Annotated in this window: 58 protein-coding genes, 1 tRNA gene and 3 pseudogenes; 31 read left to right on the top strand and 31 right to left on the bottom strand. The window is 40.2% G+C overall.

The genetic code is table 11. The features are described 5' to 3' along the window. Window positions 1-116: 116 nt before the first annotated feature. Both DCO44_RS03430 and uvrB read right to left on the bottom strand, forming a co-directional pair. Entirely contained in the window at window positions 117-713 is a 597-nt protein-coding gene (locus tag DCO44_RS03430; protein WP_116759212.1) for a lipocalin family protein, read from the bottom strand. Between the two features lie 124 nt (window positions 714-837). After that, entirely contained in the window at window positions 838-2,883 is a 2,046-nt protein-coding gene (gene uvrB, locus DCO44_RS03425; RefSeq protein WP_116759285.1) for an excinuclease ABC subunit UvrB, read from the bottom strand. 221 nt (window positions 2,884-3,104) lie between these two features. Between uvrB and DCO44_RS03420 the strand changes: the two genes are divergently transcribed. Both DCO44_RS03420 and DCO44_RS03415 read left to right on the top strand, forming a co-directional pair. Next, the gene (locus DCO44_RS03420) at window positions 3,105-3,896 is read left to right on the top strand and encodes a hypothetical protein (RefSeq protein WP_116759211.1); all 792 of its coding nucleotides are present in this window, start codon (window positions 3,105-3,107) and stop codon (window positions 3,894-3,896) included. Window positions 3,897-4,249: 353 nt separating this feature from the next. Then, window positions 4,250-4,522: pseudogene (locus tag DCO44_RS03415) on the top strand (GGDEF domain-containing protein); the annotation flags it as partial. A 155-nt stretch (window positions 4,523-4,677) separates the two neighbouring features. Here DCO44_RS03415 and DCO44_RS03410 read toward each other — a convergent pair. Beyond that, window positions 4,678-4,860, bottom strand: a complete 183-nt coding sequence (locus DCO44_RS03410; protein ID WP_116759284.1) for a hypothetical protein — start codon at window positions 4,858-4,860, stop codon at window positions 4,678-4,680. A 207-nt stretch (window positions 4,861-5,067) separates the two neighbouring features. On the opposite strand from DCO44_RS03410, the gene DCO44_RS03405 reads away from it, so the two are divergent. After that, window positions 5,068-6,303, top strand: a complete 1,236-nt coding sequence (locus DCO44_RS03405) for a pyridoxal phosphate-dependent aminotransferase (protein ID WP_116759209.1) — start codon at window positions 5,068-5,070, stop codon at window positions 6,301-6,303. An 86-nt stretch (window positions 6,304-6,389) separates the two neighbouring features. Here DCO44_RS03405 and DCO44_RS16795 read toward each other — a convergent pair. After that, window positions 6,390-6,796, bottom strand: a pseudogene (locus DCO44_RS16795) (GFA family protein). Between the two features lie 214 nt (window positions 6,797-7,010). Between DCO44_RS16795 and DCO44_RS03395 the strand changes: the two are divergent. Both DCO44_RS03395 and DCO44_RS03390 read left to right on the top strand, forming a co-directional pair. Continuing rightward, window positions 7,011-7,256: a hypothetical protein gene (locus DCO44_RS03395; RefSeq protein ID WP_116759208.1), complete on the top strand. Its 246-nt coding sequence runs from the start codon at window positions 7,011-7,013 to the stop codon at window positions 7,254-7,256. 96 nt (window positions 7,257-7,352) lie between these two features. Continuing rightward, entirely contained in the window at window positions 7,353-7,787 is a 435-nt protein-coding gene (locus DCO44_RS03390) for a PaaI family thioesterase (RefSeq protein ID WP_116759207.1), read from the top strand. A 65-nt stretch (window positions 7,788-7,852) separates the two neighbouring features. On the opposite strand, the gene DCO44_RS03385 is transcribed toward DCO44_RS03390, so the two are convergent. Next, window positions 7,853-8,278: a hypothetical protein gene (locus DCO44_RS03385; protein ID WP_116759206.1), complete on the bottom strand. Its 426-nt coding sequence runs from the start codon at window positions 8,276-8,278 to the stop codon at window positions 7,853-7,855. Between the two features lie 247 nt (window positions 8,279-8,525). Between DCO44_RS03385 and DCO44_RS03380 the strand changes: the two genes are divergently transcribed. Next, a tRNA-Asn gene (locus DCO44_RS03380) sits at window positions 8,526-8,601 on the top strand. Window positions 8,602-8,695: 94 nt separating this feature from the next. Continuing rightward, window positions 8,696-9,751 carry a hypothetical protein gene (locus DCO44_RS03375; RefSeq protein ID WP_133243148.1) on the top strand — a complete coding sequence of 352 codons (1,056 nt, stop codon included), beginning with the start codon at window positions 8,696-8,698 and terminating at the stop codon, window positions 9,749-9,751. A gap of 55 nt (window positions 9,752-9,806) precedes the next feature. On the opposite strand, the gene DCO44_RS03370 is transcribed toward DCO44_RS03375, so the two are convergent. The 11 genes from DCO44_RS03370 to DCO44_RS03320 form a co-directional block, all read right to left on the bottom strand. Then, window positions 9,807-10,463 (bottom strand): tRNA-(ms[2]io[6]A)-hydroxylase, encoded by a 657-nt coding sequence (locus DCO44_RS03370; RefSeq protein WP_116759204.1) that lies wholly within the window; start codon window positions 10,461-10,463, stop codon window positions 9,807-9,809. 22 nt (window positions 10,464-10,485) lie between these two features. Further along, window positions 10,486-11,211, bottom strand: coding sequence for a pyridoxine 5'-phosphate synthase (pdxJ, locus tag DCO44_RS03365; protein WP_104441741.1), 726 nt, complete (start codon window positions 11,209-11,211; stop codon window positions 10,486-10,488). 13 nt (window positions 11,212-11,224) lie between these two features. Next, window positions 11,225-11,935: a DNA repair protein RecO gene (gene recO / locus DCO44_RS03360; protein WP_116759203.1), complete on the bottom strand. Its 711-nt coding sequence runs from the start codon at window positions 11,933-11,935 to the stop codon at window positions 11,225-11,227. A gap of 10 nt (window positions 11,936-11,945) precedes the next feature. After that, window positions 11,946-12,143 carry an NF038104 family lipoprotein gene (locus DCO44_RS03355; protein ID WP_116759202.1) on the bottom strand — a complete coding sequence of 66 codons (198 nt, stop codon included), beginning with the start codon at window positions 12,141-12,143 and terminating at the stop codon, window positions 11,946-11,948. A gap of 24 nt (window positions 12,144-12,167) precedes the next feature. After that, window positions 12,168-13,196, bottom strand: coding sequence for a GTPase Era (gene era / locus DCO44_RS03350; RefSeq protein WP_116759201.1), 1,029 nt, complete (start codon window positions 13,194-13,196; stop codon window positions 12,168-12,170). Window positions 13,197-13,202: 6 nt separating this feature from the next. Then, on the bottom strand, window positions 13,203-13,895 hold the full coding sequence (rnc, locus tag DCO44_RS03345) for a ribonuclease III (RefSeq protein WP_116759200.1): 693 nt from the start codon (window positions 13,893-13,895) through the stop codon (window positions 13,203-13,205). Further along, the gene (locus tag DCO44_RS03340) at window positions 13,867-14,241 is read right to left on the bottom strand and encodes a DUF4845 domain-containing protein (RefSeq protein WP_116759199.1); all 375 of its coding nucleotides are present in this window, start codon (window positions 14,239-14,241) and stop codon (window positions 13,867-13,869) included. Before DCO44_RS03340 ends, rnc begins: the two co-directional genes overlap by 29 nt. 23 nt (window positions 14,242-14,264) lie before the next feature. Further along, complete coding sequence (gene lepB, locus DCO44_RS03335; protein ID WP_116759198.1) at window positions 14,265-15,092, bottom strand: signal peptidase I; 828 nt, start codon at window positions 15,090-15,092, stop codon at window positions 14,265-14,267. 21 nt (window positions 15,093-15,113) lie between these two features. Beyond that, complete coding sequence (gene lepA, locus DCO44_RS03330) at window positions 15,114-16,931, bottom strand: translation elongation factor 4 (RefSeq protein ID WP_116759197.1); 1,818 nt, start codon at window positions 16,929-16,931, stop codon at window positions 15,114-15,116. Window positions 16,932-17,103: 172 nt separating this feature from the next. Beyond that, on the bottom strand, window positions 17,104-17,556 hold the full coding sequence (locus DCO44_RS03325) for an acyl-CoA thioesterase (protein ID WP_116759196.1): 453 nt from the start codon (window positions 17,554-17,556) through the stop codon (window positions 17,104-17,106). A gap of 161 nt (window positions 17,557-17,717) precedes the next feature. Continuing rightward, the gene (locus tag DCO44_RS03320; protein WP_116759195.1) at window positions 17,718-19,097 is read right to left on the bottom strand and encodes a Do family serine endopeptidase; all 1,380 of its coding nucleotides are present in this window, start codon (window positions 19,095-19,097) and stop codon (window positions 17,718-17,720) included. 229 nt (window positions 19,098-19,326) lie between these two features. Here DCO44_RS03320 and nadB point away from each other — a divergent pair, with 229 nt between their 5' ends. Continuing rightward, complete coding sequence (gene nadB / locus DCO44_RS03315) at window positions 19,327-20,967, top strand: L-aspartate oxidase (RefSeq protein ID WP_165815677.1); 1,641 nt, start codon at window positions 19,327-19,329, stop codon at window positions 20,965-20,967. A gap of 77 nt (window positions 20,968-21,044) precedes the next feature. Here nadB and DCO44_RS03310 read toward each other — a convergent pair whose 3' ends face one another. From DCO44_RS03310 to pabC, 4 genes are all read right to left on the bottom strand, one after another. Continuing rightward, complete coding sequence (locus tag DCO44_RS03310; RefSeq protein WP_116759193.1) at window positions 21,045-21,479, bottom strand: PaaI family thioesterase; 435 nt, start codon at window positions 21,477-21,479, stop codon at window positions 21,045-21,047. A gap of 89 nt (window positions 21,480-21,568) precedes the next feature. Continuing rightward, window positions 21,569-22,168: a dTMP kinase gene (gene tmk / locus DCO44_RS03305; protein ID WP_116759192.1), complete on the bottom strand. Its 600-nt coding sequence runs from the start codon at window positions 22,166-22,168 to the stop codon at window positions 21,569-21,571. Between the two features lie 3 nt (window positions 22,169-22,171). Continuing rightward, window positions 22,172-23,236: an endolytic transglycosylase MltG gene (gene mltG, locus DCO44_RS03300; protein ID WP_116759191.1), complete on the bottom strand. Its 1,065-nt coding sequence runs from the start codon at window positions 23,234-23,236 to the stop codon at window positions 22,172-22,174. A gap of 7 nt (window positions 23,237-23,243) precedes the next feature. After that, on the bottom strand, window positions 23,244-24,056 hold the full coding sequence (pabC, locus tag DCO44_RS03295; RefSeq protein WP_116759190.1) for an aminodeoxychorismate lyase: 813 nt from the start codon (window positions 24,054-24,056) through the stop codon (window positions 23,244-23,246). Window positions 24,057-24,218: 162 nt separating this feature from the next. Between pabC and DCO44_RS03290 the strand changes: the two genes are divergently transcribed. From DCO44_RS03290 to DCO44_RS03260, 7 genes are all read left to right on the top strand, one after another. After that, window positions 24,219-25,226, top strand: a complete 1,008-nt coding sequence (locus tag DCO44_RS03290; RefSeq protein ID WP_116759189.1) for a sulfate ABC transporter substrate-binding protein — start codon at window positions 24,219-24,221, stop codon at window positions 25,224-25,226. A 30-nt stretch (window positions 25,227-25,256) separates the two neighbouring features. Continuing rightward, entirely contained in the window at window positions 25,257-25,862 is a 606-nt protein-coding gene (locus DCO44_RS03285) for an alpha/beta hydrolase (protein WP_116759188.1), read from the top strand. A 75-nt stretch (window positions 25,863-25,937) separates the two neighbouring features. Then, window positions 25,938-26,771: a sulfate ABC transporter permease subunit CysT gene (gene cysT / locus DCO44_RS03280; protein WP_116759187.1), complete on the top strand. Its 834-nt coding sequence runs from the start codon at window positions 25,938-25,940 to the stop codon at window positions 26,769-26,771. Then, window positions 26,768-27,658, top strand: coding sequence for a sulfate ABC transporter permease subunit CysW (cysW, locus tag DCO44_RS03275; protein WP_116759186.1), 891 nt, complete (start codon window positions 26,768-26,770; stop codon window positions 27,656-27,658). The genes cysT and cysW overlap by 4 nt, the downstream gene beginning before the upstream one ends. A 14-nt stretch (window positions 27,659-27,672) precedes the next feature. After that, complete coding sequence (locus DCO44_RS03270; RefSeq protein WP_116759185.1) at window positions 27,673-28,734, top strand: sulfate/molybdate ABC transporter ATP-binding protein; 1,062 nt, start codon at window positions 27,673-27,675, stop codon at window positions 28,732-28,734. A gap of 50 nt (window positions 28,735-28,784) precedes the next feature. Continuing rightward, window positions 28,785-29,708, top strand: coding sequence for a CysB family HTH-type transcriptional regulator (locus tag DCO44_RS03265; RefSeq protein ID WP_116759184.1), 924 nt, complete (start codon window positions 28,785-28,787; stop codon window positions 29,706-29,708). Between the two features lie 191 nt (window positions 29,709-29,899). Next, a complete protein-coding gene (locus DCO44_RS03260) occupies window positions 29,900-31,108 on the top strand; it encodes an OmpP1/FadL family transporter (RefSeq protein ID WP_116759183.1) in 1,209 nt (402 codons plus the stop codon). A gap of 63 nt (window positions 31,109-31,171) precedes the next feature. Here the strand turns inward: DCO44_RS03260 and carO are convergent, their stop codons facing one another. After that, on the bottom strand, window positions 31,172-31,897 hold the full coding sequence (gene carO, locus DCO44_RS03255; RefSeq protein ID WP_116759182.1) for an ornithine uptake porin CarO: 726 nt from the start codon (window positions 31,895-31,897) through the stop codon (window positions 31,172-31,174). 291 nt (window positions 31,898-32,188) lie between these two features. On the opposite strand from carO, the gene dapD reads away from it, so the two are divergent. From dapD to DCO44_RS03225, 6 genes are all read left to right on the top strand, one after another. Continuing rightward, the gene (gene dapD / locus DCO44_RS03250; RefSeq protein ID WP_116759181.1) at window positions 32,189-33,010 is read left to right on the top strand and encodes a 2,3,4,5-tetrahydropyridine-2,6-dicarboxylate N-succinyltransferase; all 822 of its coding nucleotides are present in this window, start codon (window positions 32,189-32,191) and stop codon (window positions 33,008-33,010) included. Window positions 33,011-33,092: 82 nt separating this feature from the next. Beyond that, window positions 33,093-33,803, top strand: a complete 711-nt coding sequence (queE, locus tag DCO44_RS03245) for a 7-carboxy-7-deazaguanine synthase QueE (protein WP_116759180.1) — start codon at window positions 33,093-33,095, stop codon at window positions 33,801-33,803. Window positions 33,804-33,844: 41 nt separating this feature from the next. Next, window positions 33,845-34,513, top strand: coding sequence for a 7-cyano-7-deazaguanine synthase QueC (queC, locus tag DCO44_RS03240; RefSeq protein ID WP_116759179.1), 669 nt, complete (start codon window positions 33,845-33,847; stop codon window positions 34,511-34,513). Window positions 34,514-34,529: 16 nt separating this feature from the next. Next, on the top strand, window positions 34,530-34,940 hold the full coding sequence (locus tag DCO44_RS03235) for a hypothetical protein (RefSeq protein WP_116759178.1): 411 nt from the start codon (window positions 34,530-34,532) through the stop codon (window positions 34,938-34,940). Window positions 34,941-35,012: 72 nt separating this feature from the next. Continuing rightward, window positions 35,013-35,711: a diphthine--ammonia ligase gene (locus DCO44_RS03230; RefSeq protein ID WP_116759177.1), complete on the top strand. Its 699-nt coding sequence runs from the start codon at window positions 35,013-35,015 to the stop codon at window positions 35,709-35,711. A gap of 3 nt (window positions 35,712-35,714) precedes the next feature. Beyond that, window positions 35,715-36,173 carry a peroxiredoxin gene (locus DCO44_RS03225; RefSeq protein ID WP_116759176.1) on the top strand — a complete coding sequence of 153 codons (459 nt, stop codon included), beginning with the start codon at window positions 35,715-35,717 and terminating at the stop codon, window positions 36,171-36,173. Between the two features lie 51 nt (window positions 36,174-36,224). On the opposite strand, the gene DCO44_RS03220 is transcribed toward DCO44_RS03225, so the two are convergent. Further along, window positions 36,225-36,830 carry a LysE/ArgO family amino acid transporter gene (locus tag DCO44_RS03220; RefSeq protein WP_116759175.1) on the bottom strand — a complete coding sequence of 202 codons (606 nt, stop codon included), beginning with the start codon at window positions 36,828-36,830 and terminating at the stop codon, window positions 36,225-36,227. 139 nt (window positions 36,831-36,969) lie between these two features. Between DCO44_RS03220 and DCO44_RS03215 the strand changes: the two genes are divergently transcribed. Then, a complete protein-coding gene (locus tag DCO44_RS03215) occupies window positions 36,970-37,881 on the top strand; it encodes a LysR family transcriptional regulator ArgP (protein WP_116759174.1) in 912 nt (303 codons plus the stop codon). Between the two features lie 35 nt (window positions 37,882-37,916). Here DCO44_RS03215 and DCO44_RS03210 read toward each other — a convergent pair whose 3' ends face one another. Beyond that, entirely contained in the window at window positions 37,917-38,519 is a 603-nt protein-coding gene (locus DCO44_RS03210; protein ID WP_416224513.1) for a YceI family protein, read from the bottom strand. A 29-nt stretch (window positions 38,520-38,548) separates the two neighbouring features. Beyond that, entirely contained in the window at window positions 38,549-39,118 is a 570-nt protein-coding gene (locus DCO44_RS03205) for a nicotinate-nicotinamide nucleotide adenylyltransferase (protein ID WP_116759172.1), read from the bottom strand. A gap of 104 nt (window positions 39,119-39,222) precedes the next feature. Here DCO44_RS03205 and DCO44_RS03200 point away from each other — a divergent pair, with 104 nt between their 5' ends. Together DCO44_RS03200 and DCO44_RS03195 are read left to right on the top strand one after the other, a co-directional pair. Beyond that, window positions 39,223-40,023: an enoyl-CoA hydratase-related protein gene (locus DCO44_RS03200; protein ID WP_116759171.1), complete on the top strand. Its 801-nt coding sequence runs from the start codon at window positions 39,223-39,225 to the stop codon at window positions 40,021-40,023. A 113-nt stretch (window positions 40,024-40,136) separates the two neighbouring features. Continuing rightward, window positions 40,137-40,919 (top strand): nitroreductase family protein, encoded by a 783-nt coding sequence (locus DCO44_RS03195; RefSeq protein WP_116759170.1) that lies wholly within the window; start codon window positions 40,137-40,139, stop codon window positions 40,917-40,919. Window positions 40,920-41,207: 288 nt separating this feature from the next. Here the strand turns inward: DCO44_RS03195 and DCO44_RS03190 are convergent, their stop codons facing one another. Further along, complete coding sequence (locus tag DCO44_RS03190) at window positions 41,208-41,519, bottom strand: NGG1p interacting factor NIF3 (protein ID WP_116759169.1); 312 nt, start codon at window positions 41,517-41,519, stop codon at window positions 41,208-41,210. Window positions 41,520-41,931: 412 nt separating this feature from the next. Here DCO44_RS03190 and DCO44_RS03185 point away from each other — a divergent pair, with 412 nt between their 5' ends. After that, window positions 41,932-42,444, top strand: coding sequence for a tetratricopeptide repeat protein (locus DCO44_RS03185; protein WP_116759168.1), 513 nt, complete (start codon window positions 41,932-41,934; stop codon window positions 42,442-42,444). 65 nt (window positions 42,445-42,509) lie between these two features. Here the strand turns inward: DCO44_RS03185 and DCO44_RS03180 are convergent, their stop codons facing one another. The 3 genes from DCO44_RS03180 to DCO44_RS16790 all read right to left on the bottom strand — a co-directional run bounded on the left by DCO44_RS03180 (window position 42,510) and on the right by DCO44_RS16790 (window position 44,740). After that, on the bottom strand, window positions 42,510-43,466 hold the full coding sequence (locus DCO44_RS03180) for a DUF4424 family protein (RefSeq protein WP_116759167.1): 957 nt from the start codon (window positions 43,464-43,466) through the stop codon (window positions 42,510-42,512). Between the two features lie 170 nt (window positions 43,467-43,636). Further along, on the bottom strand, window positions 43,637-44,176 hold the full coding sequence (locus DCO44_RS03175; protein ID WP_116759166.1) for a cysteine peptidase family C39 domain-containing protein: 540 nt from the start codon (window positions 44,174-44,176) through the stop codon (window positions 43,637-43,639). A 399-nt stretch (window positions 44,177-44,575) separates the two neighbouring features. After that, on the bottom strand, window positions 44,576-44,740 hold the full coding sequence (locus DCO44_RS16790; RefSeq protein WP_416224514.1) for a DUF4917 family protein: 165 nt from the start codon (window positions 44,738-44,740) through the stop codon (window positions 44,576-44,578). Window positions 44,741-45,152: 412 nt separating this feature from the next. On the opposite strand from DCO44_RS16790, the gene ahcY reads away from it, so the two are divergent. The 6 genes from ahcY to DCO44_RS03140 all read left to right on the top strand — a co-directional run bounded on the left by ahcY (window position 45,153) and on the right by DCO44_RS03140 (window position 55,047). Continuing rightward, entirely contained in the window at window positions 45,153-46,535 is a 1,383-nt protein-coding gene (gene ahcY, locus DCO44_RS03165) for an adenosylhomocysteinase (RefSeq protein ID WP_116759165.1), read from the top strand. 139 nt (window positions 46,536-46,674) lie between these two features. Next, on the top strand, window positions 46,675-47,511 hold the full coding sequence (gene metF / locus DCO44_RS03160) for a methylenetetrahydrofolate reductase [NAD(P)H] (protein WP_116759164.1): 837 nt from the start codon (window positions 46,675-46,677) through the stop codon (window positions 47,509-47,511). 40 nt (window positions 47,512-47,551) lie between these two features. Further along, complete coding sequence (locus DCO44_RS03155) at window positions 47,552-48,268, top strand: 16S rRNA (uracil(1498)-N(3))-methyltransferase (RefSeq protein WP_116759163.1); 717 nt, start codon at window positions 47,552-47,554, stop codon at window positions 48,266-48,268. Between the two features lie 170 nt (window positions 48,269-48,438). After that, entirely contained in the window at window positions 48,439-51,300 is a 2,862-nt protein-coding gene (locus tag DCO44_RS03150; RefSeq protein ID WP_116759162.1) for an EAL domain-containing protein, read from the top strand. Window positions 51,301-51,444: 144 nt separating this feature from the next. Beyond that, on the top strand, window positions 51,445-53,724 hold the full coding sequence (locus tag DCO44_RS03145) for an NADP-dependent malic enzyme (protein ID WP_116759161.1): 2,280 nt from the start codon (window positions 51,445-51,447) through the stop codon (window positions 53,722-53,724). A gap of 81 nt (window positions 53,725-53,805) precedes the next feature. Beyond that, the gene (locus tag DCO44_RS03140; RefSeq protein ID WP_116759160.1) at window positions 53,806-55,047 is read left to right on the top strand and encodes a multifunctional CCA addition/repair protein; all 1,242 of its coding nucleotides are present in this window, start codon (window positions 53,806-53,808) and stop codon (window positions 55,045-55,047) included. Window positions 55,048-55,103: 56 nt separating this feature from the next. Here the strand turns inward: DCO44_RS03140 and epmA are convergent, their stop codons facing one another. The 3 genes and pseudogenes from epmA to DCO44_RS03125 form a co-directional block, all read right to left on the bottom strand. Next, on the bottom strand, window positions 55,104-56,081 hold the full coding sequence (gene epmA / locus DCO44_RS03135) for an EF-P lysine aminoacylase EpmA (protein WP_116759159.1): 978 nt from the start codon (window positions 56,079-56,081) through the stop codon (window positions 55,104-55,106). After that, on the bottom strand, window positions 56,078-57,145 hold the full coding sequence (locus tag DCO44_RS03130) for a 4-phosphoerythronate dehydrogenase (RefSeq protein WP_116759283.1): 1,068 nt from the start codon (window positions 57,143-57,145) through the stop codon (window positions 56,078-56,080). Before DCO44_RS03130 ends, epmA begins: the two co-directional genes overlap by 4 nt. A gap of 399 nt (window positions 57,146-57,544) precedes the next feature. Continuing rightward, a pseudogene (locus tag DCO44_RS03125) lies at window positions 57,545-57,671 on the bottom strand (IS5/IS1182 family transposase); the annotation flags it as partial.

The following is a 57,671-nucleotide window of genomic DNA, read 5'->3' as shown; positions in this document are numbered from 1 at the left end:
GCTTAGTATACCGATAAGTTAAATAAAATACGTCACCATTAAAATAACTTTCACACAAGTCACGGCTTAAATTTTGTCGAATCATTAATCGTTAAAATAGGCTTTAAGTCTTAAAATTATTTTGGGTTGACTTTACTGTGTGTTGTTCGGATTAAATCACTCAAATCATAACCCAGTGTTTTGGCATATTCTAAATATTCATTGATGACTTCAGGCTTCGCTTCTGGTGTACGCGAGAGTACCCACATGTATTTTCGGCGTGGCTCACCCACTAAAACAGTTTGATAGTCATCATCCAGCTTTAAAATCCAATAATCCCCTCGTGCCACAGGGATCCAACGTGCCGCTTCTGGTAGGAAACTTACCTGTAACTTAGAATTAAACGGTGGATTCTTAACAAAAGCCTCGCCTATCGCCTGCTGTAAGATGCCATCTTTTGAATAACACTGATTATCCACACTTACATTACCATTTTCATTTAAGGTATAGGTTGCTGAAATATCTCTTGCACATTTATTTTGAAAATACATAGGCTTACGTGCAACTTCATACCAAACACCCAAATAACGATCTAATTCAACCTTTTCCACCACAGGCATGGGTTTGGTTTGCGCATAGGCCAAAGTTGCTGCGCCCAACCCCACCAAGATTGCCCCACCAATCACAATTTTTGTAATACGCCAGCTTGCTTTAGGAAGATTATTTTTACGCATAACTACATATCCTTTAAAAAGATTGATTTAGTCAAAGCCCAAATTTAATTTCTTAAAAAATAGCGGGCTTTGACCCGACACACTGTAGTGTTATGTAATGATTTTGCAGAACATGTGTGTGAACTCATCGTAGCAATTGGGCTTTAAGGCGCACAATTTCATCTCGCAAACGCGCTGCCTGTTCAAACTGCAACTCTTTCGATGCCTTCAACATCTCTTTTTCCAATTTTGCCATGTGTTTACTGAACAACTTTGGATTCGACAAAATATGTTGTTCATCCGCAGACAATGCTTGAGCCTGATCTGCAATATTGGCATCAATCTGGTCATCATTGAGTACTTCACCAGTGTCAATTTCCCTAACAACCTGACGTACAGCGCTACGCGGAGTAATACCATGTTCCAAATTAAACTCAATTTGTTTGGCACGACGACGGTCCGTTTCATCAATCGCCTTTTGCATAGAATCGGTGATACGATCTGCATACAAAATAGCCTTACCTTTTAAATTACGTGCGGCACGACCAATGGTTTGAATCAAGGCACGTTCTGAACGCAAGAAACCCTCTTTATCAGCATCCAAAATTGCGACCAAAGACACTTCGGGCATGTCTAAGCCTTCGCGTAACAAGTTAATCCCCACCAAAACATCATGAATACCTGAACGCAATTCGTGAATAATTTTAACGCGCTCAACCGTATCAATATCTGAATGTAGATACGCAACTTTCACACCATATTCTTTTAAATATGAAGTCAAATCTTCTGCCATACGCTTGGTTAATGTCGTCACCAAAACACGTTCATTAAATTCTTTACGAATATTAATTTCAGACAGTACATCATCCACTTGGGTCAACACTGGACGAATTTCGATTTCAGGATCAACCAATCCTGTTGGTCGTACCACTTGTTCAACCACTTGTTCCGATTTTTCTAATTCATACTTTGCTGGGGTTGCACTCACATAGATAGTGCTCGGAACAATACGCTCCCATTCTTCAAATTTCATTGGACGGTTATCTAGCGCGCTTGGCAAACGGAAGCCATAGTTCACCAGATTCTCTTTACGTGAGCGGTCACCCTTATACATAGCGCCAATTTGCGGCACAGTCACATGCGACTCATCAATAATTAACAAGGCATCATCAGGGATATAATCAAACAAGGTGGGTGGTGCTTCCCCTGATGGCCGTCCAGATAAATGACGTGAATAGTTTTCAATGCCATTGGTATAACCCAACTGTTGCATCATTTCCAAATCGTAACGGGTACGCTGTTCAATTCGCTGCGCTTCTAGCAATTTGTCGTGTTCACGGAAAAACACCAAGCGCTCTTTCAGCTCTTCTCGAATCGTACCAATCGCACGCTCAAGATTCTCTTTGGGCGTCACATAATGGCTTTTCGGATAAATCGTGACGCGTGGAACTTTTCTAACCATTTTCCCTGTTAATGGATCAAACCAACGGATCGAATCGACCTCATCATCAAATAACTCAATACGAATTGCATGTTGATCTGATTCGGCAGGGAAAATATCAATGATTTCGCCACGGATACGATAGGTCGCACGTAAAAATTCTAATTCGTTACGGCTATATTGCATTTCGACCAGACGACGAATAATCTCATCTCGGTTCATTCGGTCGCCCTGCACAATATGTAACAACATACTCATATAGGCATTGGGATCACCCAAACCATAAATGGCAGAAACCGAAGCCACAATAATGGCATCCCGACGTTCTAGCAATGCCCGTGTCGCGGACAAACGCATCTGATCAATATGATCATTAATCGCGGCATCTTTTTCAATAAAAGTATCTGAAGACGGTACATACGCTTCTGGCTGGTAGTAATCGTAATAACTGACGAAATACTCAACCGCATTATTCGGGAAAAATGCTTTAAATTCACCATAAAGCTGCGCAGCTAAAGTCTTGTTATGTGCCATGATAATAGTCGGACGTTGCGTCTGAGCAATTACATTTGCCATGGTGTAAGTTTTACCAGACCCTGTCACCCCAAGTAACAATTGATTCCGATAACCTTGTTCAACACCATGTACCAGTTTTTCAATCGCCTGTGGCTGATCCCCAGCAGGTTGAAACTGAGTCACCAAATCAAAAGGTTGTTGGCTATCTTGCACAGGTTTTTGACGCTCTTGCATGGTTTCCATCTTCGGCACACTTATGACTTAACATAGTATGGGGGCAGTTGAGCAACATGCAACATGCATTCTTGGACTTTCGCATGAGGCAGACTGAATATTTAGCGTCTTGTTTAAATGAACCCTATAAATAATCTATTTAAAAAAGCACAGCCTGCTACTTGACCCATGCCCTATTCAGTTGCAACATGAATCAATAATGATGATTAGATAAAATACTTATGCGCTACCATTACCATGATGAAACCATTGTTAAAAGTTTACCTGAAGATACCATTTTTGTTTTTGGCAGTAATATGGCGGGTACGCATGCGGGTGGTGCTGCCAAAATCGCTTTGTTACATTTTGGTGCCATGAAAGGTGCAGGACGTGGCTGGGCAGGTCAAAGCTATGCCATTCCGACCATGAATGAGCATTTACAACAAATGCCACTATCCCAAATTCAGCATTATATTGATGATTTTAAAATTTATACTCAGCATCATCCTAAAACCAAATACTTCATTACTTCCGTAGGTTGTGGCGTTGCAGGTTACAAAGTTGAAGAAATTGCACCGATGTTTAAAGGCATTTCTCATAATGTCATTTTTCCTGCCTCATTCCGCCCTTTTGTAGAACAAACTTTACCTAAACTACGTCAAGCGTTCTTAAAAGCGGTCTTGCAAGACCACGTCATTTTCCCAAGCGAAGCTCTTGATCAAGTGATTGAACAACTCCCTTTGGCAGACAATGAAAAAAGTCTGGCACAGATTATTTTGAATACGCCAATGTATCCAACCGATAGCAATGGACGAGACCGCATTTTCGAAATTGAAGATATTTTGCACAATCTAAATGAAAAAGAATTTCGTATCGACTCACCTTTAGAAAGCCGTATGGTCATTGGCGGTGTGATACTTGCGTTACTCGAGCTTTACAACATCAATGAACAAGATTTCCTCGATGTTTGGAATCATCAACGCGAAATAGCAGCACCTAAACCAGAAAATAAAGCCCGAAGATCAGCTCACTAATTCAGCACCATCAACATGGGGATGTGTTGGAAATAAAGTTCAGACAACCCCATTTTATGGCAAGTTTAATGCCAAAATCATCACGAAATAAGATGTAATGCTTTTATTCATCACATGATTTAAAAATGAAAAAATTATTCCTATACGAAGCTCAACTTAAATAATAAATATGAGCAATTCATGGAATTACTCGATTCCTCAATTTTTGAATTATCCTCCATCGCCATGTGGCTAGAAGACTTTAGTGAGGTCAAAAAACAATTTGATCTTTGGTAAGCGCAAGGCATCCAAGACCTCCAACAATTTTTACTCGAAGATGAGTCACGCGTCTTAGAGTGCGCGCGTAAAATTAAAATATTACAGCTCGCAAAAAAGCCGAAAATTATCTGGAATATTTGGGCAAACATGATGTCTTGACCAAACTTTATAATCGCTCATTTTACACCAAAGAAATGAACCACTTAGAACGTAACCTCTTACGCCCCGTTTCCTGTATTTTCCTTGACATGAATGGTTTAAAAGAAGTCAACAACAGTTTAGGACATGATGTTGGTGATGGACTGCTTCGACGCACGGGTGGAATATTAAATCTACTCATTCAAAATACCTTATATTCCTCGTCCCGAACATGCGATAGTCAAACTGCATGGACGCATTGAAGACATACTTAAACACGCAGATCAAATGATGTATCTAAATAAAGAACAGTATTATGAGCACAATGAATGTCGTGCACGTTAATTTTCCCCATAAAAAAAGAAGTGCATATGCACTTCTTTTTTTAACGTTTACCCATTGAACGTCGTGTACCGCGTGGTGGCATCCAAGTTCGATCTGCATATTGCTCTGGTTTTGGGCGCACCTGATTATGTGCAACATCATCGTCAGCACCTTGCTCAGCATTTGGCATTGGGAATGGGAGATTCACCAAAGGTTTTTTAGAAGTAGGCTGTTGCTTACTCATGTCCATCACTCTCATCAAATTGGGCTTATTTTAAAGTTTTTTTCATAAAGATGCGAGAAACTTCCTAATTCTGTACATTTTTGAAAATGATGCTTCGAAATTGAATTTTTTTATGTGTTTGAGCTTATTTTAAACGACGTAGTTATTGTTTTTAGGCTAAGATATTGTGCTTTTTATTTTTTACCCTCCATAAGAAGGAATAACGCCGTGGACGTACGTCTATCTGATCGTGTAAATGCCATCAAACCGTCCCCTACACTAGCTGTGACCAACAAAGCTGCTGAACTTAAAGCTGCTGGTAAAAATGTCATTGGCTTGGGAGCTGGTGAACCAGATTTTGACACCCCGCAACACATCAAAGATGCCGCTATTGCAGCAATTAACAACGGTTTTACTAAATATACCGCTGTCGATGGTACGCCAGGCCTTAAAAAAGCAATTATCGCAAAATTTAAACGCGACAATAATCTTGACTACCAAGCGAACCAAATTTTGGTTTCTTGTGGTGGTAAACAATCTTTCTTTAACTTGGCATTGGCTTTGTTAAACAAAGGTGATGAAGTGATTATTCCTGCACCTTTCTGGGTAAGCTATCCAGACATGGTGATTATTGCTGAAGGTACACCTGTCATTGTGAAATGTGGTGAAGAACAACGTTTCAAAATCACACCAGAACAATTAGAAGCGGCAATCACTGAAAAAACGCGTTTAGTGGTACTCAACAGCCCATCTAACCCAACAGGTATGATTTATACCAAAGCTGAACTTGAAGCTTTAGCTGATGTATTACGTCGTCACCCACAAGTATTTGTTGCATCTGATGACATGTACGAACCAATCCGTTGGGATGATGAGTTTTACAACATCGCCACTGTTGCCCCAGACTTATATGACCGTACAATCGTATTAAACGGTGTGTCTAAAGCCTATGCAATGACTGGCTGGCGCATTGGCTATGCAGCGGGTCCTGCAAAAATCATTGGCGCAATGAAAAAAATCCAATCTCAATCAACGTCTAACCCAACTTCAATTTCGCAAGTTGCTGCTGAAGCTGCATTGAATGGTCCTCAAGATGTACTTGAGCCAATGATTGAAGCTTTCAAACGTCGTCATGACTTAGTTGTAAACGGCTTAAATGAAATCAATGGTATTTCTTGCTTACCTGCCGATGGTGCATTCTATGCTTATGCCAACATCCGCCCGTTAATTCGTGCAAAAGGCTTAAAATCTTGCACAGAATTCTCTGAATGGTTGTTGGAAGAAACTGGTGTAGCTGTAGTTCCTGGCGATGCATTCGGTCTTGGTGGTTTCATGCGTATCTCTTACGCAACTGCTGACGAAGTGCTTGTAGATGCGCTTGCACGTATTAAGAAAGCTGCAGATTCAATCGAAGGCGTTGATGCTGCGATTGCCTCAATCGAAGCTGAAAAAGCTGCAAAATAATCTAGCCGATTATTTTAAAAAAAAGAGCTCAAATTTATTTGGGCTTTTTTTTTATTTTCATATTTTGTCACTATCGACCAATAGCTTTAGCGGTTCAACCTCGCCACCACTTCAGCCTCCATTAATTTTTTAGTTGGCTGACTGAGTGAATAAAAATCAGGTTTATTATCAATATAAATTCCATATCTAAGCTTAGCTCTTTGGGTAATTCACCCAGAGCAAACACGTTAATCTTACAATAACGATGATCTTACATCCATCAAAACAATGTTGTTCCACATTGCTTGTAAAAGCCACGCTCGCTCCTACGCCGATGCTTTAAAAATTCCCAATTGCTTTTGTTTTTGAAAAACTAAACTGCTTGGCTTAACATCAATGCTCATGAGCAAACCGCTACTTTGTCGATGACAAAGCGGAAATGACTCACATGAACCTGATCATTCATTAAATCTACATCAAATTGCGTAGCCCCACATAAATACTGTGCATGCATTTTTTCACTTTTAAATCTTCCTTTGCATTGTTTTAGTTTTAATCGATTGGTATTAAACAATAACACTCATCATTTCACTGTTTACACTTTATAAATAAATGTAAATCTTATTTATTTTTATGAATCAAACATTTCGCAACACATTAGGCATAGCAACTCATGAGATGATCTTCTAAGATACGCTCACACACAGCTAAACGCCTATGAGTTCATCATGCGCTATAAGATTATCGATGTATACCGACAACAGAATATTAAACGTTACATTGCTAAATGCTTAAAAGCCCGCTCCCCCCAATTTATTGTCATCGAAAGTGCTTTAACCCTTTGCCGTGATTTAGATATTATTGATGTTGACCTCAACTCTGATCAAGCCACATGGGCAACTGGTGAATGTATTTCTCTGCATATTTTAATAGGTGCAGACAGCCTCGATAAAATTTATGAATTAGACGCTTAAAGACGTTTTCCAATCTTTTCTTGACTTCATTTTGTGCTCACCATTATCTTAACCATATAGTTCTTTTTTAGAACTTGTTAAATTAAAGGATTGCAAATGAACGTAAAAGAAATGACTGGATTAGAGTTGCTCAAAGCCATGTGTGCTGGAAAAGCCCCTGCACCGAGTATCAGTGAAACGATTCCTATGACACCTTATGAAGTCACGCTTGGCAGCATTCATTTTAAAGCCAAGGCAGATCAGCGCCATTTAAACCCTCTAGGTGGCGTACATGGTGGTTTTGCAGCAACAGTACTTGATTCAGTGACAGGTTGTGCAATTCATAGCATGCTTGAGGCGGGTGTAGGCTACGGAACCATTGATTTGAATATTAAAATGTGCCGCCCTATCCCTCAGAATAAAGACCTGATTGCGATTGGCACAGTCATCAATATGAGCAAAAATTTAGGGATTTCTGAAGGGAAAATTGTGGATGAAGAAGGAAAACTTTATGCACATGCTACCGCAACTTGCATGATTATTCGTGCTTAAATATTCTTGCACAACACCCCTTCATGTTGTGCAATAACATCAAATTAAGCATGATGATAAGTCTTTTACGCAGGTTTCAAGTTGTACTGTGGTGCAGATAAAGCTTTGTAATAGCAATAATATTTCAGAGTATGTTCTAGCTGAACAGTGCAAGAGGCATGCTCTGATTTCAACCAAGCTTGAGCTTGTAATGGCTTAGACCAAAGCTGCCCTTCTAAAGCATAAATATATACACGTTCTTGTGCTTCAATCTGCTCAGAAAAATATGTTGCAATCCAACTTTCACGTGCAGATTCAACCAGCCATTTTTCTGAAAACCATAATTGAAGTAAATCACCCAAATACAATTGTACTGTAGCAAATGGACGAACAGATACAAATGCACCTTCCACAGCCGTGTAATACAGTTCTGGTTGCTGAATCAAAGATAGATAATTTTCTTGATAATATGAGAATTGAGAAAAAATTTCAGGGATGCTGAGCGTATTCATTCGCTTACTCCGATTTAGCCATTTTAGTGCTGGCAAGTTGGTTTAAATCCACACTGTTGAGGTTTTTGCCTCAACAACTTTCTTTAATTAATCTAGCAATGCTTTTTTTAAAGCACAAGCCAAAAGTTAATTTTTTCTTTAAATTTTTTTTGTTTGTTCAAATATAAAACATACAACTATAAAATCTCTCTTTTTATGCCACTAATGCTTGACCTGTTTTAAAATCTGCTTATAATCGCATTCAGATTCTCCAATAGCTCAGTCGGTAGAGCGACGGACTGTTAATCCGCAGGTCCCTGGTTCGAGCCCAGGTTGGAGAGCCAAATACAAAGAAGCCCGCAGCATTAAAGCGGGCTTTTTTACGTCTAAATAATGAAAAATAAAACACCTCATATCTTGATAAAAAAAGCACAACATATGAATGCAAAAAATCCGCAGACCATACTCAAGCTCAAAATTGTTATCGTTGTACTCATCAGCTTTCTTATTCTGATCAGCCTTGTTTTAATCAGTTGCCATCCACAAGGTAAGGTCGAACAGCTTAGCACCACTCCTCCTGTGTTGTATGATGCAATTAGCAATCAACCTATTCCCGCTACGCAACAATGGCTTATTCCTATAAGCCTGTTTGGCTCAAATGCGATTGAAACCAATTTAAACCTAAATGAATTAGCCAAAAGCTTAGGGGAGCATGCTTGGCTCAGCCCCTCATCCACATTTAATAATCAAAGCAGCCAACTTCATTTTTATTTGGATTTTGGTGGTCAACAAAGTTCTCGTAAAGATGCTGAATTCTATGTACTACCAATCTGTACGAATGGAACATTAACACAAGCCTGTACATCCTTATCACCCAAACCCACCCCCATCGCATTTTTTAATTTCAACACAGCAAATAACACTGACTATCAAGCGATCCAAACCAATCAATCTTGGCACTTTTATGGACATAGCGATGCTTATGTACTTCCTGTTGTACACTCACAACAATTACAATTTTTAGTGAATGCCCAAATACCAGAAGGTTATCCAAATGGTTGGCTCAGATTAAGCTTTAATGAAAATCCAATTACCCCCAAGCCTTCGAGTTTTTTCTTGGGACGTAACAAGCTGATATATTTCCCATTTTTATTACTTTTCATTCCTTTACTCGCGGCTCATCTCTATCGTATAGACAAAGGATTTCAAAGCTATCGGAATCTTTCTATTGGATTATTGGTCTGTATTTTGTTTGCCATTCATAGTGTTATTTGGGATTTGCACTACATGGTTTTAGGCTGTTTTCTACTTAGTTTAGCTGGGGTGCTTTATGCTTTCGCTAGACCCTTGTACAGGCTTTTTTATGGAATTGGAGCCCTGATTATTGCAGGCTATGCACAACAATTTTATGCTGGATTTAATTCTGCTTTTTTCATGCAAACTGGTCTTATTTTTTTGATTGGTATTGGACTTTTTTTCCGCACACCTGATTAAAGAGAATTCAGTAGAATCATGGTGCTTCATATTATTGAAACACCATGATTTTAAATTACGCTGCAACTATGGCTGGAATACCACTATGAAAACGGAAAGTTTCATCTGGCGATAGAATCAGATTTGCTTCAACTTCACGAATATGTTCAATACGTTGCTGTATATCTTCTTCAGGATTTTTCAATTTGCCTGTTCGCGCAACCTCTAGTGCCAAAGCCAAATAATCCTCAAAATGCCGTGATTCAGATTTAAGCAAGTAACGGTAATAACGCCCTAACTCATCATCTACGAGTGGAGCAAGTGCATAGAAACGCTCACAGGAACGCGCCTCAACAAAAGCCCCAATAATCAGAATATCAATTAAAGCTTCCGGCTCATAAGTGCGTACTTCCTTACGTAATCCACCTGCATAGCGCCCTGCACTCAAGTTCGACCACGCTTGACCACGCTTCTTCATAAACTCAAGCACTTGCTCATAATGCAGCATTTCTTCACGTACTAATTGAGCCAGCTTCACTTGTAGATCCGTAAAAAAGCTATAACGAAACATCAGGTTCATTGCCGTACCTGCTGCTTTTTTTTCGCAATTGGCATGGTCTTGCATCAGAATCTCAAGATGATTCAATGCTTCATCCAACCAAGCTTGTGGCGTAGTACAACCCAAGAAGCCAATGACTGGCTTCATTAGTTCATCGTAATTTATATTCGACATATTTGAATCTTAAAATAGATAATTAACGTGCAGCTTTAATCACTGCTTTCATTTCTTGCACAGCTTGCGCCAAACCAACAAATACAGCATCTGCAATTAGAGAGTGACCAATATTCAACTCATGAATCTCAGGAATTTGTGCAATCGGGGTAACATTTTCTAGATTTAAGCCATGACCTGCATTCACCACCAACCCCTTTTCAGCGGCATAGCGCGAAGCTTTCACAATACGATCCAACTCATATTGCTGTGCTTCAGGCGTTTCAGCATCTGCATAAGCCCCTGTGTGAATTTCAATGGTTGGTGCTCCGCATGCAACAGCAGCATCAATTTGGGCAAAATCTGCATCAATAAAGAGCGAAACATCACACCCTATAGCAATAAGTTCTTGTGTCGCCGCTTTTACTTCTTCAAAATGACCAAGCACATCCAGCCCACCTTCCGTGGTTACTTCTTGACGCTTCTCGGGAACGAAACATACATGCTGTGGCTGAATCTCTTTCGCAAATGCAATCATTTCAGGCGTTACAGCAAGCTCTAAATTCATACGAGTTTTTAATACTGGACGCATACGACGTACATCATCATCTTGAATATGACGACGATCTTCACGCAAATGCAGTGTAATTCCTTCAGCACCCGCTTGCTCACAAATTAAAGCGGCATTAACTGGGTCTGGATAGGTTGTTCCACGTGCTTGTCGCAAAGTTGCAACATGGTCAATATTTACACCAAGCAAAGCAGCCATCGTTTTTTCCTAATCATGTTTTAGATTGAGTGTTTTGAATCCAGAGTTGGCGACTTTTCAACGGTCGATCTCCCAACAAAGATGTAATCATTTGCCTATATAGCTTCGACAACAATTGTAACTGCTCTAGGTTAAATTCCCTACCACTTTCATAATTCTGCATACTCAGAATTTGTTGACCCAATAGCGTAGAAGATGAGGCCCGAGTTGTTGGAATAAAGCCATCATTTAACTGAAAAGCATAATTTTGATGTGATTGAATCGAAACTTGATTTGCATCTATTGTAAAATCAAGTGGATAACCCAACTCTTCCAACAATGCATGCTCAAATTGTCGAAGGATTTGTTTTAAAAATAGTGTTGAATTAACTTGATGACTGAGTGTTTGTAAATGCTGAATAGTTGCAGAATATTGCCGAAAAGTCTCAGGCATTTCTACTTCAAGCGGACATAAACGTAGTAAAATTTCATTCAGATAAAACCCAGAAAAAAAGGCATCGCCAAAAAAGAAAATGGGATGATGCATAGTTTCAAGTTTACTGAAATTTTTGAGTTCAGACTTTCCTGACGCTTGCAAACGCAATGGCTGGTATTGTGGTGGTGGCGTCTGTCGAAGAATACCGTCAACTCGCCCATGCTCTTGGGTGAATAAATGCACAATATGACTACGTTCACGGTACTTACGGTGATGTATCAAGTAACCATGTAAAACTTCATTACGCATGAGAAATTAACTAATCTTTCTTATCTTTATCATTTTGTTCGCTGTCCTCATCATCCCCATCGGGTATTACAGCACCGACAACTGCCACTGTACCTTTCACTACACCCTTGGTGGTTTTATATGCAACTTTAATAGGAACTGTAACAATCTTATGAATGCAACCTTGTAAAAAACATACACTAGCCACAACCAACAAAATTTTTAGCATTACAGCTCCTATTTCATTTACAACTTAGATATCACTATAACCCAAGCTTTTCAGTGCTCGCTCATCATCTGACCAACCACCTTTCACTTTCACCCAAAGGGTTAACATAATTTTTTGTTCAAACATTTTTTCCATATCAATACGGGCATCCATACCGATTTTTTTAAGCTTAGCGCCTTTTTCACCAATCACAATGGCTTTTTGACCTGGGCGGTCTACAAAAATCGTTGCGTCAATATAGGTACATGCTGGTTTTGGACGACCTGTTTTTTCATTCACTGTCGCTTCTTCAGTCTTAAATGACTCAATTTGCACAGTTAGATCGTACGGAAGCTCTTCACCAAGCTGACGCATAATTTTTTCACGGATAATTTCTGATGCTAAGAAACGCTCAGAACGATCAGTCAATTGATCCAACGAATACATTGGCGGCTGGAAAGGTAAATACTTTTCAATGGTGTCGCGTAGATGTTCCAAGTTCGCACCACGAAGTGCGGAAACAGGAACAATTTCCGCAAAATTCATCAATTTTGCGCGCTCTTGAATCAATGGTAAGGCATGGTTTTTATTTTCAAGTGTATCAATTTTATTGATCACCAAAATCACAGGCATCTCTGCATTTTTAAGTTTTTCCAAAACGAGCTCATCGTTTTGAGTCCACTTGTCTGCATCCAGAACAAACATGACCAAATTTACATCACGCAATGCAGAAGATGCAGCACGGTTCATCATTTTATTGATGGCTCGCACTTCTTTTTTATGCATCCCAGGTGTATCGACGAACACCGCCTGAGATTTTTCACGCGAATCAATACCGACAATTTTATGACGCGTGGTTTGCGGCTTACGTGAAGTAATCGAAAGTTTTTGTCCCAGTAAGTGATTCATCAGTGTCGACTTACCCACATTTGGGCGACCCACAATTGCAACAAAACCACTTCTGAAATCAGAAGGAATCGTGGTGCCTTGTTCACTAAAAAACTGGCTAATTAAATCATTAGTGTCGCTTGGCGACTCGTGATCAGCATCAATGTGATCGGAAGAATTTGACATGGCAGATTACTGCTCCAAAAGTTTTAAAATATCCGCCGCTGCAGCCTGTTCTGCAAAACGACGACTTGAACCTTCACCCTTAAATAGAGGCAAACCCTCAACCGTACAATTCACCTTGAAATGTTGGTTAGGTGCATCCCCTTGTATATCGACCACTTCATAAATAGGAAGTGGCTTTTTACGCGCTTGCAAATACTCTTGCAATCTTGATTTAGGATCTTTCAGTTGATCTGTCGGTTCGATATAGTCTAAGTAAGGTTCGTACCATTTTAGCACGATACGCTCTAACACCGTTAAGTCAGCACAATCCACATAAATTGCGCCAATAATGGCTTCAACAGTATCTGCCAAAATCGATTCGCGATGATGTCCGCCTGACTTCAACTCACCTGTACTTAAAATTAAATTGGTACTTAGTTTTAAGTCATTTGCGATTTTACCTAATGCTTCCTGTCGAACTAAGGTCGCTCGCATACGCGTTAAACGACCTTCATTTTCATGTGGATAAGCATTGTACAAATAATTGGCGATGATCATTCCTAACAACGCGTCACCTAGAAACTCTAAGCGTTCATAATTATATTTATGGCTTACCGAACGGTGCGTCAAGGCAAGCTGAAGTAGTTCCGCTTGCTTAAACTGATAACCTATACGACTGACCAAGCGAATATCACTTAGTTTGGGCTGACCTTTGATCAAAACTTTTCTCAAACTTTAACACTAAATCAATATTCAGTAAGAAAGGCTTTCTTACCTCGTAACTCTTTTTCACTTGTAAACCATCAACATTTGTCACTTGAGCAATGTCTTCGAATTTAATATCGCGAACATTATTCATATCTAAACGCTGCCCCATTTGACTTGAGAATTTCGATGGACTGATATCGACAGGACTACTTTGCAATAACTCTGTAATCTGACTATCAATCACACGATCATCCCAATAGGATCCCCAAACTGCAATTGCAACTTTTGCCAAAAAAGCAAAGCCAATAACTGCAATCAAAATACCAATATATGATGCACCCTTTTGATTTCGACGCATTTTTTATTTTCCATTTCGGTCAATTAATCAATTTTGCCGTTACGGCTAAATGACGGCAGTTTAAAGCCAGGCTCTTTATGCATCCAAACATAAAATGCTCGCCCAGTTAAGTTCTCTTCAGGTACAAATCCCCAAAAACGACTGTCAGCACTTTGATCACGATTATCCCCCATCGCAAAGTAGTGCCCTTTAGGAACTTTTACTTCCCAATATAAACCATTTTCAGTTGAGTATTTACCATTTTCAATATAATTAATAAATGGCGCTTGACGAGCAACGTTCACCCCTTCTAATTCACGCATAGTAAAGGTGTGCTCACCCAAAGTTTCCTTATGATAAATTGAGGTCGGTGTATCCAAGGCATCTTTCTCACGACTGAACTCAACTGGAACTTTCGCAACTTTTTGCCCATTAATCGTTAACTGACCATGATCATAAATAATATGGTCACCTGGCAAACCGACAACACGCTTGATATAGCTTATCGTCGGTTGTGGTGGATAACGAAAAACCATGACATCACCACGTTCTGGCTCCCCCACATCGAGAATTTTCTTATTCACAATTGGTAAGCGTACACCGTAGTCAAACTTATTCACCAGAATAAAGTCACCAGTTTCTAAAGTCGGCACCATAGAATCTGACGGAATATTAAATGGTTCATATAAGAATGAGCGTAAAACCAAAACCACTGCCAGTACAGGCCAGAAATCGTAAGCCCATGTAATAATGAAGTTTTCATTACCCCTACCCTTGGTTTGTCTTTGCTTAAATACAAACTTATCCAACAACCACACCAAGAAAAAAATCAGCGTGGCAGGCACGAGTATTAAATTAAAATCAAAATCCATGAGCTAAACGACCTCTAATTCTTATCTTTCTACTTTCAATACAGCCAAGAACGCTTCTTGCGGAATTTCTACACTACCCACTTGTTTCATACGTTTCTTACCTTCCTTCTGTTTAGAAAGAAGTTTCTTCTTACGTGAAACGTCACCACCATAACATTTAGCCAATACGTTTTTACGCATTGCTTTTACAGTAGAACGAGCAATAATCTGCGCACCGATAGCTGCTTGAATAGCCACGTCGTACATTTGGCGAGGAATCAAATCTTTCATTTTCTCAACCAATGCAATACCACGATGACGCGCGTCATTACGGTGACAAATCATAGCCAAGGCATCAACCTTGTCACCATTAATTAATACATCAACCTTAACCAAAGCTGAACTTTCGAAACGTACAAAGTTATAGTCTAGCGATGCAAAACCACGAGAGCATGATTTCAATTTATCAAAGAAATCCATAACGACTTCGGCCATTGGAATTTCAAAAGTAATCGAAACTTGGTTCCCCAAGAATTTCATATCTTTTTGAACACCACGGCGTTCAATACATAGGGTCATTACATTGCCTAAGTATTCTTGAGGAACAAGGATATGACATTCTGCAATCGGTTCACGCAAATCTTCTACAGTAGATCCATCTGGCATTTTTGATGGACTATCGATATAAATCGTTTCGCCTTTTTTCGTTAATGCTTCATAAATTACGGTAGGTGCAGAACTAATGAGGTCAAGATCATACTCACGCTCTAAACGCTCTTGTACAATCTCCATGTGTAGCATTCCCAAGAAGCCACAACGGAAACCAAAACCTAATGCATCTGAACTTTCTGGTTCAAAGAATAAAGCTGAGTCATTGATTTGCAATTTTTGTAGTGCTTCACGGAATGGCTCAAAATCACTCGCATCAATCGGGAAAAGACCCGCATAAACCTGTGGTTTAACCTTTTTAAAACCTGGTAAGGTTTTAACATCAGGTGTAGCAGCAAGGGTAATAGTGTCACCTACTGGCGCACCGAAAATATCTTTAATCCCTGCAATCACAAAACCAACTTCACCCGCTTCAAGAATATCTGTTTCAGTGTGCTTAGGATTAAATACCCCCACTGAAGTGACTGGATGAGTTTGTCCTGTCGATTTAACCAACATTTTGTCGCCCTTACGGATACGACCTTGTTTAATACGAACTAAGGATACAACACCTAAATAGTTATCGAACCAAGAGTCAATAATTAAGGCTTGTAACGGCGCTTCACGATCACCCACAGGTGCAGGAATGACATCGACTAAGCGCTCAAGTACACCCTCGACACCCAAACCAGTTTTTGCAGAACAAGTTGGAGCATCTGTTGCTTCAATCCCAATGATTTCTTCAATTTCATGAATTACACGTTCAGGTTCAGCCTGTGGTAAATCAATTTTATTTAAAATAGGAAGAACTTCGAGACCTTGCTCAATTGCGGTATAACAGTTTGCAACCGATTGTGCTTCAACACCTTGTGCAGCATCTACAACCAATAGCGCGCCTTCACAAGCTGCTAAAGAACGAGAAACTTCATAAGAAAAGTCTACGTGTCCAGGCGTATCAATGAAGTTCAATTGATATTCTTGCCCATTTGGATGCGTGTAATACAAGGTTACAGACGCCGCTTTAATGGTAATCCCACGTTCGCGTTCTAACTCCATTGAGTCCAAAACTTGGGCTTGCATTTCACGATCTTGTAAACCACCACACATTTGAATAAAACGGTCAGCCAAAGTCGACTTACCATGGTCAATGTGAGCAATAATCGAAAAATTTCGGATATTATTGATATCAACGGATTTTTTAGCTTGCGCCATGAGTTACCTTAAGAAAAAAATAGTGCCAAGTACAAAGCTGAGATACTAAGCGTAAGCGGTTAGACAAATTGCTGCCGATTATAGCAGATTGCAAAAATGAAAAAGTGATAAATTCGTTTAAAGGTTTAGGTTTTTAAGACTGTACATTTTTCAAACACTTGCTAGTAGACTTTTAAACTGTGTAACTATGCGTAAAATCTAATGGATTAATCTGATCATTTAAAGGTTGATACGCTTGCGAAAATGTCGGTGAAATACGTTTAGGTCTTCCTGTTGCAATTTCCACACATGCCCATTTGGTCTGCCCCATAAATAGCACAGCTTGATCCGCAGGTCGGTAAAAAACATACTGACGAAATAAATACATACTATTGATATCACTTAGCCATGTACGTAACACAATTTGGTCATCTAATAAGGCTGCTTTTCGATATTGGACATGATGCTCGACTGCGACCATGGCATGTTTCAGTTCTAAATACTGTTGAATGCCTAAACCTAACTGATCAATATGTGCTGTTGCAACGTCCTGCATCCACTGTACATAAACCACATTATTCACATGCCCCAAAACATCAATATGTTCTGGCTTTACCGTCAAATTTAAATCAAAAATCGCGCTCATTAATTTGTTTGTCCTGTCCATGGTTAGGTTAAAGTTTAAAAACCATGTATATTTTTTCACACTTAAGCTGATTTGACTGTCCAAACATCAGTCAAAAAAGCCAGTCTAAACTGAATAGACTGGCTTTTACTAGTTCATGTCATGATTTCACATCAAGATGCTTAAATACGCATCCCTAAAATAGCTCGCTGTCCTTCACGAATCAGTGAAACACGCACAATGCTATCTTTCTTTAAACCCGAAACTGTTTTGATGAACTCTTTCGAATTATTGATGCTTGTATTGTTCAATTGGGTAATAACATCACCTGGTAAAATCCGTGCTTGAGATGCCACCCCACCACGCATAACATCTTGAATCAATACACCACCTTTAATGTTTAGCTGTGCTAATTCAGATGGCGATAAATCACGAATTGCCACCCCAATTTTTGGGCCAGCATTTTCTGCATCTTGATCCACTTTAGCAGGCGTATCATCTGGGGCTGTGGTGAGTGTTGCAGAAATATTACGGGTTTTATCATCACGCAATATTTCAAGTTGAATGGTTTGATTCGGTACAGAACGGTTTAAATAATTGAGTAGTTCTGAAGTGCGTGAAATCGCTGTACCATTGTACTTCAGCACAATATCACCCGCTTTCAGACCTGCTTTTGCTGCGGGTGAATTTGGTGTTACATCGGTAATTAAGGCACCTTCAGGTTTTGGTAAATTGTAAGATTCTGCCAAGTTACGATCAATATCCTGCATCATGACGCCCAGATAAGAACGCGTTACTTTGCCATTCTTCTTCAACTGGTCGGCAATATCCATAGCAACATCAATTGGGATGGAGAAAGACAAGCCCATATAGCCACCTGTTCCACTAAAAATACGCGAGTTGACCCCAACCACTTCACCACGCTGATTAAATAATGGCCCACCTGAGTTACCAGGGTTTAAGGCAACATCCGTTTGAATAAATGGAACCGATGTTTCACCCATCATATTCCGCATTTTGGCGCTGACAATCCCAGCCGAAGCTGAATAATCAAAGCCAAACGGCGAACCGATGGCCAATACAGGCTCACCGACTTTCAGTTGATCCACATTCCCCGTTGTTAATGCAGGAAATTGAGTACCTTTGACTTTGAGCAATGCCACATCGGTCCGTTCATCACTACCAATGACCGTTGCATCTAGCTCACGACGATCATTCATCATGATCGTGACTTTTGAAGCATTTTCGACCACATGATGATTCGTCAACAAATAACCATCTTTACTGATAAAAAATGCACTGCCATAGGCAGTCTTTTCTTGTGGAACTTGCTGCTGCGGAATTATGACTTGATTACCAAAAAAACGACGCAAGATCTCTGGTACTTGTTGCTGCATAATTTCTTCTTGGGTCATTTTTTTGACCACATTCACGCTCACAACCGCAGGACTAACTTGCTCAACTAAATTTGAAAAATCCACTGCTGGTGCGGCTTGAGTTTGTACTGCCACCATTGTAAAAACCGCAGCATACATTCCTTTTTGTAAATAGCCACTTTTCATAAAACTCATTCACTCAATTATTGTTACGTATTAAACAAAAAATTTTTATCATAAAACTCGTTATTCTTGCGTAATAATATGTTCAATTATGTTTTAGCAAAACAAGTACTTATTTTTAGATTAAGTTATAGGAAGTTAATTGCTTTTTCTAATGAGCACTCGACTATTTTACACTTGCCTTTTATCGCAAAAAGCGTTGTCATTACCAAACTTTTTTTAAAATTAGCTGATGGAAATGTCTAATTTAAGCTCAACGCATCAATTTGATGTGATTATTGTGGGCAGTGGTGGCGCAGGTTTAAGTTTAGCACTGTCATTACCTCATCATTTCAACATTGCAGTTTTAGCAAAATCAACCCTTACAGATGCCAGCACTTATTATGCACAAGGCGGGGTTGCCGCTGTTCTGGATGAAACGGATTCCATTCAACAGCATATTGATGACACCATGATTGCAGGCGCACATTTATGTGAACTTGATGCAGTCAAACAAACCGTTGAAGGCGGCAAACCTTCTGTAGATTTCCTGCTTAATAATGGCGTGCAGTTCACTTTAGATGAACAATCGCAGTTACATTTAACCCGTGAAGGCGGTCATTCACAACGTCGTATTATTCACGCAGCCGATGCAACAGGGCGTGCAATTTCAACCACGTTGGTACAACGTGCGCAAGAAAAAGACAATATTACGATTTTTGAAAATTTTATCGCGATAGATTTAATTACTTCACAAAAACTTGGTCTAGACGAAGCGCATAATCGTGCCCTTGGCCTATATGCACTCGATGAAAAAACTGAACAAGTCCATACTTTCTTAGCGCCATTTACTGCTTTGGCTTGTGGCGGAGCAATGAAAGCTTATCTGTATACCTCGAATCCTGACATCGCGACTGGTGATGGGATTGCCATGGCCTATCGTGCAGGGTGCCGCGTGGCAAATATGGAATTTAACCAATTCCATCCTACTTGCTTATACCACCCACAAGCCCGCTCATTCCTTATCACTGAAGCGATGCGTGGCGAAGGGGCTTATTTAAGATTGCCTGATGGCGAACGTTTCATGCTGCGTTTTGATGAACGTGCTGAACTGGCACCACGTGATATTGTTGCTCGTGCCATCGACTATGAAATCAAGCGTTTAGGGATTCGTCATGTCTGGTTAGACATTACACATAAACCTGAAGCCTTCGTAAAAGAACATTTCCCAACGTTGTATGCTCGTCTGCTCGAATTGGGTATTGATATTACTAAGGAAATGATTCCTGTGGTGCCTGCTGCACACTACACTTGTGGTGGCGTGGTGGTTGATGAGCATAGTCAAACTGACATTCACGGTTTATACGCGATTGGTGAAACTTCCTATACGGGTCTACATGGCGCTAACCGTATGGCGAGTAACTCTCTGCTCGAATGTTTCGTCTACGGCATGAGTGCTGCTACACATATTCAATCACATTATGTTGAAAACTATAGCTCGCCTCAAATTCCAGAATGGGATGATTCTCAAGTTATGAATCCCGATGAAGATGTCGTCATTTTGCAAAACTGGGATGAATTACGTCAAACCATGTGGAACTATGTGGGCATTGTCCGTACTACCAAACGCTTACAACGCGCCTTACACCGTATTGAAATGCTCAAGCGTGAAATCACGGAATATTATGAAGACTATCAGGTCAGTAAAAACCTGATTGAACTGCGTAACTTGGTGTTGGTTTCAGAAATGATTGTTCGTTGTGCAATGGAACGCAAAGAATCTCGCGGGCTACATTTCACTTTAGACTATCCTGAATTGGCGCCTGAACTACGCAAAACTGTACTCACGCCGCCAAACTTTCAAGTTGAAACACCTTTAGTGAATGCTGAATAAAATACGGCAGGTACAGTTATTTTGAACTGTACCTGCCTATTAAAACATTCAATCTATCATTCAATTTAAAAAAACAATTACTCAATATTTGATGGAATTCGCGGTGGTGGTACTGAATATGTTCCTGTCACATGTGCTACTGGTTCATCTTCATTCACTGAATAGATCCAGACCTCTCCCACAATAAGGGCTTTGCCTACTTTCATTAATTTACAGATACCACGCAAGTCTTGCGAAGCTGCGGGTTTACGTAAAAAATTAATGTTCAAATTGGTGGTAACAGTTAGCCCGACAATCCCTATTTCACCCAGTATTGCAATATACAAAGCATAATCTGCAACCGTCATCATGGTCGGTCCCGAAACCGTACCACCAGGACGCAAATCTCGATCATCAATATGATAAATGACTGTTGCTGCCCGTTCCGTAATGGATTCAATCTCACATTTTTCCAAACTTTGCGGAAAATGTTGCATCAAAAACTGAATAATTTCAGCTTGTTTACTTTGCATATTCATTGCGTATTATGATCCGTCTTCCCTATTCGATCATCACTATAAAAGATTATTCAGTGATCGACACTAGGAAAATTGATCAACGATTACACCAAATATGACAAAGCTTGAGCAAAAACTTGTTCTGGTGTCTGCGTTGCGTCTAAACGTTTCATACGCTCAGGTTGTTGTTCCCAAAGCGTTTGATAACCTGCACGAACCTTTTCAAAGAAGCTGACTTTCTCTTGTTCAAAACGATCTAAAGCACCACGTTCACGCGCACGTGCCATGCCAGTTTCAATTGGAGCATCAAGCCAAAAAGTGATATTCGGCATATGTGAAACAAAATGATCGTTTAATAAGTTTAATTTGGTCTGATTTAAGCCACGCCCTGAACATTGATAAGCAAAACTTGCATCGGTAAAACGGTCACATAAAACAGTTTTACCTGCTTGCAAGGCTGGGACAATCACTTGTTGTAAATGCTGCGCACGTGCGGCATAAATCAATAATAACTCAGTATCATTTGACATTGATTCATCATGATTCACGGCAAGAAGTAGACTACGGATTTGCTCAGCCATTGGCGTTCCGCCTGGCTCACGCGTCAGCACGACATCTTTGCCTTGCTGTTGAAAATGCTCATGAATTTTACGAATGAGAGTGGTTTTCCCGACACCTTCTGTGCCTTCAAAACTAATAAACATGCTTCACTCCTGCTTCGACTTTAATACGGATAAATATTCTTTGACAGCGCGATTATGCTCGTCTAAGGTTGCGCTAAATTTATGACCACCATTACCCGTGGCAACAAAATAAATCGTGTTGGAGTTATCTGGATGCATTGCTGCCTCAATCGCTTTTTTACTTGGTAAAGCAATAGGTGTTGGGGGTAAGCCACTCATTGTATAAGTGTTATAAGCGGTCGGTGTTCTTAAATCTTGGCGGGTAATATTGCCTTTATAGCGATCTCCCATTCCGTAAATGACGGTTGGATCGGTTTGTAAACGCATACCCTTTTGCAAACGGCGCACAAAGACACCAGAAACTTGCTGTAACTCACTATCCAAACTGGTTTCTTTTTCAATAATTGACGCCATAATCAGCGCTTCATATTTATCTTTATAGGGTAGATTCGGAGCACGATTTTCCCAAGCCTGATCCAGACTTTTCATTTGACGACGGTACAAGTCTGTCAAAATTTTCTTGTCCGATTCACCTTTATTAAAGAAATAAGTATCTGGTGCAAATAAACCTTCAGGATGTGAAAAAGGAATATTCAAGGCCTGCAACATTTCGGCCTGAGGCAAGTTTGAAACCTCTTTTTTCACCATTGGATTTTGTTGTAATTGCTCTACCAGTTGTTTAAAGGTTGTACCTTCAATGACCAAAACACGATTCATCTGCGCATTTTCAGCATTGGAAATAAACTCTAAAACCTGACGTACACTCATACCCTGATCAATTTCATAAACACCCACTTTTAAGCTCTCGTGAATCATGATTTTTTGATAAAGCTTTAAAATGATAGGAAAATGAATCTTATTTTCTTTAGACAGTCGATCAATCAAACCTGAGTAACTATCCCCCTGACCAATGGCTAAAAGCTGTTTTTTCCCTTCAACTGGATAGGTCTTAAATAAACTCGACCAAAGAATACCTATGACAACAACTAGAAATAGCCCAATAAAAATTCCCCATTTTTTAGCGGAGAATGTTGCTGTAGGCTTGCCTTTTTTAGCAGGCTTTTTTTTCGGTTTTGGTTTACTGCTCATAATAAAATTAGGCTATCTGATTCAATTCTAGGGTATTAAAAAGTTCAATACAGGGTTCAACCATTAATGTTTGCTGATCTAACACTATGGCAATTTTCATGGGCTGCAAGGCATTACAGAAAAATAGGCTTTGTATATCTACTATCTGTTCCGATTTCACCAAACGTTGTTCGCATGGAATACCTTGCTGCTGCATACGACGAAGAATTTCAGCACGCATGACACCATGCACGCCATTATAACGAAGTTCAGGGGTAATCCATGTGTCATTTATGCGAAAGAAACAATTACTGCTTATCCCTTCAACAACTGAGCCTTGTACATCCAACACCAAAGCCTCTAGCCACCCCTGTTGATCGGCTTCTTGTTTAAGCATGACCTGTTCTAAACGGTTTAAAGTTTTTATGCCAACCAAGTTTGGCATACTCAACCCCATAACACGCTGCAAGATACCCGACTGAATTTTCTGGTAATGAAATGTGTCGACAGCTTGCGGATAGAAGAACACCCAGACGTCGGCAATATGATCGGGCAGACTATAGCCGCGTTGTCCGTCCCCACGGCTAATGACAACTTTTAAAGTCCCATTTAATTGTCCAAAACCTTGTTGCATTTTTACTAAAGTTTCAGTAATCAAAGCTAAATTTGCATGAAGTGATAACCGCTCACATGCCAACTTCAAACGTGCCTGATGTAAGCTTTCCAGCTCAATTTGATTATTCACAATTCGTGCAGTCGTAAAGCAGCCATCACCATAATGAAAAGCACGATCAAGCAATGTGACGTTCGTAACTTCCTGTGCATTCTTAAAACAAAGCATAACTACTCCCCCCAAAGATCCTGCTGTAGTTTAGGGACTAGATTATCCAACTTATTTCTTTTTTATTCATATCAAATTCGTTTTTTATTATTTTTTTTGCAAAAAACACAGCGCTATTCTTGGCCCATATTAACGAACATTTAGAATTATTGAGGTCTGAAAATGCGTTTTTCTACACTTAAACTCGGGGTGGTTGCTGCACTCATTTCAATTACAGCAGTACATGCTTCGGCAAAAGATTTTCTGAACGTGTCTTATGATCCGACACGTGAACTCTATGAAGACTTTAACAAACAGTTTGGACAATATTGGAAAAGCCGCACAGGTCAAGACATTAATTTTAAACAATCTCATGGCGGTTCAGGAAAACAGGCACGTGCCGTAATTGATGGCTTAGATGCCGACGTTGTTACGTTGGCTTTGGCAGCCGATATTGATGCAATTGCAGACAAAACCAACCTCCTCCCGAAAGACTGGCAAAAGAAATTCCCACAAAACTCGACACCGTATACCTCAACCATCGTGTTTTTAGTTCGTAAGGGCAATCCGAAAGGGATTAAAGATTGGGGCGATTTGGTTAAACCGGGTGTAGACATTATTACGCCAAATCCAAAAACCTCTGGTGGCGCACGTTGGAACTATTTGGGTGCATGGGCATGGGCTAAACACAAATATGGTTCTGATGCCAAAGCACAAGATTTTGTTCGTCAAATTTATAAACAAACCAAAGTACTCGACTCAGGTGCCCGTGGTGCCACAACAACTTTTGCTGAGCGCGGGATCGGTGATGTATTACTGGCTTGGGAAAATGAAGCTTACCTCGCTGTACGTGAACAACCGGGTAAATTCGAGATTATCACACCATCTTTATCTATTTTAGCGGAACCTCCTGTTGCGATTGTTGAAAAGAATGCGCAAAAAGATGGCAATTTAAATCTTGCGAAAGGTTATCTGAACTTCCTGTATTCACCTCAGGGACAAGAGATCGCAGCGAAGAACTATTACCGTCCACGTAATGCAAGCGTACTGAAAAAATATTCAACAACCTTCAAACCATTAAAACTGGTCACAATTGATAAAGAATTTGGTGGTTGGAGCAAAGTGCAAAAACAGCATTTTGACAACGGCGGTATTTTCGATCAAATCGTGAAAATCAATAGCGCAAAATAAACGGTGATTCAATTCCACAGGAGCAACGTCATGATTCATACCGTAATCGTACCTGGTGTAGGGGGCAGTGAAGCTCAACACTGGCAATCTTGGTTGCAACGTAACCTCATGTCTAGCTCCCGTGTACATCAGACCAATTGGAACCAACCTGTCCTTAATCACTGGGTAGAGCAATTTACGAAAACTCTGCGCCCTCTTCAAAGTGATGTACAAATTGTGGCTCATAGCTTTGGCTGTTTAACGACAGTGGCTGCATTGGCATTGCATCCTGAACTGAACAAGCATGTGAAAAAGTTGATTTTAGTTGCGCCTGCCAATCCTGCCCGATTTGGCGAAGCAGGTTTCGCACGTGACAGTAAAACTGATTATCAAGCGTTCTTTCACCAATTGAAGATTCAGGTGCCTACAACCTTGCTCATTAGTGAAAATGATCCATGGTTAAGCTTTGAAGATGCACAGCAGTTGGCACGTAGCTGGAAGCTGCAACCAGTGAATTTAGGTCAAGTGGGACATATTAATGTTGCCTCAGGTTTTGGCCCATTTCCTGAAATTTATGACTACCTGATTCCTGAACGCTCAATGTCTCGAATGCGTCTGTCTGATGATTACCCACATTTTCTAAACTATGCACACTAGGGTCTGCATAATTTAATTTACTGATTATTTTACTGATTTTATTTGATCAGTATTCTCACATTTTGAGGAATTGTCATGTCGCAGCGATCCCGAGTGCTGCCAGGGTTTGGACTTTCGCTAGGTTTTACCCTCGCCTATTTATCTTTAATTGTACTGATTCCACTTTCAGCAGTTTTTATTCGATCTCTAGATATTGGTTGGTCAGGTTTATGGGAAATTTTAAGTTCTGAACGTATCTTAAAAGCCTTGCAACTCAGTTTTAGTACCGCACTCTTAGCAGCGATTATTAATGTCATTTTTGGCTTATTACTGGCGTGGTGCTTGGTTCGTTATCATTTTCCTGGTAAACGCATTGTCGATGCCTTGGTCGATTTACCTTTTGCCTTACCCACTGCGGTGGCTGGTATCGCGTTAACTTCACTTTATGCACCTACCGGTTGGGTTGGACAATATCTCGATCCTTTAGGTATTCAAGTGGCATACACCCCTATCGGGATCACGCTTGCACTTATTTTTATTGGTATTCCTTTTGTAGTGCGTACTGTTCAACCTGTATTAAGTGATTTAGAAACCGAACTGGAAGAGGCCGCTTCGGCTTTAGGTGCGAACCGTCTGCAAATTGTGACTAAAATTATTTTACCCATTTTATTTCCTGCACTTCTGACAGGTTTTGCTTTGGCATTTGCACGTGGTGTCGGCGAATATGGCTCTGTCATTTTTATTGCAGGCAATCAACCATTCAAAACTGAAATTGCACCCCTCATGATTATCTCTCGTTTAGAAGAATATGATTATGCCGGTGCCACCACCATTGCTGTGGTCATGCTGTTAATTTCATTCGCACTGCTCTTTTTAATTAACTTATTACAAGGATGGGCAAGTCGTCGCACAGGGAGAACTGCAATATGAGCTTAGTTACCAACAGCAATGCCTTTGCTGAACGCCTACAGTCTCGTGATGCCACCCGTGAACCTGTTTGGGTCCGTTACACGTTACTGAGCATTGCCTTAATTTTTTTCTTAAGTTGCTTAATTCTTCCGCTCATTCTAGTTTTTGTAGAAGCCTTTAAACAAGGGGTCGGGGTTTACTTTCAGGCATTGGTCGATCCAGACACATTGTCTGCGGTAAAACTTACTTTACTCACAGCAGTAATCGCAGTTCCCTTAAATGTGGTGTTTGGCGTAGCCGCAGCATGGTCGGTCGCCAAGTTTAATTTCCGTGGTAAATCCATTTTGACCACCTTAATTGATCTGCCATTTTCTGTTTCACCTGTCATTGCAGGCTTAATGTTGGTGCTGATTTTTGGTACCCAAGGTTGGATGGGAAATTGGTTACTCGACCATGACATTAAAATTCTGTATGCCGTCCCTGCGATTGTACTTGCAACTGTCTTTATTACCGTTCCTTTTGTGGCTCGTGAGCTTATTCCGCTTATGGAAGCACAAGGTACTGAGGAAGAAGAAGCTGCAATGGTTCTTGGTGCTTCAGGTTGGCAAACCTTCTGGAAAGTGACTTTACCCAACATTAAATGGGGTCTGATTTACGGTGTAATCCTGTGTAATGCACGAGCAATGGGTGAATTTGGTGCGGTATCTGTGGTTTCTGGACATATTCGTGGAGAAACTAACACCTTACCGTTGCATGTTGAAATTCTTTATAACGAGTACACCTTTAGCGCGGCTTTTGCAGTGTCCTCCTTATTGGCTTTACTGGCGATTGTCACCTTGATTTTGAAAACTTGGGTTGAATATCGTCAGGAAAAGCAAAACAAAAGTAACTGCAGTTCAAGTCTTTAAATAGGAATGTCCCCATGAGTATTCAAGTCAAAAATATTGAAAAAAACTTTGGTGCATTCCATGCACTTAAAAATATTTCTTTAGATTTCCCTGAAGGTCAATTGGTGGCTTTACTTGGTCCTTCAGGTTGCGGTAAAACCACCCTGCTCCGTATTATTGCGGGTTTAGAATCGGCAGATGGTGGGCAGGTGATTTTAGAAGGTCAAGATGCCACCGATGTACATGTACGAGAGCGTCAAGTTGGCTTTGTATTCCAACACTATGCCCTATTCCGTCATATGACTGTCTTTGACAATATTGCCTTTGGTTTACGCGTTCGTCCACGTGCAACACGCCCTTCAGAAGCAGAAATTAAAAAACGTGTTACCCGTTTACTGGATTTGGTTCAGTTGGGTTTCTTATCAGACCGTTATCCTGCGCAACTTTCAGGTGGACAACGTCAACGTATTGCCTTGGCACGTGCCTTAGCAGTTGAGCCACGAGTATTGCTGCTGGATGAACCTTTTGGCGCACTCGATGCCAAAGTACGTAAAGAACTACGTCGTTGGTTACGTACCTTACATGACGAATTGCACATTACTTCAATTTTCGTGACGCACGATCAGGAAGAAGCGCTAGAAGTTGCCGATCAAATTGTGGTGATGAACAAAGGCAATGTCGAACAAATTGGTTCGCCTCGCGAAGTCTATGAAAAACCTGCCACACCGTTTGTCTTTGACTTTTTAGGTCAAGCCAACAGATTTGAAGGTCATAATCATCAAGGCATTATTCAACTGGGTGAAGACCGTATTCAGTTAGATGCTGCTCAACATGTGCCACATGGCAATGTCATTGCCTTTGCACGTCCCAATGAATTACGCATTCATACTCACCCCCAAGACAATGCAATTCAAGCCACATTCTTACGTGAAATTTGGATTGCAGGCAAAGTCTTGGCTGAGTTACAAGACCGCCAAGGCAACCTGATTGAAATCACACTCAGCCCAGAGGAGTCAAAATTACATCAATTTAGACCAAATCAAACTGTTTGGTTGAGTGCAACTGCATTACACTTATTCGAAAATCAAGTCGCATAGAGACATAGAGGTGAGGCATCAACGCCTCACCCGCTTTAAGGTATAGAGAAATGAATTTCCAACAACTCAGAATTATTCGAGAAACAGTGCGACAGAACTTCAACTTGACCGAAGCATCTGCGGCCTTATATACCTCTCAATCTGGGGTAAGTAAACATATTAAAGATTTAGAAGATGAATTAGGGGTTCAATTATTCATTCGTAAGGGTAAACGCCTATTGGGTTTAACTGAACCAGGCCAAGCCTTACTCGGCATTGTGGAACGGATGTTGGTCGATGCTGACAATATTAAACGTTTAGCCGACGATTTTAATAAAGTAGATGAAGGGACTTTGACCATTGCAACCACGCATACCCAAGCGCGTTATGTCCTGCCGCCAATTGTAAACTTATTTAAAAAAGAATTTCCTAAAGTTCATCTTATTCTGCAACAAGCCAGCCCTGTTGAAATTACGGAAATGTTGTTACAAGGCGAAGCGGATATCGGTATTGCGACAGAATCCTTGACCACTGAAGATAATTTAGCCAGCGTGCCATTTTATAACTGGCAACACTGTATTATTACTCCACAACAACATGCATTGGCGCAAAAAGAAACGATTGAATTGGCAGATTTAGCACATTACCCATTAATCACTTACCACGGTGGTTTCACGGGTCGTTCTAAAATTGATAAAGCATTTGAAGAAGCGCATATTGATGTCGATATCGTCATGTCCGCACTGGATGCCGATGTCATTAAAACCTATGTTGAACTCGGTATGGGCGTTGGGATTGTCAATAATTTGGCTTATGATGCCGAACGTGACTATCGCTTAAAGCAAATTCAAACTGATATTTTTGGTGTAAACACCACATGGCTTGCAGTACGCAAAGGGCATTTATTGCGTGGTTATGGTTATGAGTTTATTTCACTTTGCTCGCCCGAAACGGATATCAAAGCTTTAAAAAGAGTCGCATATCCTGAAGAATAAATATTGATATTGGAGGCAATTTTATGAATTGCCTCCTTGTCTTTCATAGGACGCTGCAACACTAAAATTTACTATTCAATGAAAATCTGAATCGTATAAACCTCTTGCTTCACTCTGTAGAATTCCACACAATAACAATCGCTCGCACACAAAACAAAACATCTATTTATAATAATTTAGAGTATTTCAATATGTGGGTGATCCGAACCTTTACCTCGATGGTTATTTTTATTCCCCCCACATTGCAGGCAGGTGGCATGGAATTGTCTGGTCAATCGATTGGGCCTTTCTTTGAGCAAGCTAATTATACGGAAATAACACTAGCTCGCTTAAATGCAGATATTTCAGGTCAAGTCCAAAATCAAGCTGAATTGGCTGAAATCGGGGTCACTGACTTTTCTACAGGAAACTTTGTAGAAGATCGTAATTTTGTACAGGCTGCTTTAAAATTTCAGCCTTATCCAAAAGTTTCATTCGGTCTTATCTTCGATCAACCTTTTGGTGTGGGTATTCAATACCACTACCGCCCAAATACTGCTATTGGACCTATTGAAATAGAATCTACAGAAATTCATTTTGACAGTCAGAACATCACCACCTTATTCGGTTATCAACTCAACCCTACTTGGCAAATTTATGCAGGCCTAGGTGTACAAAGCTTTAAAGGCGACTTACAGGTTTTTGGGCAAAGTTTCTACTTTTTAAATGGCTATCGTGCCGAATTCAAAAAAGATCATGCGCTAGGTTGGCTTGCAGGTCTAAATTATCAAATTCCAGAATACGCATTACGCAGTAGTCTCACTTATCGCTCTGCAATTAAACATCAAGTGCATGTAAGTGAATCGATTCAGAACCAACCTATTCACTTAACGACTGAAAATAAAACCAAGATAGAAACACCCACTTCGGTTAATTTTGATTTTCAAACAGGGATTTCGCAGAAAAATCTGCTTTATGCTTCACTGCGCTGGGTCAATTGGAGTGACTACATCATTCAGCCCACACAGTTTGCCGCCATTATTGACAGTGCTGCACAATATGCCCCTGAAATTGCCTCATTCAAAATGATTCAATATCAAGAAGATCAGTGGTCTGGAAAGGTTGGAATCGCACATCAATATAATCAGCGTTGGGTTTCAACCTTTGATTTGGGCTGGGATGTAGGTAGTGGCAATACCGCTTCTACCTTAAGCCCTGTCGATGGTTACTACAGTTTAGGACTTGGTGGACTTTACTACTGGCAACCCCAATCTTTTTTTGCTTTAGGCACACAATATTTGCACTTCAATAAAGCCAAAACGCTACAAAACACTGAGGTAAATACCAAACTCGCCACCTTATATTCAGTCAATCAAAATGATGCTTGGGTCTTTGGTGCCAAAATCGGTCATCACTTTTAATCCGTACACTTTTGGCATAAAAAAACGGGCTTAACGCCCGTTTTTTCATACGTAAGATGTTACTTAGAAGTGATAGCTTACACCCAGTTTCGCCACTGGCATCCACGCATATTTATCGTCATTACGGATTTTGTTTTCTTCAGCACGTAAATCTTGCTCAGCATTGCCGCCTGCTGCGTTCACAAAAGTGCCTTGCTTATCCAACTCTACAGTTGGGTTCCCTGTGTAATAAGCACCGACTTCACCAAACACACCAACACGATCGGTCACTTTAGGAGAGAAGCCTACGCCAACATAAGGAGCAATGGTATTTTTATAGGACATCTGACCATTTACTGAACCGTTATAAGAATAATTGGTTCCGTTAATTTTAATCGTACCATCTTGAGAACGTTTAGTTAAATCATAGTCATTGTCAATGTATGCGGCACCTGCAGCAACATAGACAGCTTTAGCAAACTTACCTTCACTTGTTCCCCAAGGACGAATCTCTGCATTCAAATAAGTCGTATTATTTTTCATGTCTAGATCGTATTTGGTGCCATCAACTGAAATATCATCAGTAGTAGAAACATCACCACCATTATAACCAAGGGTTACACCAACATATGGGTTTGCGGTCCAAGTGACGGCACCACCATACCCTGTTGTTCCCGCTTCAGCACGGACAGAAGTTGGCATTAATTGATTAGAAACGCGACCATCATTAATGACTGGTTCTTCTGCCATTGCAGTACCTGCAAAAACGGTCATTGTGGTTGCAATCGCAATTAAACTTAGTTTTTTCATTACCGGTCTCCTCAGAAGATTAAACTTTTAATCGTGAAGTTGTTTTGATGAACTCATCATAGACCAGAACATCAGTATTTTTTATGAACGATTTGCTTGGTTTTTGTTAACTTTTGATACACATTTTATAAAATATAGTTTGCAAATACCTATCAGTTTATAAACTTATACAATTTAACATAGGTTTTTACTTAACTACCTTAATTATAAATTCCGATGCTAAGACGATTTTTCATCTATTTTGGAGCAAATATAGTGTAAAATCTTCAAAATTTTTTTGGATGGAAGATCATGTCTCAGCTTTCGACAATTATCGAACAAGCCTTTGAAGACCGTGCCAATTTCACAGCAGCAGACTGTTCTGCTGAAATCCGTGACGCTGTAGAACAAGCGATTGCAGGTTTAGATAATGGCTCATTACGCGTTGCTGAAAAAATCGACGGTGAGTGGGTTGTTCACCAATGGCTTAAAAAAGCAGTATTGCTATCGTTCAAATTAAACGACAACAAACCAATTGAATCATGTGATCTTCGTTTTTATGACAAAGTTGATACTAAATTCTCTGGTTGGACTGAAGAACAGTTCAAAGCTGCTGGCGTACGTGTCGTTCCTCCAGCAGTTGCTCGTAAAGGCAGCTTCCAAGCGAAAAATGTGGTATTGATGCCATCATACGTCAACATTGGTGCTTATGTAGATGAAGGCACAATGGTTGATACATGGGCAACTGTAGGTTCATGTGCACAAATCGGTAAAAACGTTCACTTATCTGGTGGCGTAGGTATCGGTGGCGTACTCGAGCCATTACAAGCAAACCCAACCATTATCGAAGACAACTGCTTCATCGGTGCACGTTCTGAAATCGTGGAAGGCGTGATTGTTGAAGAAGGCTCTGTCATTTCAATGGGCGTATTCATTGGTCAATCAACCAAGATTTATGACCGTGCAACTGGTGAAATCCACTACGGCCGCGTACCTGCGGGTTCTGTCGTTGTTGCGGGTAGCCTTCCTTCTAAATGCGGTACTTACAGCTTATATGCTGCAATTATCGTGAAAAAAGTTGATGCGCAAACACGTTCTAAAACGAGCTTGAACGAATTATTACGCGAAGACTAATTTTTCAAAATGCTTTTCGGTCTCTACGGTCAGACATGATCGTAGAGATTTTTATTTTTCTATCTTGTGGTTATTTTGTACTATGAATACTCTCAGATCTTCGGCTATTCCTGTTTCTGATCCGGCTGCGGGCTTACGCATCACGGAGATTTTCTATTCATTACAAGGTGAAGCAAATGCAGCAGGACTCCCTACGGTATTTATTCGCCTAACGGGTTGCCCACTACGCTGTACCTATTGTGATACTACCTACTCCTTTGAAGGTGGAGAGCGTCTATCGCTCGAACACATTATTCAAACCACACTCGATTTTAAAACCCCCTATGTCTGCGTGACAGGTGGTGAACCTCTGGCACAGCCCAATGCTTTACCGTTAATGCAACGTCTAGCTGACCTTGGCTGTGAAGTGTCTTTAGAAACCAGTGGTGCCTTAGACGTTTCTAAAGTTGACCCGCGTGTTTCTAAAGTTTTAGATCTTAAAACCCCAACTTCCGGTGAAGAACAGCGTAATTTAATCAGCAATCTTGATTACTTGACGCCACACGACCAAATTAAATTCGTGATTTGCAACCGTGAAGATTATGAGTGGTCAAAACTACAGGTTGCACAATACCAACTACAAGATAAAGTCAGTACCGTTTGGTTCTCCCCTGCTTTTGCTGTAGAAAAAGGTGCGGTACGCTTACCACAACTTGCGCGAGACTTAGCGCAATGGATTTTAGAAGACCATCTCCCTGTTCGCTTCCAATTGCAATTACACAAATTGCTTTGGAATGATGAAACTGGTCGTTAATTTAGTTCTGTTCTTAAATACATCTATTTGGAGATTTTAATATGCGCCCTCGTGCCATAGTTTTGTTATCTGGCGGCTTAGACTCAACAACTTGTTTGGCTTGGGCGCAAGCACGTTATGAATGTATTGCAATCAGTTTTATGTATGGTCAACGCTCGACCACTGAACTTGATGCTGCTCGTGCATTAACTCAACGTGCTGGTGTAGAACATCGTGTCATTAATATTGATTTAGGTAACTTAGGTGGTTCTGCTTTAACAGATCACAGCATTGATGTACCTGAACAGTTGCAAGAAGGTATTCCTGTAACTTATGTTCCAGCACGTAACACTATTTTCTTATCTTATGCTTTAGCAGCAGCGGAAGTTTTTGGTGCAGAGGCCATTGTGATTGGCATCAATGCCGTTGATTATTCAGGTTATCCAGACTGTCGTCCTGAATTTATTGACGCTTTTGCCAACATGGCACGCTTGGCAACTAAAGTTGGCGTGGAAGGAAAACCTCTTAAATTTGAAACACCTCTGTTACATTTATCCAAAGCAAATATCATTCGCTTAGGTATAGAACATGGCGTAGACTATAGTCAAACGGTGTCTTGCTACCAAGCAGATGACCAAGGACGTGCTTGTGGTAAATGCGACAGCTGCCGCTTACGCAAACAAGGCTTTGAAGATGCAGGCGTAGCAGACCCAACACGTTACATACCGTAATTACAGGGTACAGTTTATGAAAAATTTAAAATCAAACATTATTCTTTCTACATTGGTTTCAGCAGCGGCATTGTTCGCAACAGCTTCACATGCTGCTGAGTCAAACAAACTACAAGAAGCATATAAAAGCACCAATGTAAAAGCTGCATTAATTAATGTTTGTAAAGAAGAAACAGCCAAAGGTAATAAATTATCGAGCGCTGAAGTAAGCAAATACTGTACTTGTGCAGTTGAAGCAGATGGTAAATTAACCAATGCTCAAAAATGGGAAATTCAAAGCGCAATTAACCAAAAGAAAAGCCCAAGCACATTGGCTTTTGTTCAAAAGCAGAATAAAGATTTACAAGCCTGCTTTGGTCCTCAGTTAACGACAAAATTAAAGTCATTAACTGAAGCAGCAATGAAAAACGCACAAGCGAAAAAATAATTCGCTCAACGTGAATGAAGCCTGCTTTATGCAGGCTTTTTCTATGTCACAAAATTGATAGAACTTGAAACTATGTGCATTGAATGGAATACAAACGCTCAAGGTCAAAAATTTGTCGCTTCTTATAGCGGTGGGAAAGATAGCACTCTTGCTCTCTACCAAGCCATGCAAATGGGTCAGCCTGTTGCACTAATTGTTATGCTTGAAGAACAAGGCTTAAAGTCACGCTCACATGGTATGTCGCTCGACATTATTCATGCTCAAGCCAATGCCATTGGATTACCCATCTTTACAGCTTCTGCAACTTGGCAAGATTATGAAAGTCATTTCATTCAACTGCTGCAAAAAGCTCAAGCCCTCGGTGCGGAAACCTTGGTCACAGGTGATATTGATTTAATGGCACACGCTGAATGGAATCAATCTGTTTGCGATAAAAGTCAGCTCAGTTTATGTATGCCACTTTGGCAACGTCCTCGTTTAGACATTGTGCAGGAATTTATTTCACTGGGATTTCACAGCATGATTGTTACCGTGAACCTTAACCTAGGCATGAAAGTTGAAGATTTAGGGCAAATCCTCACGCTTGAATATATTCAGCAGCTTATGGAAAGAGGTATTGACCCTTGTGGTGAAGCGGGTGAATTCCACACGACAGTGATTGATGGCCCTATTTTTAAATATGCGCTCAACATTATGAAAGGTGATATTCTCTATCACGAAAATTACGCCTTTTTACCCCTTGAACTAGAACAACACCAGATTGAAGGATAAACCATGACGGATACAATTCAACTTCCAAATCAAGCTTTCCCCACCACTACTGGCGAAATCAATTTAACTGAAGTACCTACTGAATGGTTAATTGTTTATTTCTACCCAAAAGATTCAACGCCAGGCTGTACCACACAAGCCGTTGGTTTTTCATGTTTAAAAGACCAGTTTGATGCACTTAATACCAGTATTTTTGGGATTTCACGTGATTCAGTTAAAGCCCATCAGAACTTTACTGAAAAGCAGGCTTTAACGATTAATTTAATCAGTGACAAAGAAGAAGTACTGTGCAAACACTTCGATGTGATTAAAGAAAAGAATATGTATGGCAAACAAGTCATGGGCATTGAACGCTCAACCTTTATTTTCCATCAAGGCAAGCTCGTTAAAGAATATCGTAAAGTCAAAGCTGCGGGACATGCAGAACAAGTTCTTGCAGATCTAAAAGCATTACAAGCCTAAGACCCAAAGCCGCTGTCACTCTGAACATTGCAAGGTCAGCGGCTTTACCCCTTAAACCCCCACAATTAAAGACAGTGCGATACCCCACATCATCAAGGCAATTAAACCATCTAAAACTTTCCATGCTTTAGGATTTTCAAAAATTGGCGTTAATAATCGTGCCCCATAACCCAAACTGAAAAAGAATAACCATGATGCGGTCATAGTACCCAGCGCAAAATAGAGTTTGCTCTGCTCAAATTGGGTTGAGATAGAGCCAATCAGGACCACAGTATCCAAATAAACGTGTGGATTAAGCCAAGTTAATGCCAAACACACCATCAAGATTTGACCCAATTTTGTTCCGTTTTGCTCTGCTGCATGCAAAGCCTGATTGGATTTGAAAGCCGCACGTAAATGTTGCAAGCCATACCAAAATAAAAATAATGCCCCTGCCCATTTCGCCATGCCCAATATTTCAGGGTAATGCTGAAGTACCACTGAAAAACCTGTGATTCCTAATAGAATTAAAATCGAATCGGACAGCGCACAAACAAAGCAAACCCAAAATACCGACTGCTGTTTTAAACCCTGCTTTAAAACAAAAGCATTCTGTGCCCCAATCGCCACGATTAGACTAAAACCAATCGCGATCCCCTGTAAATACGTTTGTAACATGACTTTTTCAACTCTATTTTTTGCTCCATCGCATTATCAATCATTTTTTATTTAACTAAATAAAACTAAAGAAATATCAATTTAACTCAATTTATCTTAGATTATAACCATGACTTATTGCTTGGACTAAAACCCCATCATGTTGAACAGTAAACAATGCGATGCGTTTTTAGCTGTTGCAGAAACAGGTAGTTTTGATTTGGCGGCAGAACGTTTATGTATTACGGCATCTGCCGTCACCATGCGCGTGCAAAGTATAGAAAAATCTTTAGGGCATCTATTAATTGTGCGTGAGCGTCCTTGCCGTGTTACCCAAGCGGGATTGTCTTTATTACACTATTTGCAGCACACCCGACGATTAGAACAGAATCTGTTACAGGACTTAACAGGACAAACACCTGAATCGCCATTCTATCAACTCAATATTGCCACTAATGATGATTCCCTTGCGACTTGGTTACTGCGAGCAATACGTGAAACCTTGTTACGTGAAAAAATTGTGGTGCATTTAAAAGTAGATGATCAAACGCAAACCCATCATTTACTTGAAGCAGGATTAGTCAGTGCTTGTATTACAACGGAACAGCAACCAATGAAAGGTTGTGTTGCAACGCGCTTAGGCTGTATGAATTATCGAATGGTGGCAACCCCAGAATTCAGCCGACGCTGGTTTGCACAAGGTTTAAACCGTCAAAGCTTAAGAATGGCGCCAGCGGTGATTTATAATGATAAAGACCATCTGCATACCGATATTATTCTGGAAAAATTTGGCTTAAATATTGAGAGCTATCCACACCACTTTATTCCTTCTTCAACGGCTTTTGTAGAAGCGATAGAATTTGGTTTAGGATTTGGAATGGTGCCAGATTATCAAATTGGACAGCGCTTACATACGGGAGAATGGCTTGAACTATTACCCGATTCACATATCAATATTCAATTATATTGGCACCACTGGAAGCAACAATCACCGCCATTGGCACAACTCACACGAGATATGATCGACAAAGCGCCAAGCTATATGAATCAGCAAATGAATACTTCTTTTTAATCAGACACGCTACACATGAACTGAACACATCGGGTTTAGTCAACCTTTTTCCATTGTCCGATGACTTGAATATTTACTTTTTCACCAATTCCACCTAGGGCTTTTTTCATACCAAAATCGCTACGGCGAATTATGGTATACGCCTCAACATCTAATACATCAGGATTATTCGAATTCGGAACTAATCTGGCATTAAAAGAAATTGGATGGGTCACACCTCTTAAGGTCAAATTGCCGAGAATCTGATAACGATGATCTCCAAGCGCTTTAAATTGAGTGCTGGTAAATGTCGCTGTTTTATATTTTTCTACATAAAATAGGTCTGGGCCCAAAACCATCTGTTTGAATGAGGGTTTATTTAAGTCGATACTGGTGATATCGAGTATCACCTCGGCTGTGGCTTGTTCAGGTTGTTGCAAATTAAACTGTAGGCTGGATTGGACTTTTTCAAACTGACCTTTCACAAAAGTCATGCCAAATGTATCTATATGAAAACCAACTTCAGAATCCTCAGTTAAATGCCATGGGCTAGCCAATGCAGTTTGAATAGATATAATCATGGCAAATGCATAAATATACCCAGAAACCCGAGGTGGACGTGAAGCCCCGTAAGCTCCAACATGGTATCGCATATCCATTCCCTCATACGAGGTGATGAAGATATAGTTTACTCAAGATTGGTTTTATCTTGGGTCTGGTATTTGTGTTGTAATTGTTGATAAAGCACGCTTTGCTTGAAGTTTTGTAAAAAGGCAACCGTGCCTTGCGGAAAAGTATCTTCCCAAATCTCCCCACGATAATAAGCTTCACGCATAGGGGTCGCAGACATCGCGCCTTCTAAACTGTCAATTTCAACCATTTCCCATTCTGGAAAAAGTTCTAAATAATAAGAAGATTCATCTTTAAAATGTCCAATCAACCCCACTTTATGTTCAGGTTTTACCACCACTGCAACTAAGCTTTTGACCAAATTCACCCATTTTTTATCATTATAAACATCGACAACATGTACAAAATGAATACGCGCAGCATCTTCCGCAGAGAAATTCGACAAAATCATCTGTTCACGTTCTTGAGCGGTAAATGGGTTCTTAATATTTCGTTCCATCTGTGCTGAACCCAATGCCAAAATAACATGGTCACTCAGTTCCAGCGCAATTTGGATGGTTCGCATATGTGCCAAGTGAAACGGCTGAAAACGACCAATAAATACCAGATAATCAAATGTATGTTTCATAGAGAATGAACTTTTTTATGAACTCATCAGTAGCAGCGTTATTGTTTAAGATACGACATAATGGCTCATAAAATTTAACTAAATTTTAAAGCAAGGATAGTACGATGACGCTCAGTTGTATTCAACAACCACATGAACATTTAAATGCAAATTTAGACAACGGTATTTTGACGTTAGCCATTAACCGCCCAAAAGCAAAAAATGCATTGTATGGTGAATTGTATTTATGGATTGCTCAAGCCCTAAATGAAGCGGATCAATCTAAAGATGTACGCGTAGTGATTTTACGGGGTGAAGATGCAGATTTCACTGCGGGAAATGACATGCAAGACTTTATGCAATTCATTCAATCCCCACTACAAGGCAAATCTGGCGATGCGCCCCCTTTTGTGGTGTTAAAAGCAGCGGCGCGTTTTTCTAAGCCATTAATTGCTGCGGTGCGTGGTGTGGCCATTGGCATTGGCGTGACTATTTTGCTGCATGCTGACCTTGTGTATAGCGACCAAACTGCATTATTCCAAATCCCATTTGTCAGCCTTGGGCTTTCACCAGAAGGTGCAGCTAGCCAATTACTGATTCAACAAGCGGGTTACCACAAAGCGGCTGAATTGTTGTTTACTGCCCAAAAATTTAACAGTGAAAAAGCAGTTGCAGCAGGTCTAGTCAACAGCATCGAAGAAGATGTTTATGCAGCAGCACTCAAACAAGCGCAAATTTTAGCGGCATTACCATTGGCATCTTTACGTCAAACCAAAGCGCTCATGAAGCATAACCTAGACAGCATCGTGGACTGTATTGACCATGAGGCTGAGATTTTCATGCAGCGTGTTTCTTCACCAGAAATGGCTGAAGCGGTTGCTGCATTTATGCAAAAACGTAAACCTGATTTTGCTCAATTTAACTAATTGAACCTCAAAAGGGGCCTTATGCCCCTTTATTTTAGCTCACCCAAATACAACACCTGTTAAACAGCACCCGATATATTCTAAAACAACAACTTTCAAAATTTATAAATCCTATGACAGATACCAATCATACAAATTTCATTGCAGATGACTCAGGCAAACCACGTTATTACGAACCTGCACCACAAGATATTGATGTTGCTAATTTCCGTAAAGTGATTGAAAGCCGTCGTTCAGTGCGAAAATTTACAGACCGTGCCATTCCTAACGAAGTTTTAGATGCTTGTTTGGATTTAGCACTGCTCGCGCCCAACTCATCCAATTTACAACCGTGGACTTTTTATGTGGTACAAAGCCCCAGCAAGAAAAAACAACTAATTAAAGCCTGCTTAAATCAATTGGCGGCCAAAACTGCTGCCGAACTGATTGTCTGTATTGCGCGTACAGACCGTTTGGATGATATGGCAAAACGCAACATCAGCGAATTTCCATTTCCTGAAACACCTCCCGCGGTGCAAAAATATTATCGAGTGATTCCATATAACTATAAAACTGGTTACTTCAATGCCTTAGGCAATGTTAAAAAAGTCGCGTTCAAGTTGGTACGTACCTTTGATAAGCAATTGCCCGTCACGGCTTTTAATGCGGCTGATGCCAAATTATGGGCAAGCAAAACCACAGCGCTGGCGTGTGAAAATCTGGTTTTGGCTTTGCGTGCCTATGGTTTCGATAGCTGCATGATGGAAGGTTTTGATGAGCCAATGGTTCGAAAAATCTTAAAACTGAATGAGCAGCAATATCCTGTCATGGTCATTGCAGCAGGCGAACGTGCGAAAGACGGCGTGTTTTTCCCACAATATCGTTTTAATCGTGAGTTATTTATTCAGAAGGTTTAATTTTAAACTCAATTGAATTCATCACAAAAGTTGGATACACATTCACGTCATCAGCAACTGTTCGAGGCAAGATCAATATGTTTCGTATAGTTTCTGCGATCCACTACATCAAATAATCATTTCTGCCGAGTTTTGCTGATGACAATGGTTTTGCTTACTTTTCCCGAAAGAAAAGTAGGTCGAACCTGAACAAGATTGAAATATATTTCAATCGCAGTGCAAGACGAAATGGGTCAAACCCGAAATTACAACATCAACAATAAAGACACTACTAAGCTTTCTTTAATATTAAATATCCAGTATTTGAATAAACTCAAAAGCAGGCTCTTCATAAGGATGGCTGATTTTAAGCGCGTGAGCCACAGCTTTGGCATGGGCTTCTGGCACAATGGTTTCTACACGCCATTCAGGTACTTGTTCTAAACTGTCCAACTCACCAATAAATGGATTTGCACCTTGCATAGGCTTAAACTGCCCTGTCCCCAAAACCTGCCAAGCACAGTGTTCATAATTGCCAATTCCCCCAGCCCCTGCTGAAAAAATTGCTTGTTTAGTCGACTCTAGGTGACTCTCTGGAACGTAATAAATTAATTTCAGCATAAGTACCCTTTTTTTCAAATCTACATAAATATGCGTATTGTTGAATGATTACTTCTTAAAATACAAGCAAGCACGATCACTTCAAACATGTATATTGGTTTCACCCCCAGAAAATTTGACTAAACCTTCGACCATTTTGCTTTAATTCATCATCAATAAAAATATGGATTTCTCTGTTTAGCCTCCATCCTCAAAATCAAATCCACAATCTAATTCCAATCTACTCAAATATCATTGCATGGTGTTTTATCGTTTTGCTTTGGCAATTAGGTGGCTATCTACTTTCTGCACTCAGTTTAGTCAGTGCTTTGATCGCTTGGTTTTAATGCTGCACTTCGCCAAGGCTTTTAGGCTATAATCACTGAGCCAATCATCAGATTGGCTTTTTTAATTGACTGCCTTTGGAATTTCTATGTCTCAGCTTCCTTCTATTTCAGCAGAACTGATTAATCGTGCAATTGCCGGAAATGCAGCAGCACAGTTCGAAGTTGCCACTTTATACATGGAAAGTGAAGATGAACAACACATTGAACTTGCTGAAGAATGGGCACTGAAAGCTGCTGGAAATGGCAATGTCGAAGCCATGTACTGGCTTGGTGAAGGTTATACCGTTTATGCAAAGGACCTTTTAGAAGAAGATCCTAAAGAAGCCAAATATTATTTTGAACAAGCCTACCATTGGCTTAAGCAAGCCAGTAGCGTCAAACATGCGGCTTCTATTTTAGAACTTGCAGGTTTTTACCGTCGTGGTGATGTGGTCGAAAAAGATGTTGCCAAATCTGTAGCCTTGGTACAACAAGCCGCAGAACTAGGTGACGTACAAGCCATGCGCGATTTAGCTTGTATCTATGCACATGGTCTAGGTGTTGAAATTGATGAAGCCAAAGCAGATGAATGGAACAGCAAAGCACAACAATCCAACTAAACGCGAACAATAAAAAATCAGCAGAAACCCCGTCCAAAATGGGTTTCTGTTTTTATTCAATCAATTTACTGACGGATATGGACAAAAATAAGGTCTAAATCGCGTTTTGGTAGAAAATTCTTTTTCCGCATTTCAAAACGTATTGGGCTTATTTTTTCAACTTTGCCCTCCCAACAGAATGAAACTAACTCTCCTGCATCTCGCTCAACGGTCAGTTTAAAATCTGCAATGGGTTTAGCCCAGTTAGCCCCTGTCGTTAAAATATAGCTCAATGCTTGATATGGCGCGTGCTGTGCCTTGGCTTTGGCGAGTCCCGCTTTAAAGTGCTTATCCATACAGTAGGTTTTTTCATCTTCTTCTGGATAAAGTGACACTGAACCGCCCACCAATGGTGCATATTGATGCTGAATACGCGTAGTACTATTGGCTTTAAAATTTTGCTGCCAACTATAAATAACCTGCGCTTCCCAATAGATTTCATCGCCCGCTTGATACGGTTTTAACAACTGCTGCACTTGAGGCTCTTTACAGGCAAACATCCGACCACTGTAATTTATATCTTGCTGCATACTCCACGGATACATCAAATCATGTTCAGTAAATCCACATTTTTTTAAAGCAGCGGTCACATCAACAGGATCACCTTCCCAATTAATTTCACCTTGTTTGGTCAACGTTGGTAAAAAAGCCCGCACATGCTGTTGGGGTTGAATACTCTTGCCATTGGCTTGTACTTTAAAGCTTTGCAGCAAATGTTCAGTATTCGCAAAATCGCTTTCACGCGAACTTCCCACACGCGGTAAAGGAAATAACACTGTTTCTTGAAGGTCTTGATTGGTCAGATTCTTAAATTGATAATCCACACGGATCTGCTTTTTACTCACAAACAAATCTTCACTTTGCATGGAGATTTTAGGATTTTTCAGATATTGCACACCGCCTGTTGCCACAAAACCTGTACTGTCATTGGCATTCACCAAACCACATATACACAACAGCCCTAAACCATAGCTCCATTTCATCTGATTCTTCCTTCTTCTGTTTTTTTAGTTCTTCAGTACTTTATTAGTAAACCGATAATTTAAAATCAGATCAATATTACCCTTCAATCTTGATCTGCAAATCGACTCAACAATATGGCTTTATTTATTCGGCATCTTAATGAAATAAATAAAGCCAAAGTTCGATGCAATTAGTTCAACAGAGTTGATTGAAGTTTCGCCTCACGATCATCAATAATAAGAACCTGTCGGCAAATACCTTCTACTTGACGTTGTTGTTCAAACACTAATGCGGGCATTGGTTCAAAATTATCAAAGAAACAAATTTCCTGATCATCTATTGAATACACCAAGGACTGGTTGCCCACTTCATCTAAAGTGTCATAGTACACAATGACCATTTTTCCATTTTGAATCGCGGCTTGAATTTCGGTATAGCTCAACGCAGGCTCAATTGGGATGCGTAAAGCTTTCGCCTCGGCATAACTTTGTCTTTCAGTTCTATCTATGTTGGGGTCGGGGTCTGTAGAGAAAGTGACCTTAAATCCGATCTTTTTTAAAGCAACGGCTAGTGCAATCGTAAAGGTACCATCTTGACGATCATGTCGGCATAACTTAATCAATTCATTCATGTCGACATGCACACCATGATGTTGCAGCAACATCCAAACGGCAAATACACCACAATTCGCTTCTAGATTCAGTAAAGAATCAGGAATCTCTAAAGCCATAGGTTCACTCTCAAGATGATATGAGGCGGATGATAATGCTTACAGATTTAAACTCAAGGATTATTCCAACAACCTGAGCTTTGACTATCAAAAAATTTTAATTTCTGTTTCTGAGTTTATATCGTTGATAAGCATAGAAATGCGATGACATTATTCTTGTTTCTTATCAAAAGTATAAATAGCTACTTTACCCAATGATTTTCCTTTGAATATTTAATCAATAAGATGTTTTTCCTGCCCCCACACTCCAACTGTAAATCACCAAATTAGTTTTTTGCGTTATTCAATCTAGCAAAACTTCATAGAAAATGGTGCTCAAACATTTTGTAAATTCATAAAGTTGGGGGAACTGACCTGCAATGATATCTCTAGAACAATGTATTTCTCATACAACTTGAATCAATGCATTTTTATATTTTCATAGGCTTTATTGATCGTACTCTCTTCAATTCGCAATTTTTCATTAATCAATTTTGCATGCCCAACTAAACGAAGAATTAACTCAAAGTCGATGATATCAAATTCTTGGAAAAGCATTAAAATGTCTTCATTGAAAAGTGTAATTTTTCAGCTTTTTCTTTTAAAGATTTAAAAACAAATTTCGAATGAAGCGCTATACCAGCACCGTTACCAATGATTACACTGCCATTAACCTAGTCAGCCGAAATATCACTCCAATTTTTTATTTTATAATTTATTTCTTTATTCATCACTAAGTTATCTAAGTACTCATTTATCAGTCAAATAATAACCAATTACTGATTGGAACTAAAACAATTTCCAAGTACAATATGCAACTCGTCGAGGGGTGCTGCGACTTTTTCACAGGCTGATTTTCAAAAACAGTAATGTGAAATCGCTAGGCTCGACGATTCGGTCAAAACTTCTGTGAAATACTGGTTTTGATTAACAACGGCATCCGCGAACATAACGATCCAATCTATTTTTATTGTTATTTAATAACTAGGAGATCCAGATGAACGCGGTTACTGCTTCATTTACAGATTACAAAGTTGCTGATATTTCACTTGCTGATTACGGCCGTAAAGAAATTAAACTTGCTGAAGCAGAAATGCCAGCTTTGATGGGTCTACGTAAGCGTTATGCAGCTGCAAAACCACTTGCTGGCGCAAAAATCCTTGGTTGTATCCATATGACCATTCAAACTGCTGTTCTCATTGAAACATTGGTTGAATTGGGCGCAGAAGTTCGCTGGACATCTTGTAACATCTTCTCTACTCAAGACCACGCTGCTGCTGCAATTGCGGCTTCTGGTGTACCTGTATTTGCTTGGAAAGGCGAAACAGAAGAAGAATACGTATGGTGTTTAGAACAACAAATCAATGTCAATGGCACACCTTGGGATGCCAATATGATTTTGGATGATGGTGGTGACTTAACACTACTTGTTCATGAAAAATATCCAGAAGTCATTGCTAAAATTCACGGTGTAACAGAAGAAACAACAACAGGTGTTCAACGTCTGTACGAAATGCTTCGTGATGGCACTTTAAAAGTTCCTGCAATCAACGTAAACGATTCTGTTACTAAATCTAAAAACGACAACAAATACGGTTGCCGTCACTCACTTAACGATGCAATCAAACGTGGTACAGATATGCTTTTATCTGGCCGTCGTGCACTTGTAATCGGTTACGGTGACGTAGGTAAAGGTTCTGCTCAATCTCTTCGCCAAGAAGGTATGATTGTACGTGTAACTGAAGTTGATCCTATCTGTGCTATGCAAGCATGCATGGACGGTTACGAAGTTGTATCTCCATACAAAAATGGCGTACAAACAGGTAAAAAAGAAGACGTAAATGCTGATCTTCTTCAAAACACTGACCTAATCGTAACTACAACGGGTAACTACCACGTATGTGACGCTGCAATGCTTGATTCATTAAAAGCAGGCGCTGTTGTTTGTAACATCGGTCACTTTGACACTGAAATCGACACAAACTACTTACGTGGTTACAAGTGGGTTGAAGTGAAGCCACAAGTTCACCAAGTTTACCGTTCAGAAGATGAAAATAACTACCTAATCCTGCTTTCTGAAGGCCGTTTGGTTAACCTTGGTAATGCAACAGGTCACCCATCACGCATTATGGATGGTTCTTTTGCTAACCAAGTATTGGGTCAAATGCATTTGTTCGCTGAGAAATTTGCAGATCTTCCTGAAGCTGAAAAAGCTGCGAAAATCCGTGTAGAACTTATTCCTAAGAAATTAGACGAAGAAGTTGCTGCTGCAATGGTTGCTGGTTTTGGTGGTGTTCTGACTCAATTGACTCAAGAACAAGCAGACTACTTAGGTGTAGCAGTTGAAGGCCCATTCAAATCGGATACTTATAAATACTAATTTTTCACCTCTCCTAAATCCTCTCTTAAGAGGAGAGGGCTTTTCCCTGAATTAAATACCGCGAGGTTCCTCTCTCCCTCTGGGAGAGAGTCAGGGTGAGGGTAAAAGAATACAAGCATTTATAAAAAAGGATTTGAACATGTCTAAACACATTCCTATTTCTTTTGAGTTTTTCCCGACCAAAACGGATGCGGGTGCAGAAAAACTGAAAGTCGTACACCAAGAACTACAACGCTTAAATCCAGAGTTCTTTTCAATTACTTACGGTGCTGGCGGTTCAACCCGTGAACGTACCTTAGCAGCGATTGCTGAATTTAATGGCAAAGGTACACCTGTTGCCCCTCACCTGTCTTGTATTGGTGATGACAAAGCTCGTATTGCAGAATTACTTGACATTTATAAAGCACAAGGCATTGATCGTATTGTGGCGCTACGTGGTGACCTACCTTCAGGTCAGGTCGGTCTAGGCGAATTACCTTATGCAACAGATTTGGTCCGCTTTATTCGTGAACATTCTGGTGACCATTTCCATATTGAAGTTGCTGCATATCCAGAAATGCATCCACAAGCAGAAAGCTTTGACTTAGACATTCAACGTTTTTGCGACAAAGCCAATGCAGGTGCTAACGCTGGTTTAACCCAGTTCTTCTTTAATCCAGATGCCTACTTCTACTTTGTCGATCGCATTCAAAAAGAAGGTGTGAACATCCCAGTTGCACCGGGCATTATGCCGATTACCAATGCCAGCAACTTAATTCGCTTTGCAGATAGTACAGGCGCTGAGATTCCACGTTGGATTCGCAAGCAATTGGCAACCTATGGTGATGATACGGCAAGCATTAAAGCATTTGGTCATGAAGTGATTGTGAAACTTTGCGAACGCCTAATTGCTGGTGGTGCACCAAGTTTGCACTTCTACACCATGAACACGACTGACCCTACCCGTCAGCTTGTACTAGACCTCGGTTTGGCATAAGTATTTAAACTAGACTCACCTTATTTGAGAGTAAAACCGAATGCCTCGTTTTTTTATGGAAGCAGAACTCAATGTTGATCACACTGTCGAACTGACTGAAACAGTGTTTCACCACTGGGTAAAAGTTTTACGCGCTCAAGTCGGTGAAACAGCGACTTTGTTTAATGGGCAAGGCGGCGAATATGAAGTGACCTTAAGTGACGTTGCCAAAAAGTCAGCATCGGTTCAGGTCACTGCTTTTAACCCAACCAATCGTACTCCAGCCATTCATACTTTACTTGGTCAAGTCATGAGTAAAGGTGACCGTATGGATTATGCGATTCAAAAAGCCGTTGAACTGGGTGTATCCGAAATTCAATTGTTGACCTCTGAACGTTGTGAAATGCGTTTGAAATATGACCGCGACCAAAAGAAGATTGATCATTGGCAAGGCATTGCCATCGCGGCATGCGAACAATGTGGCATGAACCTTGTGCCAAAAATCCTTGCACCACTCAGTTTAGAGAAATGGCTTGTGTCTGAATTGCCAGAGACGAAACTTGTGCTCGCACCAAATAAGGATGAGACAAATCCTTTGAACAATGCCAAACCAAATATCGCACTGCTGATCGGGCCTGAAGGCGGTTTGAGTGAAGCAGAAATTCAAGCCGCAAATGATGTAGGTTTTGTCAACTGGTGTATCGGTGAACGAGTATTACGTACCGAAACGGCCCCTGTGGTTGCATTATCCATCTTAAATTACAATGTTAGACCATAGTTTTTCTAAAAAGATGAAAATACAGATGGATAAGATTGATATTTATGAATAACCTGATTAATCTAAAACTGATTCAATATTTTGTGATTTTATTAAACGACTAAGCAGATGAATGGAACGTATAACCTCTACAGTATCTAGAACAAAACAAAAATAAGGTTATGAATATTATGCCCGATTTTTTAGATGCGAATCTTAGATCGCAGTTACGTGCTGCGCAAATTCATAATTCCATAAGGCATATCCAATTATTTTTGGCCAGTATTCTCATTATTTTTTTATATGTTTATTGTGTTTATCAGTTTAACTTTTCCCACTTTTCCATCTATTTCAATGTTTGGTTCTTGCTCACAGAGCTCCTTGTCGGTAGTTTTTGGTTACTGACCGCAACTCGATTTAAATTTGAACAATACTCTATTTCCCAAGCGCATCACTGGGTGCAATTTCTCTGCATAGGTATCGGCATACTCATTGCAACTGGAATTAGTCTTATTTATTACTATTTACCTCTGGTCAATCCAAGTTTTGAACCTGTTCATGCTTTAACATTATCCGCCTTATTGTTAATCGTGACTCAAACATTAGCGCTTACCTTCCTAACCCAACGCCTTGATTATTTTTGTCTAATTTTCATTCCGTCTATTATTCCTTACTTTATATCTCAATTTATTCTTACTGACCAAATTAACCAATTATTTCATCTAACCGTGAACTTTGTTCTTATCGTCATTTTATTGTGTGCCAATTCTACTGTACGAATCCATAAACGCTTATCTGCTTTATATTTACGTAATGGTCAACTCATAAAAAATGCTGAGCAACAAGTGACTCGGACTGAAGAATTATGTGAACAACTGCAAAATGAAATGAACAAATCCAAAGAAATTGAATTACAACTACAGCAAAATAACCAGCAATTAGAGCACAAAATTAAAGAACGTACTTTTGATATTGAGCAAATGAATCGTAATCTAGAAAACCAGCAACAAAACTTGGATCTTGCACATGAAATTGCAGGTTTAAAACCTTGGGACTGGAATATTAAAGAACGTCATATATCTGTCAGTAACTACCAACAACAGAAAAAACGTAAACATTCAAAAGAACACAGTATTCAGCTACAAAACATCATTCATCCAGATGATTTATTCTGCTTCAAAGCAGCATTAAAACAGCATCTTCGTGCCGAGACTGATCGCTATGAAGCCACCTATCGTGTACAGCAATCCAATGGTGAGTGGAGTTGGGTACACGATATTGGACGTGTGATTGAACGAGATCCAACCAATAAAAAGCCTTTGCGCATGGTTGGCATACAACGCGACATTCATCAGGAACGCACCGACCAAGAACGTCTAAAACTGGCTGCAAGTGTCTTAGAACAAGCGGCTGAGGGTATTTTTATCCTCGATAAACATTTGCATTATGTCAATGTAAATCCTTTTTATGAAAAGATCACAGGCTTTAATAAAGACCTCTGCTTAGGACAGCATCTTTTCGCAATCACCTCAAACCTTAAATCCGTACAGCAACAAAACCATCAGGCTATTTTAGAACAATTAGCACGCACAGGTGAATATGACGGTGAACTCACTGAAAAATTCAGTACAGGCAAAGAGCTGACGTTTTGGCTACATATTAATGCGATACACGATGAACATAATCGTGTCATCAACTATATTGGGATTGTTTCCGATCTGACAGAACGTAAACTTCAAGAACAACGTTTATCTTATCTTGAAAATTATGACACGTTAACGGACTTGCCAAACCGTTTTTACTATAATTATCAACTACATCAATATTTAGTATCGCATCAAGATTCCATTCAACAACTCGCTGTGATTCGACTCAATATTGACCGATTCCGACCACTCAATGAATATTTAAGCAATAATGGTGGTGATGAACTGTTAAGACAAGTCGCTCAACGTTTACGCTTAACCAATACAGATGCGTTGTTCCTGGCACATTTAAATGGCGATGACTTTGCGATTGTGTATGAGATTTCTCATATCCGCCCATCCATTCAACAGCATTGTGAGCGTATTCAAGACGCTTTTGCTGAACCATTTGATATTTTTGGACAGGATCATATTATTACGGTTTCCATGGGGATCTCCTTCTACCCTGAACATGGTCGACAACTCGATTATTTAAATAATTGTGCCGAACAAGCCTTAACTGAAGCCAAGCGTTTGGGGGGGCATACCATGAAATATTACTCGAGTGATAACACCGCTTTGCTTGAACAAGGCATTTATTTAGAACGTGACTTACGCCAAGCTATTCGTAATGATGAGCTGGTTGTTTATTACCAACCTAAAATCGACTTTAAAGATCAACATGTTTACGGTTTTGAAGCTTTGGTTCGCTGGAATCATCCAACCAAAGGCATTATTCCTCCTGCACTCTTTATTCCAATGGCAGAAAAAACCAGCTTAATTTCAGATATTGGAAGAATTGTCATTCGTAAAACAGCTAAGCAAATTAGCTATTGGAATTCGATTGGTTTTAAAAATATTTGCGTATCTGTCAATGTCGTTGCTCAACAATTACAACGTGGACAACTTCTCTCCGATTTAGATGAAGCCATTGCAACGTATCAAATTTCTGGTGAAAGTTTAGAACTTGAAATTACTGAATCTTCCCTGATTGAAAACTCAAAAACGGTCAAAATATTATTGGATCAAATTAAGCAACGCCATATTAATATTGCCTTAGACGATTTTGGTACAGGCTATTCATCTCTTGCTTATCTCGCAGATTTCCCAATTGACATTCTAAAAATAGATCGCGCCTTCATCGCCAACATTGGAGATGGCAAACAAGATGCCATTATTAGTGCCATGGTTGCCATGGGTAAAGCAATGGGATTAACAGTCGTCGCAGAAGGAATTGAAACTGAACAGCAGCTCTGCTATCTCGAAAAACTACAATGCGACATTGCCCAAGGTTATCTTTTTTCTAAACCGCTCTCTGAAAAAAATGCCACCGAATACTTGCAATTACATAAACTTATCCCTTCTTAGTCTAAGTCAATAGGCTTGAGGTCTAAGTTTGTGTAAAAAAGAAGCGTGTTCGACTGGGCTTAAAAGACAAGTAATGGTATATTCGAGCAAATTCAGCAAAACCACCAGCATAAGCTGGACCACTCAGTAACAAACGAGATTCAGATGGACGATCAATCATTAAAACAGCAAGCTTTGTATTATCACGAGTTTCCAACCCCAGGTAAAATCAGTGTTACACCTAGCAAGCAGCTGGTCAACCAACATGACTTAGCACTTGCTTACTCCCCAGGTGTGGCTGCGCCTTGTTTAGAGATTGAACGCGACCCTTCAACTGCCGCCCTATATACTGCACGTGGTAACCTTGTTGCCGTTATCACTAATGGTACCGCAGTACTTGGACTAGGTAACATCGGTCCATTAGCGTCAAAACCAGTAATGGAAGGTAAAGGCGTCCTGTTCAAAAAATTTGCTGGTGTTGATGTCTTCGACATCGAAATCGCTGAAAATGATCCAGACAAAATCGTTGATATTGTTGCAGCGTTAGAACCGACTTTTGGCGGGATTAACCTCGAAGATATTAAAGCGCCAGAATGTTTTTACATTGAGCGTAAACTTCGTGAACGCATGAATATTCCTGTGTTCCATGATGACCAACACGGTACTTCAATCATTGTGGGTGCTGCTTTACTGAATGCACTTCAGTTAAATGGCAAGAAAATTGAAGAAATCAAAATTGTCGCTTCGGGTGCAGGTGCTGCGGCCCTTTCATGTTTAGACTTACTTTGCGCAATTGGTGCAAAGAAAGAAAACATTATCGTCGCTGACTCACGTGGTCTACTCACGACTCAGCGCGAAGGTCTAGATGACTCTAAAAAACGCTATGTACAAGACATTGAAGGCACACAACTGGCTGACGTGATTGCAGATGCTGACATGTTCCTTGGTCTTTCAGCAGCAGGTATCTTAACCAAAGAAATGGTTAAGGTCATGGCAAAAGATCCTATTATTTTTGCCCTTGCTAACCCAGATCCAGAAATTTTACCTGAACATGCACATGAAGTTCGTGATGACGTGATCATGGCAACAGGTCGTTCAGACTATCCGAACCAAGTGAACAATGCACTTTGCTTCCCATATATCTTCCGTGGTGCACTTGATGTGGGTGCAACAACCATTAACGAAGAAATGAAAATTGCTTGCGTATACGCCATTGCACGTATGGCACACATTGAAGCAGATGCTGCAACTTATGGTGAAAAATCTGCATCTTTTGGTCGTGACTATTTAATTCCACGCCCACTTGATCAACGTTTAATCCTTGAAATTGCACCAGCAGTTGCACAAGCAGCTATGGATTCTGGTGTTGCAACACGTCCAATCGAAGATTTCTCGGCATATCGCCAACGTTTGTCTGAGTTTGTTTATAACTCTGCATTCATTATGAAACCGATTTTCGCTCAAGCAAAAACAGATCCTAAACGTATTGCTTATGCAGAAGGTGAAGACCTCCGCGTATTACGTGCTGTACAAATTGCTGTAGATGAAGGTATGGCGAAACCAATTTTGGTGGGTCGTACTGCGGTGATCGAAGCCAACATTAAAAAATTAGGTCTACGCTTAGAACATGGCGTAAACATTGAAATTGTTGACCAAGAGCAAAACCCGAACTACGAAAAATTTGCTGAAGACTATTACGACATCATGCAACGTAAAGGGGTAACACCTGAATACGCACATCGTGAAGCGCGTCGTCGTTCTACATTAATCGCAGGTATGTTGGTTAAACATGGTCTAGCGGATGGTATGTTGTGTGGTACTTATTCAAGCTATGACATTCACTTAGACTTCGTTAAAAATGTGATTGGTTTGAAAGAAGGTCGTACCAACTTCTTTACCCTCAATGCATTAATGCTTGAAGATCGTAACTTGTTCATTGCGGATACTTATGTAAATACGAATCCAACAGCTGAACAGTTGGCTGAAATGACCATTTTAGCGGCTGAAGAAGTGCGTCGTTTTGGTATTACTCCACGTGTTGCTCTACTTTCGCATTCTAGTTTTGGTTCAGATCAAAATGATCCAAGTGCACAAAAAATGCGTAAAGTATTTGAAATCTTGAGTGAAATTGCACCTGAACTTGAAGTTGAAGGTGAAATGCACGGTGATGCAGCAATGGACGAAACCATTCGTCATTTTGCCTTCCCGAACTCACGTTTCAAAGGTTCTGCGAACTTGTTAATTATGCCGAACTTAGATGCTGCTAACATTTCATTCAACCTCTTGAAATCAACTTCTGGTAACAACGTTACTATTGGTCCTATTTTATTAGGTGCAGCAAAACCTGTTCATATTCTTACCCCAACGACTACAACACGTCGTTTAGTAAACATGACAGCATTAACTGTGGCTGAAATTCAGCAAGCTGAAACTGAAGCACTTTAATCTTTAGTGAAAAGCTCAAGTTATTGACTTGAGAAAACCTCTATTCTGTAGCATGATTGCTTGAAGAATAGAGGTTTTTTCATGCAAGTTTATTTAGTAGGCGGTGCAGTACGAGATCACTTACTCGGACACCCCTATCACGAAAAAGATTATGTTGTTGTTGGCGCTACTCCAGAGCAATTACTGGCACTTGGCTATCAGCCTGTAGGCAAAGATTTTCCCGTTTTTCTACACCCAGAATCAAAAGAAGAATATGCTTTAGCCCGTACTGAGCGTAAGTCAGGACAGGGTTATCATGGTTTTGAGTTCTTTACCGATGTTAGCGTGACCCTTGAAGATGATTTAATTCGCCGCGATTTAACTATTAATGCGATAGCCATGGACGAAGCTGGGAAAATCTATGATCCCTATCAAGGTCAACAAGATTTAGCCAATAAAATACTCCGCCATGTCTCCCATGCCTTTGTTGAAGATCCGCTTCGCGTATTGCGTGTGGCTCGTTTTGCTGCGCGTTATAAACCTTTAGGTTTTAGCATAGCCGCTGAAACCTTAGACTTAATGCGGGAATTGGCGGAATCAGGCGAACTGAATGCCTTAACACCAGAACGTGTCTGGAAGGAAACTTCTCGTGCACTCATGGAACCGCATGCAGACATCTATTTTGAAGTTCTGCACGCGTGTGGTGCTTTAAAAGTTTTATTTCCTGAAATTGATGCACTCTTTGGCATTCCACAGCGCCCTGAGTATCATCCCGAAATTGACTGTGGTGTTCATACACTCATGTCTCTCCATCAAGCCTGTAAAGCCAATTATTCACTGGATGTACGCTTTGCTGTTTTGGTGCATGATTTGGGTAAAGCCCTCACCCCTGAGCATGAATTACCTCGGCATATCATGCATGAAGAGCGTGGGATTCAACCCGTAGCTCAAGTCTGTGATCGATTAAAAGTACCGACTCAAACCAAACAATTGGCCTTAGCCGTCTGCAAAGAACACTTAAAGTGCCATCAAGCTTTTGCTTTAAAGCCTGGAACACTCTGGCGCCTACTACAACGTCTTGATGTACTACGCCGTCCAGAACGGGTGGAAGCTTTCATACAAGCCTGTGAGTGTGATGCACGCGGACGTCTTGGACTAGAAGATCGTGAGTATCCTCAAGCCACCTATATGCGTGATGCGATGGAAATTGTGCGTACAATTAAAGCACAAGATTTACCTGAGAATGTTCAAGGCTCTGAAATCGGTGAAATGTTGATTCAACGTCGTATTCAGGCTTTGGAAGCTTATAAATCACAGCATGCAGCGACAAATAAGCCAGAATAATCAAAAGCCCTTGATCTCAATCAATCAGGGGCTTTGAATCTTCCAGTTATTTATGATTATGCAATCTGTGCTGGAAAAGTAATCACCTGCTCCAAGCGCATTTTTTCAGTCGCCACCATCAATAAACGATCTAAGCCTAAAGCAATCCCTGCACATTCTGACATATTCGGCAAAGCAGCTAATAGATATTCGTCAATAGGCATGACATGCAAACCTAACTGCTTACGCTCTTGATTATCTGCCTCAAAACGTTGACGCAATACATCTGCATCAATCAATTCATCATAAGCATTCGCCAATTCCAAACCTTCGATATACAGTTCAAAACGTGCTGCAACCAATTCACCATCTTCATCATGTTTGGTTTTTGCCAAAGATGCTAACTCAGGTGGGAAATCTGTCAAAAATACAGCGGTGTCAAAACCTAAGCTAGGTTCTACAAAATGTGAAAACAGTAAATCAATATATCCCAGTCGATCATCACCCAAATCCAGATTTAAACCGACGCGCTGACAACAATCTTTCAGTTCTTTCAAGCTAGCCTGTAAAGGATTTAACTCCAAACGGTCCATAAACGCATGTTTATAACTTAAAATGGTCGGACGGATTTCGCCAAAACGCTGCGCCAAAGTCACATTTAGTAAATCGGCAACTTCGAACATTAAGTCTTTCAAACTAAAATGCGGACGATACCACTCCAGCATACTAAATTCACTGTTGTGCTTACGCCCATGCTCATCGTCACGGAAAACCTTACAAATTTGATAAATTGGTCCGCTGCCACTTGCCAATAAACGTTTCATGGCAAATTCTGGTGAAGTCTGCAAATAATGTGTTGCAAGTTTACCTTGTACATGGCGCTGTGCCTGCACCGAAGCTAAGTGCACATCGGTTACACCAGCTTGCGATAAAATTGGAGTTTCAACTTCTAAAACTTGACGTTCAGCAAAAAACTGTCGAATTTGTGCATACATTTTGGCACGCGCTTGCATTGCCGCTAAATCACAAGTCGGTTGATAATGAACTTGACTCACGCCTGTGGACCTCCATGTGCTGCCCACTCACGTCGTAGCGGATAGTTCTTTCTTAAAATATCAAAGGCTTGTTGTTCGACTTTGCCTTGCTTTACACATGCTCTTAAATTGGCATCATCTTGAGCAATATCATAAATCTGGTTTAAATATTGAGTCAGCACGGTTTTAAAATCAGCTTGGGCAAAATATTGCTCACAACTTGGAAGTTGAGTTTCAAACCGTTTTGTCGCAGCTTGAGCAAAGACCTGACAAAATGCCTCATAAATCATCTGAGTACCACGTGCCTTGCCTTCTAAGCTATAACCTGCGATATGTGGTGTCGCCAACGCCAAAAGCTCTAATAGTTCAGATGAAATTTCTGGCTCATGCTCAAAGACATCCAATACCACAGTACGATTGGTGTTTCGAATATCTTGCATTAAATCAGCTTCCGCAATCACAGGTCCACGTGCCGAATTAATCAATATGGCATTTGGCTTCATTTGAGCCAAAGTTGTCGCATTAAATAAATGATAAGTTGGATGTTGACCTGCTTTGGTCAAAGGCACATGAATTGAAATTGCATCGGCTTGTTGTAATAACTGTGTAAAATCCACTTGCGTGACATGATCTCTTTGCACAAAAGGATCATAGGCAATCACCTGCCAGCCCAATAGCTGCGCCATAGTTGCTAAACGAGAACCGACATTACCTAATCCAACTATCCCCAAGCAAAAGTTCTGCTCGGCAGAAATCAGTTCAGGTTTTAAATGTAAAAGAGCAGTAATCACATATTCCGCAACCGCTTGAGCATTACAGCCCGCAGCATTCGACCACGGAATACCCGCAGCATTTAAAGCTTGAATATCTAGATGATCCGTACCAATCGTAGCACTACCCACATAACGAAGTGCTGTATTTTGTAGTAATGTTGAATTAACCTTAGTTACAGAACGAACCAAGAGTGCATCAGCATCGACAACATCAGAATGACTTAAATTGCGACCTGGGACATGTTGGATTGCACCAAATTCTGCAAAAAAATAATCAGTAAAAGCAAGATTTTCATCAGCCACAATTTTCATGATTTGGACCAGCAATTGATTCTGCACTATCTTACTGCTTTAGAATTCTACTGACCATTCAAAAACGATTATTTGAATTTTTCTTTTTTGGTTTTACCGCACCACTGTTTACTTTACGGGCAAAGAATCAAATCTATACATTAAAAAGATTTTATATCATTTGATTGACACGTAGAATGCTGAGCACTTTTATAAAGCACAATTCCTCATGTTACGCCTTTCCTTCATTGCTTGCGCCCTGCTGTTCACAGGTTGTGCTTTCGGCACCAGCAAAGAAATAAAACAAGCTGAAAAATTACTCGAACATTTTCAATGCCACAATATTGAATCTAGCCAAATGATGCACAGCCCCATCATTAATTATTATGAACATGCATTAGGAAACTCTAGGGCGTGTCCTTATTTGGCTTTACACCAAATGAACATACAAGCAATGTAAATCATAGACTGATAATTTCGTGCCAGCTTATCAAATCGGGTTGCAATCGCTCGAAAATGTTTTAACCTCGCAAAGGCATTTTCAACT

Origin of the sequence: Acinetobacter sp. AM (genome assembly GCF_003105055.1) — a bacterium.
GTDB lineage: Bacteria > Pseudomonadota > Gammaproteobacteria > Pseudomonadales > Moraxellaceae > Acinetobacter > Acinetobacter tibetensis.
The sequence above is the reverse complement of the archived record's forward strand: the minus strand, read 5'-3'. Positions and strand labels throughout refer to the sequence as shown.

Excerpts from the sequence above, each read along its gene's own strand:
- recO (WP_116759203.1), bottom strand. The coding sequence starts at position 11,935 with ATGCGTAATGAAGTTTTACATGGTTACTTGATACATCACCGTAAGTAC.
- DCO44_RS03140 (WP_116759160.1), top strand. The coding sequence starts at position 53,806 with ATGCAAGTTTATTTAGTAGGCGGTGCAGTACGAGATCACTTACTCGGA.
- DCO44_RS03430 (WP_116759212.1), bottom strand. The coding sequence starts at position 713 with ATGCGTAAAAATAATCTTCCTAAAGCAAGCTGGCGTATTACAAAAATT.
- DCO44_RS03260 (WP_116759183.1), top strand. The coding sequence starts at position 29,900 with ATGTGGGTGATCCGAACCTTTACCTCGATGGTTATTTTTATTCCCCCC.
- DCO44_RS03265 (WP_116759184.1), top strand. The coding sequence starts at position 28,785 with ATGAATTTCCAACAACTCAGAATTATTCGAGAAACAGTGCGACAGAAC.
- lepA (WP_116759197.1), bottom strand. The coding sequence starts at position 16,931 with ATGGCGCAAGCTAAAAAATCCGTTGATATCAATAATATCCGAAATTTT.
- DCO44_RS03195 (WP_116759170.1), top strand. The coding sequence starts at position 40,137 with ATGACAGATACCAATCATACAAATTTCATTGCAGATGACTCAGGCAAA.
- DCO44_RS03175 (WP_116759166.1), bottom strand. The coding sequence starts at position 44,176 with ATGGCTTTAGAGATTCCTGATTCTTTACTGAATCTAGAAGCGAATTGT.
- DCO44_RS03145 (WP_116759161.1), top strand. The coding sequence starts at position 51,445 with ATGGACGATCAATCATTAAAACAGCAAGCTTTGTATTATCACGAGTTT.
- DCO44_RS03370 (WP_116759204.1), bottom strand. The coding sequence starts at position 10,463 with ATGTCGAATATAAATTACGATGAACTAATGAAGCCAGTCATTGGCTTC.
- DCO44_RS03200 (WP_116759171.1), top strand. The coding sequence starts at position 39,223 with ATGACGCTCAGTTGTATTCAACAACCACATGAACATTTAAATGCAAAT.
- cysT (WP_116759187.1), top strand. The coding sequence starts at position 25,938 with ATGTCGCAGCGATCCCGAGTGCTGCCAGGGTTTGGACTTTCGCTAGGT.
- DCO44_RS03210 (WP_416224513.1), bottom strand. The coding sequence starts at position 38,519 with ATGGATATGCGATACCATGTTGGAGCTTACGGGGCTTCACGTCCACCT.
- DCO44_RS03390 (WP_116759207.1), top strand. The coding sequence starts at position 7,353 with ATGAACGTAAAAGAAATGACTGGATTAGAGTTGCTCAAAGCCATGTGT.
- DCO44_RS03190 (WP_116759169.1), bottom strand. The coding sequence starts at position 41,519 with ATGCTGAAATTAATTTATTACGTTCCAGAGAGTCACCTAGAGTCGACT.
- queE (WP_116759180.1), top strand. The coding sequence starts at position 33,093 with ATGAATACTCTCAGATCTTCGGCTATTCCTGTTTCTGATCCGGCTGCG.
- cysW (WP_116759186.1), top strand. The coding sequence starts at position 26,768 with ATGAGCTTAGTTACCAACAGCAATGCCTTTGCTGAACGCCTACAGTCT.
- tmk (WP_116759192.1), bottom strand. The coding sequence starts at position 22,168 with ATGTTTATTAGTTTTGAAGGCACAGAAGGTGTCGGGAAAACCACTCTC.
- dapD (WP_116759181.1), top strand. The coding sequence starts at position 32,189 with ATGTCTCAGCTTTCGACAATTATCGAACAAGCCTTTGAAGACCGTGCC.
- DCO44_RS03420 (WP_116759211.1), top strand. The coding sequence starts at position 3,105 with ATGCGCTACCATTACCATGATGAAACCATTGTTAAAAGTTTACCTGAA.
- carO (WP_116759182.1), bottom strand. The coding sequence starts at position 31,897 with ATGAAAAAACTAAGTTTAATTGCGATTGCAACCACAATGACCGTTTTT.
- DCO44_RS03150 (WP_116759162.1), top strand. The coding sequence starts at position 48,439 with ATGCCCGATTTTTTAGATGCGAATCTTAGATCGCAGTTACGTGCTGCG.
- DCO44_RS03270 (WP_116759185.1), top strand. The coding sequence starts at position 27,673 with ATGAGTATTCAAGTCAAAAATATTGAAAAAAACTTTGGTGCATTCCAT.
- DCO44_RS03205 (WP_116759172.1), bottom strand. The coding sequence starts at position 39,118 with ATGAAACATACATTTGATTATCTGGTATTTATTGGTCGTTTTCAGCCG.
- DCO44_RS03290 (WP_116759189.1), top strand. The coding sequence starts at position 24,219 with ATGCGTTTTTCTACACTTAAACTCGGGGTGGTTGCTGCACTCATTTCA.
- era (WP_116759201.1), bottom strand. The coding sequence starts at position 13,196 with ATGTCAAATTCTTCCGATCACATTGATGCTGATCACGAGTCGCCAAGC.
- ahcY (WP_116759165.1), top strand. The coding sequence starts at position 45,153 with ATGAACGCGGTTACTGCTTCATTTACAGATTACAAAGTTGCTGATATT.
- DCO44_RS03410 (WP_116759284.1), bottom strand. The coding sequence starts at position 4,860 with ATGAGTAAGCAACAGCCTACTTCTAAAAAACCTTTGGTGAATCTCCCA.
- DCO44_RS03310 (WP_116759193.1), bottom strand. The coding sequence starts at position 21,479 with ATGCAAAGTAAACAAGCTGAAATTATTCAGTTTTTGATGCAACATTTT.
- DCO44_RS03340 (WP_116759199.1), bottom strand. The coding sequence starts at position 14,241 with ATGCGTCGAAATCAAAAGGGTGCATCATATATTGGTATTTTGATTGCA.
- DCO44_RS03220 (WP_116759175.1), bottom strand. The coding sequence starts at position 36,830 with ATGTTACAAACGTATTTACAGGGGATCGCGATTGGTTTTAGTCTAATC.
- pabC (WP_116759190.1), bottom strand. The coding sequence starts at position 24,056 with ATGCTTTGTTTTAAGAATGCACAGGAAGTTACGAACGTCACATTGCTT.
- DCO44_RS03230 (WP_116759177.1), top strand. The coding sequence starts at position 35,013 with ATGTGCATTGAATGGAATACAAACGCTCAAGGTCAAAAATTTGTCGCT.
- pdxJ (WP_104441741.1), bottom strand. The coding sequence starts at position 11,211 with ATGGCTGCTTTGCTTGGTGTAAATATTGACCATGTTGCAACTTTGCGA.
- DCO44_RS03185 (WP_116759168.1), top strand. The coding sequence starts at position 41,932 with ATGTCTCAGCTTCCTTCTATTTCAGCAGAACTGATTAATCGTGCAATT.
- DCO44_RS03180 (WP_116759167.1), bottom strand. The coding sequence starts at position 43,466 with ATGAAATGGAGCTATGGTTTAGGGCTGTTGTGTATATGTGGTTTGGTG.
- queC (WP_116759179.1), top strand. The coding sequence starts at position 33,845 with ATGCGCCCTCGTGCCATAGTTTTGTTATCTGGCGGCTTAGACTCAACA.
- uvrB (WP_116759285.1), bottom strand. The coding sequence starts at position 2,883 with ATGCAAGAGCGTCAAAAACCTGTGCAAGATAGCCAACAACCTTTTGAT.
- mltG (WP_116759191.1), bottom strand. The coding sequence starts at position 23,236 with ATGAGCAGTAAACCAAAACCGAAAAAAAAGCCTGCTAAAAAAGGCAAG.
- DCO44_RS03375 (WP_133243148.1), top strand. The coding sequence starts at position 8,696 with ATGAATGCAAAAAATCCGCAGACCATACTCAAGCTCAAAATTGTTATC.
- DCO44_RS03320 (WP_116759195.1), bottom strand. The coding sequence starts at position 19,097 with ATGAAAAGTGGCTATTTACAAAAAGGAATGTATGCTGCGGTTTTTACA.
- nadB (WP_165815677.1), top strand. The coding sequence starts at position 19,327 with ATGGAAATGTCTAATTTAAGCTCAACGCATCAATTTGATGTGATTATT.
- DCO44_RS03225 (WP_116759176.1), top strand. The coding sequence starts at position 35,715 with ATGACGGATACAATTCAACTTCCAAATCAAGCTTTCCCCACCACTACT.
- DCO44_RS03325 (WP_116759196.1), bottom strand. The coding sequence starts at position 17,556 with ATGAGCGCGATTTTTGATTTAAATTTGACGGTAAAGCCAGAACATATT.
- DCO44_RS03235 (WP_116759178.1), top strand. The coding sequence starts at position 34,530 with ATGAAAAATTTAAAATCAAACATTATTCTTTCTACATTGGTTTCAGCA.
- DCO44_RS03385 (WP_116759206.1), bottom strand. The coding sequence starts at position 8,278 with ATGAATACGCTCAGCATCCCTGAAATTTTTTCTCAATTCTCATATTAT.
- lepB (WP_116759198.1), bottom strand. The coding sequence starts at position 15,092 with ATGGATTTTGATTTTAATTTAATACTCGTGCCTGCCACGCTGATTTTT.
- DCO44_RS03130 (WP_116759283.1), bottom strand. The coding sequence starts at position 57,145 with ATGAAAATTGTGGCTGATGAAAATCTTGCTTTTACTGATTATTTTTTT.
- DCO44_RS03215 (WP_116759174.1), top strand. The coding sequence starts at position 36,970 with ATGTTGAACAGTAAACAATGCGATGCGTTTTTAGCTGTTGCAGAAACA.
- DCO44_RS03155 (WP_116759163.1), top strand. The coding sequence starts at position 47,552 with ATGCCTCGTTTTTTTATGGAAGCAGAACTCAATGTTGATCACACTGTC.
- DCO44_RS03395 (WP_116759208.1), top strand. The coding sequence starts at position 7,011 with ATGCGCTATAAGATTATCGATGTATACCGACAACAGAATATTAAACGT.
- DCO44_RS03355 (WP_116759202.1), bottom strand. The coding sequence starts at position 12,143 with ATGCTAAAAATTTTGTTGGTTGTGGCTAGTGTATGTTTTTTACAAGGT.
- DCO44_RS03285 (WP_116759188.1), top strand. The coding sequence starts at position 25,257 with ATGATTCATACCGTAATCGTACCTGGTGTAGGGGGCAGTGAAGCTCAA.
- metF (WP_116759164.1), top strand. The coding sequence starts at position 46,675 with ATGTCTAAACACATTCCTATTTCTTTTGAGTTTTTCCCGACCAAAACG.